Annotated in this window: 38 protein-coding genes (2 of these 38 running past the window's edge); 21 read left to right on the top strand and 17 right to left on the bottom strand. The window is 42.9% G+C overall.

Features of this window, described 5'->3' with window-relative positions:
- The 4 genes from ACWATR_RS08810 to ACWATR_RS08795 form a co-directional block, all read right to left on the bottom strand.
- Positions 1-355, bottom strand: partial view of a transaldolase gene (locus tag ACWATR_RS08810; protein ID WP_460331485.1) — the 5' portion only. 650 nt of this gene lie to the left of the window's left edge; the window shows 355 of its 1005 coding nt (coding positions 1-355); its start codon is at positions 353-355; its stop codon lies beyond the left edge, outside the window.
- Between the two features lie 215 nt (positions 356-570).
- Positions 571-2001, bottom strand: coding sequence for a pyruvate kinase (gene pyk / locus ACWATR_RS08805; protein ID WP_460331483.1), 1431 nt, complete (start codon positions 1999-2001; stop codon positions 571-573).
- A gap of 385 nt (positions 2002-2386) precedes the next feature.
- Positions 2387-3424, bottom strand: coding sequence for a type I glyceraldehyde-3-phosphate dehydrogenase (gene gap, locus ACWATR_RS08800; protein WP_460331481.1), 1038 nt, complete (start codon positions 3422-3424; stop codon positions 2387-2389).
- Positions 3425-3707: 283 nt separating this feature from the next.
- Positions 3708-5552 (bottom strand): vWA domain-containing protein, encoded by a 1845-nt coding sequence (locus ACWATR_RS08795; protein ID WP_460331479.1) that lies wholly within the window; start codon positions 5550-5552, stop codon positions 3708-3710.
- 279 nt (positions 5553-5831) lie between these two features.
- Here ACWATR_RS08795 and ACWATR_RS08790 point away from each other — a divergent pair, with 279 nt between their 5' ends.
- A complete protein-coding gene (locus tag ACWATR_RS08790; RefSeq protein ID WP_181931546.1) occupies positions 5832-6191 on the top strand; it encodes a Rieske (2Fe-2S) protein in 360 nt (119 codons plus the stop codon).
- Positions 6192-6333: 142 nt separating this feature from the next.
- On the opposite strand, the gene ACWATR_RS08785 is transcribed toward ACWATR_RS08790, so the two are convergent.
- Positions 6334-6879 (bottom strand): Hsp20/alpha crystallin family protein, encoded by a 546-nt coding sequence (locus tag ACWATR_RS08785; RefSeq protein ID WP_460331476.1) that lies wholly within the window; start codon positions 6877-6879, stop codon positions 6334-6336.
- A 986-nt stretch (positions 6880-7865) separates the two neighbouring features.
- Between ACWATR_RS08785 and ACWATR_RS08780 the strand changes: the two genes are divergently transcribed.
- The 9 genes from ACWATR_RS08780 to ACWATR_RS08740 all read left to right on the top strand — a co-directional run bounded on the left by ACWATR_RS08780 (position 7866) and on the right by ACWATR_RS08740 (position 24916).
- On the top strand, positions 7866-13559 hold the full coding sequence (locus tag ACWATR_RS08780; RefSeq protein WP_460331474.1) for a PAS domain S-box protein: 5694 nt from the start codon (positions 7866-7868) through the stop codon (positions 13557-13559).
- 990 nt (positions 13560-14549) lie between these two features.
- Complete coding sequence (locus ACWATR_RS08775; protein ID WP_460331472.1) at positions 14550-15458, top strand: hypothetical protein; 909 nt, start codon at positions 14550-14552, stop codon at positions 15456-15458.
- Between the two features lie 12 nt (positions 15459-15470).
- Complete coding sequence (locus tag ACWATR_RS08770; protein ID WP_460331470.1) at positions 15471-16028, top strand: hypothetical protein; 558 nt, start codon at positions 15471-15473, stop codon at positions 16026-16028.
- A 278-nt stretch (positions 16029-16306) separates the two neighbouring features.
- Positions 16307-17578 carry a glycosyltransferase family protein gene (locus ACWATR_RS08765; protein WP_460331468.1) on the top strand — a complete coding sequence of 424 codons (1272 nt, stop codon included), beginning with the start codon at positions 16307-16309 and terminating at the stop codon, positions 17576-17578.
- 93 nt (positions 17579-17671) lie between these two features.
- Positions 17672-18937, top strand: a complete 1266-nt coding sequence (locus ACWATR_RS08760; RefSeq protein ID WP_460331466.1) for a glycosyltransferase — start codon at positions 17672-17674, stop codon at positions 18935-18937.
- Between the two features lie 13 nt (positions 18938-18950).
- Entirely contained in the window at positions 18951-20120 is a 1170-nt protein-coding gene (locus ACWATR_RS08755; protein ID WP_460331464.1) for a glycosyltransferase family 4 protein, read from the top strand.
- 154 nt (positions 20121-20274) lie between these two features.
- Positions 20275-22071, top strand: coding sequence for an ABC transporter ATP-binding protein (locus ACWATR_RS08750; protein WP_460331462.1), 1797 nt, complete (start codon positions 20275-20277; stop codon positions 22069-22071).
- 55 nt (positions 22072-22126) lie between these two features.
- Positions 22127-23107, top strand: a complete 981-nt coding sequence (locus ACWATR_RS08745) for a phosphotransferase family protein (RefSeq protein WP_460331460.1) — start codon at positions 22127-22129, stop codon at positions 23105-23107.
- A 273-nt stretch (positions 23108-23380) separates the two neighbouring features.
- The gene (locus tag ACWATR_RS08740) at positions 23381-24916 is read left to right on the top strand and encodes an iron uptake porin (protein ID WP_460331458.1); all 1536 of its coding nucleotides are present in this window, start codon (positions 23381-23383) and stop codon (positions 24914-24916) included.
- Between the two features lie 125 nt (positions 24917-25041).
- Here ACWATR_RS08740 and glgX read toward each other — a convergent pair whose 3' ends face one another.
- On the bottom strand, positions 25042-27168 hold the full coding sequence (gene glgX, locus ACWATR_RS08735; protein WP_460331456.1) for a glycogen debranching protein GlgX: 2127 nt from the start codon (positions 27166-27168) through the stop codon (positions 25042-25044).
- Positions 27169-27704: 536 nt separating this feature from the next.
- Here glgX and ACWATR_RS08730 point away from each other — a divergent pair.
- From ACWATR_RS08730 to ACWATR_RS08720, 3 genes are all read left to right on the top strand, one after another.
- Positions 27705-29804 carry a TonB-dependent receptor plug domain-containing protein gene (locus tag ACWATR_RS08730; RefSeq protein ID WP_460331454.1) on the top strand — a complete coding sequence of 700 codons (2100 nt, stop codon included), beginning with the start codon at positions 27705-27707 and terminating at the stop codon, positions 29802-29804.
- 193 nt (positions 29805-29997) lie between these two features.
- Entirely contained in the window at positions 29998-30294 is a 297-nt protein-coding gene (locus ACWATR_RS08725; protein ID WP_460331451.1) for a hypothetical protein, read from the top strand.
- A 434-nt stretch (positions 30295-30728) separates the two neighbouring features.
- The gene (locus ACWATR_RS08720; RefSeq protein ID WP_069074362.1) at positions 30729-31118 is read left to right on the top strand and encodes a hypothetical protein; all 390 of its coding nucleotides are present in this window, start codon (positions 30729-30731) and stop codon (positions 31116-31118) included.
- Between the two features lie 246 nt (positions 31119-31364).
- On the opposite strand, the gene ptsP is transcribed toward ACWATR_RS08720, so the two are convergent.
- Complete coding sequence (ptsP, locus tag ACWATR_RS08715; protein ID WP_460340297.1) at positions 31365-33911, bottom strand: phosphoenolpyruvate--protein phosphotransferase; 2547 nt, start codon at positions 33909-33911, stop codon at positions 31365-31367.
- Positions 33912-34375: 464 nt separating this feature from the next.
- Here ptsP and ACWATR_RS08710 point away from each other — a divergent pair, with 464 nt between their 5' ends.
- Positions 34376-34609, top strand: a complete 234-nt coding sequence (locus tag ACWATR_RS08710) for a hypothetical protein (RefSeq protein ID WP_460331449.1) — start codon at positions 34376-34378, stop codon at positions 34607-34609.
- A 537-nt stretch (positions 34610-35146) separates the two neighbouring features.
- Here the strand turns inward: ACWATR_RS08710 and ACWATR_RS08705 are convergent.
- The 3 genes from ACWATR_RS08705 to ACWATR_RS08695 form a co-directional block, all read right to left on the bottom strand.
- A complete protein-coding gene (locus tag ACWATR_RS08705; protein ID WP_460331447.1) occupies positions 35147-38062 on the bottom strand; it encodes a beta strand repeat-containing protein in 2916 nt (971 codons plus the stop codon).
- A 360-nt stretch (positions 38063-38422) separates the two neighbouring features.
- The gene (locus ACWATR_RS08700; RefSeq protein ID WP_460331445.1) at positions 38423-40369 is read right to left on the bottom strand and encodes an APC family permease; all 1947 of its coding nucleotides are present in this window, start codon (positions 40367-40369) and stop codon (positions 38423-38425) included.
- 151 nt (positions 40370-40520) lie between these two features.
- Complete coding sequence (locus ACWATR_RS08695; RefSeq protein WP_460331443.1) at positions 40521-40661, bottom strand: ribbon-helix-helix protein, CopG family; 141 nt, start codon at positions 40659-40661, stop codon at positions 40521-40523.
- An 18-nt stretch (positions 40662-40679) separates the two neighbouring features.
- Here ACWATR_RS08695 and ACWATR_RS08690 point away from each other — a divergent pair, with 18 nt between their 5' ends.
- From ACWATR_RS08690 to ACWATR_RS08675, 4 genes are all read left to right on the top strand, one after another.
- Positions 40680-41978 (top strand): RNA-guided endonuclease InsQ/TnpB family protein, encoded by a 1299-nt coding sequence (locus ACWATR_RS08690; RefSeq protein WP_460331441.1) that lies wholly within the window; start codon positions 40680-40682, stop codon positions 41976-41978.
- Positions 41979-41995: 17 nt separating this feature from the next.
- Positions 41996-45130 (top strand): response regulator, encoded by a 3135-nt coding sequence (locus ACWATR_RS08685; protein WP_460331439.1) that lies wholly within the window; start codon positions 41996-41998, stop codon positions 45128-45130.
- The gene (locus ACWATR_RS08680; RefSeq protein ID WP_460331437.1) at positions 45102-45488 is read left to right on the top strand and encodes a response regulator; all 387 of its coding nucleotides are present in this window, start codon (positions 45102-45104) and stop codon (positions 45486-45488) included. Before ACWATR_RS08685 ends, ACWATR_RS08680 begins: the two co-directional genes overlap by 29 nt.
- Positions 45489-46194: 706 nt before the next feature.
- Positions 46195-47775, top strand: coding sequence for a group II intron reverse transcriptase/maturase (locus ACWATR_RS08675; RefSeq protein WP_460331435.1), 1581 nt, complete (start codon positions 46195-46197; stop codon positions 47773-47775).
- Positions 47776-47890: 115 nt separating this feature from the next.
- On the opposite strand, the gene ACWATR_RS08670 is transcribed toward ACWATR_RS08675, so the two are convergent.
- From ACWATR_RS08670 to ACWATR_RS08640, 7 genes are all read right to left on the bottom strand, one after another.
- A complete protein-coding gene (locus ACWATR_RS08670) occupies positions 47891-48598 on the bottom strand; it encodes an actin-binding WH2 domain-containing protein (protein ID WP_460331433.1) in 708 nt (235 codons plus the stop codon).
- Positions 48599-48639: 41 nt separating this feature from the next.
- Positions 48640-49344 (bottom strand): actin-binding WH2 domain-containing protein, encoded by a 705-nt coding sequence (locus ACWATR_RS08665; protein WP_420761868.1) that lies wholly within the window; start codon positions 49342-49344, stop codon positions 48640-48642.
- Positions 49345-49366: 22 nt separating this feature from the next.
- Positions 49367-50914 (bottom strand): FAD-dependent monooxygenase family protein, encoded by a 1548-nt coding sequence (locus ACWATR_RS08660; protein WP_460331431.1) that lies wholly within the window; start codon positions 50912-50914, stop codon positions 49367-49369.
- Between the two features lie 285 nt (positions 50915-51199).
- The gene (locus ACWATR_RS08655) at positions 51200-51955 is read right to left on the bottom strand and encodes a hypothetical protein (protein ID WP_460331429.1); all 756 of its coding nucleotides are present in this window, start codon (positions 51953-51955) and stop codon (positions 51200-51202) included.
- Positions 51930-53276, bottom strand: a complete 1347-nt coding sequence (locus tag ACWATR_RS08650) for a pentapeptide repeat-containing protein (protein ID WP_460331427.1) — start codon at positions 53274-53276, stop codon at positions 51930-51932. Before ACWATR_RS08650 ends, ACWATR_RS08655 begins: the two co-directional genes overlap by 26 nt.
- A gap of 356 nt (positions 53277-53632) precedes the next feature.
- On the bottom strand, positions 53633-54220 hold the full coding sequence (locus ACWATR_RS08645) for a Uma2 family endonuclease (RefSeq protein WP_460331425.1): 588 nt from the start codon (positions 54218-54220) through the stop codon (positions 53633-53635).
- Positions 54221-54437: 217 nt separating this feature from the next.
- Positions 54438-54677, bottom strand: a complete 240-nt coding sequence (locus ACWATR_RS08640) for a hypothetical protein (RefSeq protein WP_094347747.1) — start codon at positions 54675-54677, stop codon at positions 54438-54440.
- 380 nt (positions 54678-55057) lie between these two features.
- Here ACWATR_RS08640 and ACWATR_RS08635 point away from each other — a divergent pair, with 380 nt between their 5' ends.
- From ACWATR_RS08635 to ACWATR_RS08625, 3 genes are all read left to right on the top strand, one after another.
- Positions 55058-55243, top strand: coding sequence for a hypothetical protein (locus ACWATR_RS08635; protein ID WP_460331423.1), 186 nt, complete (start codon positions 55058-55060; stop codon positions 55241-55243).
- Positions 55244-55616: 373 nt separating this feature from the next.
- The gene (locus ACWATR_RS08630; protein WP_460331421.1) at positions 55617-57494 is read left to right on the top strand and encodes an NAD(P)H-quinone oxidoreductase subunit F; all 1878 of its coding nucleotides are present in this window, start codon (positions 55617-55619) and stop codon (positions 57492-57494) included.
- Positions 57495-57546: 52 nt separating this feature from the next.
- Positions 57547-57671: the 5' portion of a carbonic anhydrase gene (locus tag ACWATR_RS08625; protein ID WP_460331419.1), read on the top strand. Its footprint extends 601 nt past the window's final position; only the first 125 of its 726 coding nucleotides appear in the window; it begins with the start codon at positions 57547-57549; the stop codon falls past the right edge of the window.

Genomic DNA, 57671 nt, shown 5'->3' with positions numbered 1-57671 from the left:
AGTCCCGTGCCTTAGTCAGAGTAGCTTCGGTATCGTAGGACAAGCGAGCATCCACTTCTGTAGACACACGACCGGGAATGATTTGCAAAATCTTTAATCCAAAGGCAACTGCCAAACGGTCAAAAGCCAAAGAAACTATCTGTGCTTGGGTGGCTCCGGTTCCAGCATCTTTCTTCGCCTGAAGTAAAGTTTGATCGACAATTCCCTGATATTCTGGCATTTGCGCCGCAGCAGTAATCAGAGAAGGATTGGTGGTGGCATCTTGGGGTTTGAACTTTTCAATTGCCTGGATATCCCCTGTATCTGCGACTACAACAGTCACTTCTCGCAATTGTTCCAGTAAATTCTTAGACATAAAAGACTCCATGATGTTTGTTTAGGATTTACTAGCGAGTGCTGAGTGCTGAGTTAGGAGTTAAGAGTTAGGAGTTAGGGGTTACATATTCTCCTCCCCAGTTCCTAGTCCCCAGTCCCCAGTCACCAGTCCCTTCAATTCTGATTCTGGCAATTTTTGTTAATCATTGCCCAATTTTGCTTACTATCTTGAGCCACAGCCCTATTCTAAGTGCCTTATGCCGAAATTGGCTGTCCAATGGAATGCACTTTGATTAAACTAGTTGTGCCCGATTTACCAATTGGAACACCAGAGGTAATTACTACTTTATCGCCCTTATTCGCTAAACCCATATCTACAACTGTGTTCACCACATTGGTAAACATCTCTTCGGCATTGTGGACTGGTGGGATCAGCAAAGCTTCTACACCCCAAGAAAGCGCTAGTTGGCGATAAGCGGTGATGTCGGAGGTGAGGGCAATAATGGGAGAAGTCGGCCGATATTTAGATACCATTCGCGCCGTACTTCCTGATGAAGTGTTACAGAGAATTGCCCGTGAGCCTGTTTCATAAGCGATGCGACAGACGGATTCTGCCACAGATTCGGTAACGCTGAGACTACCTGCTTCATGACACCAAGCATGTTTGCTACCCTCGTCTAAAGCCTGTTCTGTCCGCACGGCGATGTTGTGCATCATCTGGACGGCGGCGATGGGATATTGTCCGACAGCGGTTTCACCAGAAAGCATTACCGCATCCGTACCATCTAAGATGGAGTTGGCTACATCGGTGGCTTCGGCGCGGGTGGGATCGGGGGCGCTAATCATCGACTCTAGCATTTGGGTGGCTGTAATCACCGGCTTGCCAGCACGATTGCAACGGCGAATAATATCTTTTTGAATTAAGGGTACTTCGTGAATTGGCACTTCTACCCCTAAATCGCCACGGGCAATCATAATCGCGTCCGCAACCTTCAGAATTGAGTCAAAATTCTCTACTGCCTCTGCTCGTTCGATTTTGGCAATTAGGCGGATGGAAGCACCAGCAGCTTCAATCATTCGTCTGGCGGGTTCTAAGTCTTGTGGCGATCGCACGAAGGACACCGCTACCCAGTCTACACCCAACTGAATCCCAAAGCGGAGATCCAGCAAGTCTTTTTCGGTGATCGAACTAACAGGTAAAGGAGTTTGGGGCAGGTTCACTCCCTTGTGGGTGGAAATTAACCCGCCAATTTTTACTTGTGCCCGAATGCGATCGGCATCGCGATCGGTAACAATCAACTTGACACGACCATCATTAATTAAAATTGGTTCACCTGGTCGCACCATTGCGAACAAAGTCGGCAATGGTAGGGGGAGTTCGTCAATACTCTCGCCCTTTTCTTGCAAAACAAAAGTGACTTCATTACCAGCTTCTAAATTTAAACCTTCCGGTGGTAAAGTTCCCAAGCGAATCTTGGGGCCACATAAGTCTTGCATAATTGCGATCGGCTTTTGCTGCTCAGTGCTAATCTGTCTGAGATAGTGAGCCGTTTGGGCGTGGAATTCATAAGCCCCGTGGGAAAAATTCAGCCGTGCCACATTCATTCCGGCTTTTACCAAGGCTTGCAGCTTTTCAGGTGCAGATGTAGCCGGGCCAACAGTACAAATGATTTTGGTTCGACGCATAGGGATTGGGGGTTGAGGAGTAACCTGTGAATTCGTAATTCGTAATTCGTAATTCGTAATTCAGAGGCTTGAGATTTTATTTAGGTTTTCGGGTTTAAATCTTTAGCCTTCTTTCAAAGAATTAGTATTACGAGCCAAAAATCACATGTGCTTCATATCACTGGTTTGCTAAATAAAAATACTAGATTGCGTTTTGTTTTCGGTATCTTTCCTATTTGACCCAAATCCCAAAAGTCAAAGGTTAATCACCAATGACAATTAAACAATTCGTAGTTCGTAATTATATTTTCTAACGGGGATTTCAACCCCGACTAATAACATACAAGCTGTTTATTATTCGTGAGTTTCAACCCCTATTAAATTACGAATTACGAATTACGAATTATCAAGCAGCTGTCGGTGCGAGTTTTTCCTTCTGTGACATAGAGAACATCAGGTCAATCACACGATTTGAGTAGCCCCACTCGTTGTCATACCAGGCAATTACCTTGAAGAAGTTGGAGTTCAACTCAATACCAGCGCCTGCATCGAAGATACTGGAATGGGTATCACCTTGAAAATCTGTGGAAACTACTTCTTCATCTGTGTAACCCAAAATACCCGCTAGTGAACCTGTGGCAGCCTCCTTCATGGCAGCACAGATTTCCTTGTAACTGGTGGCTTTGGCAGTTTTGAAAGTTAAATCAACTACAGAGACATCGGGAGTCGGAACTCGTAATGCCATCCCAGTTAACCTGCCCTTCAATTCTGGTAAAACCAACGCTACAGCTTTCGCTGCGCCAGTGGAGGAGGGAATAATATTTTGGGATGCACCTCGACCACCCCGCCAGTCTTTTTTGCTGGGGCCGTCTACAGTTGGCTGAGTGGCAGTCATAGCGTGGACTGTGGTCATCAACCCTTCAGTCAACCCAAAATTGTCATTGATAACCTTAGCTATAGGAGCTAGACAGTTTGTAGTGCAGCTAGCATTGGAGACAATGATATCCTTGCTAGGGTCAAATAAGTGATGATTGACACCCATTAACAGGGTAGTAACTCTATCTGGATCTTTGGTGGGAGCGGAAATTACCACTCGCTTTGCACCTGCCTTCAGGTGGTTTGCAGCTCCTTCGTAGTCGGTGAAGAGTCCGGTCGCTTCCACGACATAATCTGCACCTAGTTTTCCCCAAGGTAACTCTGCTGGATTCCTCACTGACACACAAGGAATGAAATGTCCGTCAATCAGGATGCCGTCTTCCTTGGCTTCAACCTTCTGCTTTAATTTGCCGTGGGTTGAATCATACTTTAATAGGTAAGCAAGATTATCTGGTGGTACTAGGTCGTTAATGCCCACAAACTCGATATTGGGGTTATTGATGCCAGCGCGAAGCACAAGTCGCCCAATTCGACCGAAACCATTGATACCAACTTTCAATTTAGTCAAGATTAAACCTCCCGTTGTGGAAGTTGAACAAAAGGAGAAAGTTAAAAGTCAAAATAGATTGCCTTTTACTCTTTACTCTTTGATCCTGACAGTCTCAGTCAGCTAAGGCATATTTACTTGGCATATTTTAAGGATTGGGCGTTAGAAGAGGCAGAGGTGCGGAGGGGCAGAGGGGCAGAGGGGCAGAGGGGCAGAGGGGCAGAGGGGAATAAACTTACTGCAACTTCTCCTCTGCTCCCCTGCTCCCCTGCTCCCCTGCTTCTTCGCCAGTCCCCAATTCAACTCAATTAGTAGTAGGTTGGACAAATCGCTTAATTTCACCACAGGCAATATAAGACTTGCCATCAGGTGCGGTTTTGACTTCATCAACGATGTAAAGCATTCCTTCCTCACGAACCGATCGCGGAAAACGCATGTTCCAATCCGGTTCATATCCGTCGGAAACTACCCTAGCACGTAGCTTGCTGCCATCTTTAACACACTGAACTAAAATGCTGTCCCCTACAGTGTCAGTTGTGGGAAGATCGGCGGCACTGGCAGGGCCTTTGGAAGCTTTGCCTGTGTTAGTTGGATGCGATCGCCTAGGGGCAACGAAAATATCTGCTTCACCGGGTTGAGCAAAACGGGTGATGTTGCCACGTACACGGTAGAAAGTGGCATCGTTTGAGAGTTCCAATCCTTCAACAACATAGCGTGCCCCCTCGGCACGAATAGCGCGGGGAAACTGGACGTTTTTGGTTGAATCGTAGCCTTCGGAAACGACTTTTACCCGCAGTTTACCGCCTTCACGAACGCAGTACAATTCAACACCTGAACCTACTTCATTCACAGTCGGCATTGCGTACACTTCATCGCCAGCTGTGACACCGCGACCCACCAAATCGCTACGATTGCGCGTCATCGTCTGGTAAGTCTGATCGCGCATCTCTTTCCGTCCGGCATTGCCTAGAGCTTTTTGGGCAATGCGACCTGCGAAATACTCAAGTTGATCAATCTCTTCAGCAATTTCAAAATTCTCATTTAACCCTTTATCCCGCAAATCTTTCACCAGCGCACGCAGGATTTGTTCAGCTTCCTCATGTCTGCCATGTTCAGCGAGATTGAGTCCTGTCTCTTTGGCCTTAGCGATGTTGAGGCGACTCAGTTCAAGAATGATATGACTCGTAGAAGCAAAAGCTGCTTCCTCAATGGTGCCAACTTTGGCGACGACATCGGCTGTACCTGATACGCTTTGAATCAAGTTATTCTGCACAACATCGGCGCTGTAATGCAACTTCATTACTGGTAAATCACCAATTTGAGCGCTTGATATCTCCAAACTCAAGCCGAGAAGTTTGTCTTCACCCTCGTAAAGCTCTCCCAAGGTGAGAACAGCTTGACCAGCGTCGTTCTGGGTAACTTTAGCAAGACTTAAGGTATCAACAAGGCTGACACCATCAGCTAATTCCAGCGTCACCTTGAGATTCTGTCCCACTACTGCTCTGAGACTGTCTAGCTCAATACTAAACACTTCAGTTGCTTCATCGATGCTTTGAATGAAGTAGAAGTTGCCCGTGGCGGCTCTTGCCATCCCAATCAGCAGGTCTTCATTAAAACCCTGAGCAAAACCTAACGTAGTTGTAGTAATGCCTTCCTCAGCTTTTTGCCCCGATGTCGCTGTCAGTACCTTCGGGTCTTGAATGCCCATATTGGCGTGACCATCGGTAAGCAGGAGAACACGGTTGATTTTTTGCGGATCAAGTCGCGTCTTTACGTGTTCACAGCCTTTGAGCCATCCCCCTGATAAATTGGTAATACCACCTGCTCTCACCTTGCGGATAGAATTTTTCAGTGCGGCCTTGTCAGTCACAGCTTGGGGTGGTACAACACTGTCCACTTCATCGTCGTAAACAACTACTGAGAGAATGTCATTTGGCTCAAGTTGATCGACCACAGACTCAGCGGCTTTGAGCGCGTGATGCAAGGGAGCGCCGGCCATTGAGCCGGAACGGTCAATTACAAGAGAAAGGTTAAGGTGACGTCGGGGAGATTCAGCGATGTCAGCACGAAAACGTAGCAGAATATTAGTCTTTAATGAAGATCCTGTGGGGAGGATAGACTGGTCAAATTCATAACTTGTCTTAATCATTTTTTATATCCCTCAAAATTGTCTGTTATAAGCTACAAGCCCTATGATGACAAGACAGTAAGTGCTTTACTTAGTTTACCCAGAAATTAGTTTGTTCAGTGTCAAAATAGAATTTAATGTAAGATTTTATAGTTTTGATATCTCGTCAGTAATCGCTTTTTTGGGAAAAGTTTGTGATCTACTGACTTGATCCTTCTCCACTGTCCGGTACTAAAAGGCGATCGCACTGGTCACTATTGCGGGAAACTGAAAGCAGATATATTAGGAGAGGAGAACCTAATGAGTTGGACTAAAGTTCTTGCAGTCGCAGCACTTTCCCCAGGTGCGCGAGAAGTGGTGAAAGTTGGGAACCGGAAAATTCTGCTTTTGAATCACGAAAATCAGCTTTATGCTGTAGATAACACCTGTCCTCACTTAAAATTGCCTCTGAAAAGTGGCAAAATCAATGAAAGTGGGGCTATTGTTTGTTCTTTCCATCGCAGTGCTTTTGACCTGCGGACTGGTGAGGTAAAAGACTGGTGTTCCTGGCCACCTGGTGTAGGTAAGGTACTGTCGTTGGTTTCACAACCAAAGGCACTACCAGTGTTTCCAATTCGTGTGGAAGAAGGCAGTATCTGGGTTGATGTACAAGAGGAATAGCACCCTCTCCCTGAATTTACCGAAACAATACTGAGTAAAAAAGCAATAAAAACCCCAGCAGATGAGTTTAGCTGGGGTTTATATCCAAATTTACCTATTGCAGAGATATAGAAACCATTGAATGAGCAAATAGAACATCTTCTCAAGCAGTTTGAACACTTTGCTGTGATGTAATGTTGGGTTGTGTATTACCGTTGCCGGCTTCTATAGAAGCTGTAGCAGTTTGAGATTGTCCTAAATTCACTTTGAATACCTTACTCTGCTCTTGCTCAAGCTTGGGTAAAGTCAAAATTAAAATCCCATCTTTCAGGTCTGCCTTAACTTGTTGATTCTGAACTTTGCTTGGTAGAGCAATTACTCTGGTAAAGTTGCCATACCGGAATTCAGAATGAACTTTAGCGTTAGATTGGGAATGTTTTTCGTAACGATGCTCACCTGTAATTGAAACTGCATCTTGAGTGACTTGAATATCCAGGTCTTTAGCTTCTACGCCTGGAATCTCAACTCTTAATAGCCACTCTGAACCATTGTCGTATAACTCAACAGCAGGAACCCATGCTGTTCTCGGTGATGGAGAAGAAACATCTGAGTTGCCACGCTCGGCTGCTGTAAGCTCAGAGAAAAGTTGATCCATTTGACGACGCAGAATCTCCATTTCACGGAATGGTTCCCAACGAATGAGTGCCATATCTGAATCTCTCCTTAACTTTCTAATTCAATTTTGGGTAATCAAACAAAGTTTTAGAGGTATTTAGAGGTTTTAGATATTTAAGCAATTATCGAACCTCTATTTTGTTTAGAGAGGAGCTTTATTTGCTTTGTTTCTTCTCTCTAGTAAGTAATTTAATAAAATCAAAATCTAAAAACAGTTGGGTAAACCGTACAGACATAGGTTGGATTTACCGTATCAAACAGAAGAAGGGTGAAAAGCTTGAGAATAGCTGATATCAAGGTAAGTAGGCAATAATAAATTAAACTATGATTACGTAATGTAAAGTTAATTAAATTCACTTATATTCAAAGGCTCCAGCCTATTCTAAGGGCTAGAGCCGCTGATTTTTCTCTTGACGGAGATGCTGCACGTAGCCAAGATTTACGCAAAACTATAGGTAGTAGGGACACGCCGTTTCGTAGAGAAACGGCTACTCTTACGAGAACGCTTTGAGCGAAACCGCAGGGTACATTGGTGTCAAATTAAGCTGACACTCCTTTAAAACCTCGTTTACAGCCTCTGGCTGGAAATGCAACTCAAAAGCGGCTCTGCCGCCAGCAAGCGAGGCGGAGCCTCTAGGACGGCATTCCCAGTCGGAGACTGGGAACGAGACAATATCTAAAAGCTTGTACTAGGCTAGCTTTCACGTTCAGTTGACACCAATAGAATAGGAAACAGGAAAGAAAGGATAAATGCGTGCTGAATCTTGTTCAAAAATCAAATAGGAGTCCTATATCTGCTTTGTTATATCTTTCTATTCCGATTTTTCCACCGCAGAGATTTAGCAGTATTAACCACTTGTTCTACTTCATCTGCAACTTATCCATACACCTTGGGCTGAAGTATGGTGGTAAGCAACGATGATTTTATTTACAATCTGGTAACAGAGTTTTGCTTTCTGATTTTATGTTCAGTTTGATTCAACAAATTACTCTTGATTGAAAATTAACTTAGGAACTGATATGGATGCTCAAAAAATCAAAATTTTATTAGTTGATAGCAACTTAGAGAATTTACATTTTTTATCAGACATCCTTCAGCACCAAAGTTATCAGGTGCAAAGTGTCATTTCGGGACAATTGGCAATCAATACAGCGCTTGCTTTTCTCCCTGATTTGCTTTTGCTAAACGTTCTTATGCTAGATATGGATGATTATGACATTTGTCAAAATTTGAAAGCTAACGATAAAACTCAAGATATTCCAATAATCTTTTTCGGTATTTTAGATGAATTATCTGAAAAAATAAATGTCTTTGATTTAGGCGATGTTGACTATATTACTCAACCATTCCAAACTACAGAAGTTTTATTACGTGTACAAAATCAACTCACTATCCAAAGGCTAAAACAACAGTTAAAAGAGCAAAAGGCTCAACTGCAACAGGAGATTAAAAAGCGTCAAGAAGTTGTAGCTAAGTTAAATATTCGTAACAGACAAATAGAAGATATTTTTAAAGAAATTCCCCCTAACATTAGCAAAGCCTTTTGTAGAGAAGTTTATCAAAGCGAATGCCTTTTAGTCGAAGCTGCCCTGAAGAAGAGTGAAAGCCAGTATCGCCATCTAGTAGAAACATCCCAGGATATGATTTGGTCGGTAGATATTGATGGACTAATTACCTTTGTCAACCCGGCGGTGAAGCAGATTTATGGCTACGAACCCCAAGAAATGATCGGGCGTGCCTTGACTGATTTCATCTCGCCTACACAAGTTGCTCAAGATAAAGTAGCCTTTGACTGCGTTCTTCAGGGAAAACCGATCTTTCAACATGAAACTAGCTGTGTAGCTAAAGATGGTACCTTACTTTATCTGATGTTTAATGCGATCGCATTACACAATGAAGAGGGTCTAGTTATAGGTATGACAGGCACTGCTAGTAATATTACACAGCGTCGAGGGGTAGAAAAATTACTCCAAGAAAGCACGATTAAGCTCCGCAATCATAATCTAGTGCTAACACAACTGGCGCAAAATCAAACACTTTATCAGGGTGACTTGAAAGCAGCTTTGTGTAAAATCACTGAAACGGCTGTTAAGAATATTGGGGTGGAACGAACCAGTATTTGGCTCTATGACGAAACAGGCACGAAAATTCAGTGTTTTGATCTATTTGAGGCCAGTCGCAATCAACATAGCGAAGGACTTTCCTTATCAGCAGCCGACTATCCAGCTTATTTTGCAGCTTTGCAGCAAGACCAACTAATCGCCGCAGATGATGCTCATACAGATTCTAGAACTAAAGAATTTTCTGCGTCTTACTCAAGATTAAACATCACCTCTATACTCGATACACCCATTAGGCTGGAGGGAAAGACTGTAGGAGTTTTATGTCTGGAAGCAGTGGGAGTTACTCATCATTGGACGCTAGAAGACCAAAATTTCGCTCGCTCTCTGGGCAATTTAACATCCTTGGTGTTGGAGGCAAAAGAACGCCAACGCGCAGAAGCAGCGCGACGGGCTTCTGAAGAAAAGTTAGCATCAGCTTTTCGGTCATCTCCCGATCCAATTGCCTTAATTACTGTTCTCAATAAACGCTATGTCGAAGTTAACGACAGCTTTTGTCGATTTTTTGGTTATTCTCGTTCTCAGGTGATCAATCGCACCGATCAAGAATTGAATATTTGGGTGAATCCAGAAGAATATAATTTTCTCACCCAAATCTTGCAACAAACAAAAGCCATCCGCAACTATGAGATTGATGTCTGCACTTCAACAGGAGAAATCAGGACAACACTTTTGAGTGCGGAAATGATCAAGATTTATGGGCAATGGTACGTACTGGGTACCGCCAAAGATATTACTGAACGCAAGCAGGCAGAAAATGAAAGTCGTTTGTTACTGTTGACAACCCAAGCCATCACTCGCGGTAGTAATGTCAACAGCGCCTTAATAGTGGTATTGCGCTTAATTTGTCATACCATTGGCTGGGATTTTGGTGAAGCATGGATACCTAATGAAGACAGAACTGTTTTAGAACACAGTCTGGGCTGGTACGGTGAGCAGAGTAGCCTAGAAGAATTCTGCCGCCAAAGTCAAGCCGTGAAATTTCCTTTGGGAGTGGGACTACCAGGAAGAGTTTGGCAGAACCAGGAACCAGAGTGGATAGAAGATGTTTCTAAAGTTACACAACCAATTTTTTTGCGATCGCGACAAGCAGCCAAAGTAGGATTAAAAGCTGGTTTTGGTGTTCCCATAGTCTCTGGAAAGCGAGTATTAGCAGTTTTAGTATTTTTTAAACGTAGTTCAGTATTGGTAGATCGACGTTTGCTTTTGCTAGTCAGTGCTGTTGCTGCTCAGTTGGGTGGGTTGATTGAGCGCAAAACCCTAGAACAAGAACTAGCACTCAGAGAAGCTCGCCTCAATGCCTTTTTTAGTAGCGCTCCCGTTGGCATGAACATCGTAGATAACCAACTGCGATTTGTGCAAATCAACCAACTACTAGCGGAGATTAATGGACTACCCCAGCAAGATCATATTGGCCAGAGAATTTATGAAGTCTTACCCCAGATGTCCCCCCTAGTAGAACCAATTTATCAACAGGTTTTATTGACAGGTAAACCCATTCTCAATCAAGAATTAAGCAGCGCATCAATTCAACAACCAAATATTATCCGCCACTTCTTAGCTTCTTATTTTCCGATTCTTGGTGAAGACGATCGCCCCTCTGGTGTCGGTACAGTTTTAGTAGAAATTAGCGATCGCAAACACATTGAACAAGAACTGCGTTTAGCTAACGAACGCCTACAATATCTGCTCACCTCTAGTCCTGTAGTCATTTATAGCAGCAAAACATCAGAGGATTGTAGCACGACCTTTATCAGTGAGAACGTTAAAGAAATGGTGGGCTACGAAGCGCGTGTTTTTATTGAGAATTCTAGTTTCTGGCTTCATCACGTCCACCCACAAGATATTAAACTCATCTCAGAAAAATTTAAGGAGCTTGTTGAGCAGGAGTACATTTCCTACGAATACCGGTGGTTACACGCTGATGGAACTTATCACTGGTTCTACGAAAAGATGAGGTTAATTTATGACGAAGCTAATTACCCTATAGAATGCGTTGGTTATTGGGCAGACATTAACGATCGCAAATTGGCAGAACTAGCTTTGCAATCCGGTCAGCAGCGATATCAACTTCTAGCAGAAGCCTCACCAGCTTGTATATTTCACGCTGACGTAGATGGCAATGCTTTATATTTTAATCAACGCTGGAGTGAGATTACTGGATGCAGTTTAGAAGAGTCTCTGGGAACAGGTTGGGCAAATGCCGTACATCCAGATGACCGCGAACAGTTCTTGTTGTTATGGAATCAAGCAAGAACCGCTAAAAAAATGTATAAGTACGAGCATCGTTTTTTGCGTGCTGATAGTACAGTCGTCTGGGTAATTTGTCAGGCTTTACCAGAATTTGGAGAAGATGGAAAAATTAAAGGTTACATCGGTACAATTACAGATATTACCGAGAGAAAGTTAGCCGAAGAAGCCTTGCGTGAGAGTGCAGAACGCGAAAGAGCGATCGCCCAAGTAATTCAAAGAATGCGCCAAACACTCGATTTAGAAACGATATTTGCGGCTACAACCGAAGAATTACGCCAAGTACTCAACTGCGATCGGGTTGTTGTCTATCGTTTCAATCCTCACTGGAGTGGCGAATTTGTCTCCGAGTCGGTGGGTAACGGTTGGATTTCTCTAATAGAAGAACACAACAATCAGCCGCATCTCACAGAGGGTGTTTTACAAGATGGCCATTGCCTAGCAAAAATTTTGGATGACGCAGATAACCAACTGGAAGATCCTTATTTGCAAGCAACCCAAGGTGCAAGTTTCCGCTGTGTCCCAGACATTTACAATGCTGAGTTTCATCCTGCTTATATCGAACTCTTAGAGCGCTTTCAGGCAAAAGCCTACATTATTGTCCCCATTTTGTATGGTACTCAGCTTTGGGGATTACTGGCGAGTTATCAAAATTCCGATTCCCGCCAATGGAAACCAGGAGAAATCAATATCGTAGTTCAAATTGGTAATCAGTTAGGTGTTGCTTTACAGCAGGCACAATTACTAGCGCAAACTCAAAGGCAGTCACAAGCATTGCAAGAAGCTGTGATTATTGCTGATGCTGCCAACCGCGCCAAAAGCGAATTTCTCGCCAACATGAGCCACGAACTGCGTACCCCACTCAATGCCATCCTTGGTTTTACCCAAGTCATGAGCCATGATCGTAATTTATCTACTGAACATCAGCAAAATCTAACAATCATCAATCGGGCCGGCGAACATCTCCTCAACTTGATTAACGACATTCTGGAAATGTCTAAAATTGAAGCCGGCAGAATCACATTAAATCTCAACAGTTTTGACTTAATTCGTCTGTTGGAAAACCTCAAAGAGATGTTGCGCTTCCGTGCCACATCTAAAGGATTAGAATTGGCCTTTGAATATACATCTCACCTCCCCCAATACATCCAAGCTGACGAAAGTAAATTGCGTCAAGTCTTGCTTAACCTCCTGGGAAATGCGATCAAATTTACCGATACTGGAAGAGTGACGCTGTACGTAGGTATGGGGCAGGAGAATTGGGGAGCAGAGAGCAGCGAGCAGGGGGAGCAGGGGGAGCAGGGGGAGCAGGGGGGCAGAGGAGCAGGGGAGCAAAGGAGAATAATAAATCCCCAATCCCTAATCCCCAATCCCCAATCCCTAATATTCGAGGTAGAAGATACTGGTCGCGGTATTGCTCCAGAAGAAATTGACTTGCTGTTTGAAGCTTTTGGGCAAACTGAAACCGGCAGGAAATCTCAACAGGGAACAGGACTAGGTTTAGCAATCAGCCGCAAATATGTGGAACTAATGGGGGGAGATATTAGCGTCACCAGCACTGTTGGCGAGGGAAGTAAATTTACTTTTGATATTCAAATTGGTCTAGCCGAAGCTAGCGAAATCCAGATCAAAAAAACTAGACGCCAAGTTATTAGTTTAGCGGCCGATCAAAGCGAATACCGTATCTTGGTGGTTGATGACTCTACAGACAGCCGTTTAGTGTTAATGAAAATTCTGACATCTATCGGTTTTGCAGTCCAGGAAGCGACTAATGGTCAAGAAGCGATCGCACTTTGGCAGACATGGCAACCACACCTAATCTTAATGGATATGCGGATGCCGATTATGGACGGCTATGAAGCCACAAGAATTATTAAAGCTAGAGAAGAAACCTCAATCGAAAATTGCAACACCATTATCATCGCCTTAACCGCTAATGCCTTTGAGGAACAACGAGAGGTAATGATCAAAGCGGGTTGTGATGATTATATTAACAAGCCTTTCCGTGAGGAGAAATTATTAGAAAAATTGAGCGAATATTTAGGAGTTCAATATATTTATCAAGAAGAAAGCTATCAGATAGCAGATGCAACGCAACAGGAAATAGAATCAATGTTGACCTTTACAGATTTAGTGACTCTATTTGCTGAAATGTCGCCCGAATGGGTGAAAAAAGTGTACACCGCTGCCGCCCAATGTAGTGATGACCTGATTTTAGAATTGATTGAGCAAATACCTTCAGAAAATGCAGTACTGCAAACTTTTATTAAAAATTTAGCTCATGATTTTCAGTTTGAGAGAATTATGGAATTGACGAGTATTCCAGGAGTATTATCCAGTTAATAAGAATTGTGGATTGCCATTCGTCTCAATGCTAATGATTATAGAGCGTACTTTAATTAACTTTGGGGATTTAATACCAATTTTGTATGAAGCTGCATAGAATTAGATCCCCCCTAGCCCCCCTTAAAAAGGCTACGGTGTACACACAAGTCCTAAAAACCTAGCTTGATAAGACTTTCCTCGTTCCCAGTCTCCGACTGGGAATGCATTCATTGAGTCAGAGACTCAATGCCAGATTGGAGGCAGAGCCTCCACGAGGAGCATTCCCATGTAGAACATGGGAACGAGATAAAAACGAGGTAAACGAGATAAACGAGAGAAGAATGGAAAATCAAGCTTTTTTCGACTTGTGTGTACACCGTAGCTTAAAAAGGGGGGAACTGGAAAAACATCTATCAAAGTCCCCCTTTTTAAGGGGGATTTAGGGGGATCGAGATATGTGCAACTTCACATTAAATTGGTATAAGTCCCCAGCAAGACAGGCAGCCCGTTTTGGGCCGGGGTCTAAATCCCCGGACGTTCGCAGACTCGCTAACGCAAAACGTAATTGCGTTCGTTAGCGTAGCGGGGCGTTAGCAAGAGTGCGAATTGCGAATTGTTTTAACTGGGGTGTGCTGGATAAAATGGAGATGATTTTGGTGCGAAGCTTTGAAGCTTATTTCCCTTCACTTTTTGGAGCCTAGCTTTCTGATAAAGCACAATGTTTCTAGTACAGCACGGCGGAAATAAACCACCCATTCCCAATCAACAAAACCCTTACGCTGTCTTCATTTTTAATTTTTAATTTTTAATTTTTAATTCCGCCTTGCGGTACTAGCCACTTTAAGATCGCACGTCTGGGAATTTGAGCGCTTAAGACAGAATAAAAGATATTCCAACCCAGATTGAGATCATATTACCAGTAGAACCAAGATCACACTTCAATGAGTTCATCTTAGCTAAACTGAATACTTATACTTAAATATTTATACTTACATAGGAACTTAAATTATGGCAATGAGGAGAGCAGATCGCAGAGATTCTAATTATGATAACGCTGTTAATAATCCTCGCCCACAGCAGAAAGAACCAGTTTCTTATCATGAACTTAAACTTTCATTGATGACTGTTCGCGCCCAACGCGATGAATGGCAACAACATGCAAAAGAAAATGAGGAAGCTGCATCTGAACGCGATAAATGGCAACAACGTGCAAAAGAAAATGAGGAAGCTGCATCCCAACTGGTTCATGTTAAGCAAGAGATTCAAACTTACCAACTCGAAGCTAATGAGCTAAAAGAGCTTGTTACTAAAAATTATCGCTTCTATATTGATGAACAAGAAAATCATCAAAAGACGCTCTACCTTTATAAAGAAGAAAAAGCGAAAATATCGCAGCTAGTTCATGTTCACCAGCGAGAAATCCAAACTTGCCAACTCGAAGCTAATGAGCTAAAAGAGCGAGTAACTCAAAATTATAACTTTTATATTGATGAGCAAAAAAGTCATCAACAAACGCTCTGTCTCTATAACGAAGAAAAAGCTAGAGCGACTGAATTTCTTACTAAATATGAAGCAGTAAATTCTGAACGAGAAATGTATTTGAGTTTATACAATGAGACTAAAGCAGAACTCAAATATGAGCGTCGTTCAAAAGCTAGTATTAAAGGCTGGGAAACTCGCCGAAAAGCCGAGAATGAAAAACTAAAACGAGAAATTGCCCAGATGGTTGTGCTATTGCGTGACTCTTTAGCAAGTAAGGATGAAGCAGTAAACAGTCTTTACGTTGTCGCAGAGCGTATGGATCGGATTCAATCTCTAGTTGATTCGGTAGAAGAAGAAACAACTAACAATCCTATAGGTTTGGTACAAAAATTTAAACGCATCTGGTTGGCAATTAAAGATATACTTTCTGAATAAACAAGTATACTCATGAACAAAAAATCACTCCCAGCTACGCAAAAACAAGGTAAAGTGGGGCTGGGAGATCAAATTCGTAGTATTGCCGATCGCCTTAAACAAGAGACTGATGTACAGATAAAAGCAACTTCTAGGATTTTAGGGGCTGCTGCTCAAATTGCCGAAAATCATGACCGACTTATTAATGAAGTAGTTGATATGGTTGAGTCAGACCTGAATGCAGAGAAACAGGTATCTCAGAGGCATATTTATACTGTTGATATTCTGAAAGAACAGTTTCAAACATTACGAAATGCAAAGGTTCATTTTAACCTGAAAGTTAGTAGTTGGGAATCACTAGTTAATAAATTAAATGCTGTATCTTCCCAAACAAGCATAATACAGAATAAAACTCAATCCAATCATGGCTTGACGAACAATAATGTGATAGTTAGTGAAGACGATTTTAATAATATTGAAAAATTGACAGTTTTTTTAGAACCTGATGTTGCAGAAATGTTTCCAAATTCTCAAGCAGTCAATGAAGGTCTGCGTTTTTTAATTAGAGTTACGAGTAAAAATAGTTTTTGAAAGCGAATAGGCAATATTTGATATCTGGTGAAGGTTACATGAGAAAGTTCTCATGTAACCTTCATTGTCTTCTCATAAAACCCTGGTTAAACTTACGTTAAGTTCAAGTTAAGCGACACACAAAATTTTTAACAAAGAAAGGTAGAGAGTGGAAGAAAATCAGTATCAATGAAAACTTTATTTCTGGGTATAGAGCCATGTGTTCTCAATGAATTATTTTAGATTGCTAGATAAAAAGGGGGATTAGATTCTGTGGGAAAAATTAGTCAGGAGTGCAAATGAACAACTTGTTATCCCACTCTGGAGAAATTATCAGAACATCGGGTAGTATCGTTTCTTCAGAGAATAGTAGTTTATCTAGCAATACTCGGAAGTGGCGTATTGCTTTATATTCCCACGACACAATGGGGCTAGGGCATAAACGCCGTAATTTGTTGATTGCTCAAACTTTAGGATGTTCACCCCTAAAAACTGATGTTTTAATGATTAGTGGCATTCAAGATGCCAGTAATGTACCAACACCTCCAGGGGTAGATTGTTTGACGCTCCCGGCTTTGCACAAAAATATTGATGGGCGATATCAGGCAAGAAGATTGGATCTATCATTGCAGGAAATTATTACACTGCGATCGCAAGTTATTCTCACCACCATTAAAACATTTAAACCTGATATTTTTATTGTGGATAATGTACCGCGAGGAGCAGTCAGAGAGCTAGATCCAACTCTAGATTACCTGCGTACTCAAGGAAAAACATACTGCATTCTAGGTTTACGAGATATTTTAGATGAACCCGCTTCTGTGCGTCGAGATTGGAAGCGAGCAGCTAATGAAGAGGCGATTCAAACTTACTACGATCAGGTTTGGGTGTATGGCGATCGCAACATCTATGACCTAGCAAAAGAGTATCACTTCCAGCCAAAAACTGTTGCTAAATTCCGCTACACGGGCTATCTTGACCAACGTAGCCGCCTCAAACATCTGGATTTAGACAGCGTTCAAGCATTTAAATCGCTCAATCTGCCATCTGAACGATTGGTATTGTGCTTAGTGGGAGGCGGACAAGATGGAGCGCAGTTAGCAGAAACATTTGCTCATGCTGAACTACCACCAGAAATGAACGGTATCATCTTGACAGGCCCGTTTATGCCGCGAGAAGTCCGGCAAAAACTCCAGAACTATGCAGCGCAACGTGACAACTTGCGCGTGTTGGAATATTTAGCCGAGCCGACGCTGTTAATAAATCAAGCCGAACGTGTAATTGCAATGGGTGGTTACAACACAACTTGTGAATTGTTGTCATTTGCAAAGCGATCGCTAATTTTACCCCGCATCAAACCCCGACAAGAACAATCAATCCGTGCTAAACGATTACAAGCACTTGGCTTAATCGATGTACTGCACCCACATCAACTGACACCTGCTGCATTAACGAACTGGCTAACACTTAAGGTAGAGCCATCACAAGTCCGTAATTTCGTCGATCTCAAAGGACTTACCCGCATTCCCCAATTCGTTAATGAAATCCTCATATCAGCTATTTGTCATTAGTCATTGGTCATTTGTTATTGGTCATTTGTTATTGGTCATTTGTCAAAAATCTCACCTCATTAATTACGAATTACGAATTACGAACTACGAATTATGTCAATCCGTGTTGGTTATGTTCTCAAACGTTATCCCCGCTATTCTGAAACCTTTGTCGTCAATGAAATTTTGGCTCATGAAGCGGCTGGCTTAGATATAGAAATTTTCGCCTTACGGCCACTATGTGACACTCACTTTCAAAATATTATTTCCCAAGTGCGTGCGCCTGTAAGTTACATTCGGAGGCCAATTCAAGGGCGGGTTAGTGAATCACTCAATAGTCTTGCGCCTACGGCCGCTAGCTATTTTTGGGCAGAATTACAAGAAGCAAGTAAGGTTATCCCTGACTTTTGGCCAAAACTGGCTTTTGCTCAAGGTGAAAAAGCTAGCACTGTCTACCAAGCCGCATGGTTAGCACGAGAAGCGCGAATCAAAGGCATTACTCATTTACACGCTCATTTTGGGACTGTGGCAACTAGTGTGGCTCGGCTAGCATCTCACTTTACAGGCATTCCCTATACCTTTACGGCTCATGCTAAAGACATATTTCATGAAAGCGTGGAATTTGAGGATATGCAACGTAAGCTACAGGATGCGGCTAGTGTCGTAACTGTCAGTGACTATAATCTCAGATATCTGCACAATACATATAACTTAGCTGCAAAGCAAGTTCAGCGCATTTACAACGGTTTAGATTTGCGACAATTACAATATTCTTCTCCGGCTGAACGTCCGCCATTAATTATCTCAGTCGGTCGGTTAATCGAGAAGAAAGGGCTATCTGTTTTGATTGATGCTTGTGCCATTCTCAAGCAGAGAAATTATCAGTTTCAGTGTCAAATTGTCGGGACTGGTTCTTTAGAATTGACCTTGCGTCAACAAATTATAGATTTAGAACTGCAATCTATTGTGGAAATTGTCGGCCCGCGTCCGCAAAATGAGGTGTTTCAATTAGTACAAAAAGCTGCTGTGTTTGCCGCACCTTATGTTATTGGCAAAGATGGTAATCGGGATGGACTACCTACAGTTTTACTGGAAGCTATGGCTTTGGGAACTCCCTGTGTAAGTACTGATGTGACGGGTATTCCTGAATTGGTGCGTGATGGGGAGACTGGGTTAATTGTGCCACAACATGATGCCGATAAATTAGCGATCGCACTTGGGCAATTTCTCACAAATTCTGCTTTGCGGGTTAAGTTGTCAACCCAGGCTAGGCAATTAATTGAGTCTGAGTTTGATATTCATCGCAATACTGCAATTTTACGGAAATTATTTCTCACGCATACCGCAAGCGGAACTCGCAAAGTAGGCGCAAAAGCGTAAAGGAGGTGTGAAGATGCGAATTGCATACATTTGTGCTGATCCGGGTATACCTGTATTTGGTCAAAAAGGATGCTCGATTCATGTCCAAGAGGTGATTCGAGCGTTGCAAAAGCAAGGTAGCCAAGTTACATTGTTTGCTACTCGAATTGGGGGAGAATTACCCGCAGATTTAGCTAATGTTGTTGTTCATCAACTCCCAGCTATTCCAAAATTGGAACGGGCGGCACGAGAGCAAGTTGCTTTAGCGATCAATCCTGATTTACGCTTAAATTTGGCAAGATTTGGCCCCTTTGATTTCATTTATGAGCGTTATTCTCTTTGGAGTTATAGCGCGATGGAATATGCCCAAGCTATGGGAATTCCGGGTTTGTTGGAGGTAAATTCGCCTCTGATTACAGAACAAGCACAGCATCGGGGTTTGATTGATCGCGAAAGTGCGGAAGAAGTGGCAAATCGAGTTTTTTCAGCAGCTACAGCACTGATTGCTGTTTCAGATGCAGTGAAAACTTACTTAATGAATTATGTGGATAGTAGCAAAATTCATGTCATCCCTAATGGTGTTAATCCTCACCGCTTTTCTACCCTTCGTCCGGCAACTCAACCAGAAACCTTTACAGTGGGATTTGTCGGTACGTTGAAACCGTGGCATGGATTGCCAATTCTCACAGAAGCTTTTAGTTTACTGCATCAACGTGTTCCCAATGCCAAACTTTTAATTGTTGGCGATGGCCCGGAACGGGAAAATCTGCAAATGGAATTAGCTGCACGGGGATTAGATGCTCATGCTCAATTTACAGGTGCGGTGAATCCTGATGAAGTTCCTCAATTATTAGCAGCAATGGATGTCGCCGTTGCACCCTACGCCGCGCAATCTGATTTTTACTTCTCACCATTGAAAGTATATGAATATATGGCGGCTGGTTTGCCTGTAGTTGTGAGTCAAATTGGGCAATTGGCAGACTTAATTGATCCAGAGGTGAATGGTATTCTTTGTCCTCCAGGTGATGCGATCGCTTTAGCAGAGGCTTTAGAAAAATTGTGGCGATCGCCTCCTTTCCGTCATACTTTAGGACAGGCGGCGCGGCAAACGGTAATCGCAAATCATACTTGGGATGCGATCGCTCAAAAAATTCTCTGCATAGCATCTCCATTGCCGATGGAGTTGACATCCTCACCGATCTAAAGGCGCTCTTAAGAAGAAGTAATGAGTAATAAGTAACAAGTAATAAGTAAATACCCATTTTTCATCCACTCATTACTCCTTACTCCTTACTCATTACTTTAAAGCATTGCGTGAAGCACGGGGCTTCAGACCCAAATATGTGGTGAAACTATAAATGCCAAAAGCTCAAAATGTTCCTGGTTTGTGGGGAATCTTAGTTTATTTCTGGCCTGACATTCGTCCACAGTTCGGACTACTTTTGATTTCTGCGATCGCTTTAGTTGCAGATGTCGGACTACGAGTATTAGAACCTTGGCCGCTCAAATTTGTCTTTGATTACGTTCTCCTGCGCGGCGACAAGATAAATAATATTCCCATCATTGCTAGTCTAGAACCGATAACATTACTGACATTCTCAGCCGTTGCCGTCTTACTTATTACAGGCTTACGCGCCCTTGCTGCCTATTGGAGTACCGTCGGATTAGCAACAGTTGGTAGCCGAGTTATGGCAAAAGTGCGTAATCATTTATATTGCCATCTGCAAGATTTATCTTTGGCTTATCACACCAAAGCACGTAGCGGCGATTTAATTATCCGTGTCAGTAGCGATGCTAGCCGTCTCCAAGAAATTATGATTACGGCAGCATTACCGCTAGTAGTCAGCATTCTGACTCTATTTGGGATGATTGGGGTAATGTTTTGGATGAATCCCAGCCTCACCCTACTTTCACTCTTCACGCTACCGTTATTTTGGCTAGTTACTAACCGACTCAGCCAGCGTATTAAAGATTCCTCATTAAAGCAACGCCACCAAGAAGGTGCTGTGGCGGCGACGGCGGCTGAGTCGATTGCTGCCATTAAATTAGTTAAAGCCTTATCCTTGCAAGATGCTTTTGCACGGGTATTTGCTCAACAAAATCAGCGTAGTCTCAAAGAAAGCGTCAAAACCCAACGGCTGGCGGCTCACTTAGAACGTACTGTTGATGCTGTGATTGCACTGGGAACAGCGATCGTTTTATGGTACGGTTCTTGGTTGGCGCTGCGAGATGCGTTAACACCTGGGGATGTACTGGTATTTCTCACCTACCTGAAGAACGCCTTTAAGCCAGTGCAGAACTTCGCTAAATACACCGGACGACTGGCGAAAGCTGCGGCTTCGAGTGAGCGCATTTTAGATGTATTAAATCAGCAACCCGATGTCTATGATTTGCCAGATGCAATCCCAGCGCCGATTTTCCGAGGTGCAGTGCGTTTTGATCGCGTCCACTTTGCTTATGAATCAGGACAAGTTCTACTGCAAGAAATCAACTTAAATATTCAACCGGGACAACAAGTTGCGATCGTTGGGACTTCTGGTGGTGGTAAATCTACATTAGTTAGTTTATTATTACGGCTTTATGATCCAACATCAGGGCGCGTAATGATTGACGGGCGGGATATTCGAGAATATACATTAGCATCATTACGTCCGCAAATTAGTGTAGTTTTGCAAGATAGTCTTTTATTCGCTGCTAGTATTCGAGAAAACATTGCCTACGGGATCGCCGGGGTGTCTGATGCTGAAATTGAAGATGCAACTCGTTTAGCTAATGCTCATGATTTTATCCAAGCTTTACCGCAAGGATACGACACCCTTGTAGGGGAAAGAGGCGCAACTCTTTCTGGGGGACAAAGACAAAGAATTGCGATCGCTCGTGCTGCTATTCGTCAAGCTCCTATCCTGATTTTAGATGAACCGACTACGGGGTTAGATAAGGGGAATGAGAAGGCTGTGATTGATGCGCTGCAACAGTTGTCGGAAAATCGGACGACTTTTTTAATTACTCATGATCTTTATCTGGCAACTCGCGCAGATATGATTCTTTATCTGGAAAATGGGCAGGTGGTGGAACAAGGCACTCATCTGGAATTGATACAACAGAATGGGCGTTATGCGGCTTTGTATCAAGTGCAGGCTTCTTTGAGGGTTTAAAGGGGAGTTTTTTAACGCAGAGGGACGCTGAGGTAAGCGCAGAGGTACGCAGAGTATGGGTTTTAGTGATGGGAAGATGCCTTTTTTGGCGGATGCGGTTGATCGGTTGCGGGTGGAAGAGTGTTTTGGGCGGTGTTTAGCGATCGCTGCAAATTGTCGTGTGCAGAAAGTCCGGGTTATTCGTCATAAGTTGGGGCGGCGTTGTTTGATTGAATATGAATTGATTAATGATGATGGACAAATAATTACGCTGATTGGTAAGGTTAGGGCTAAGGGAACGGATTTTCATAGTTATGAATTACAGAAATCTCTATGGTCAGCGGGATTTGGTGATGATAGTCCTGATGGAATTTCTGTACCTGAACCTGTCGGGGTAATTCCTGAATGGCAAATGTGGTTACAGCGTAAGGTTGAAGGGGTTATTGCTACTCAATTTCTATCACAAACCGACAGTATTTTACCCGCAAAACTAATTGCTGAAGCTGCTCATAAATTGCACCAAGCTAATATTCCTCCTCGCCGTTCTCATACTATGTCAGATGAATTGCGAATTTTGTATGAGCGGATTCCATTAGTTACGCAACAATATCCACAATGGCAAGAACGCTTAGAGAGAATATTAGAATCAAGTAATCATTTAGGAGAAAACACACCAGAACCAAAACGCTGTGGTATCCATCGTGATTTTTATCCCGATCAAGTGATTATTAATAATTCTCGTTTATATCTCATCGACCTAGATTTATATTGTGAAGGTAATCCGGCGCTTGATATCGGTAATTTTATTGGTCATATTCAAGAATACAGCCTTCGTACTTTTGGTAATTCTCAAGCATTACAAGAGTATGAAAATGTTTTAACTGAAAAATTTATTCAGCTTACAAGCGATGAATTCCTCACAGCAATTCAATCCTATACAACCCTAACTTTAGTCCGGCATATTCATATCAGCACCCAATTTGTAGAACGTCGTCCTTTTACAGAAGCACTAATATGTCTATGCGAACAGCGACTTGGAATAATTCGTAATTCGTAATTCGTAATTCGTAATTATAGGGTTTCTGAGTTAAGTGCAATACAGTAACCCCAAAACCCTCATGTAGAGACGCGATTCATCGCGTCTTGAAAGACCAATACAGACCTAACCTCCAGCCCCTTCCCTACAAGGGAAGGGGAGTAAGACTCAAAGCCTTTCTCCTTTTAGGAGAGAGGTTTGGAGAGAGGTCAAAGTCTATTGTATACAAACGAGAATCGCTATATCTGTCACCCTATTTTTGCGAATTGGTAGTATTTTCAGGAGATAATATTGATGGGTTTGATTTTTTGGCAGAAGAAAATTAACTTGATTAGTTTAATTATTTTTCTTATCTTGAGCAGCATAAATAAAGCTAATGCAACTACTAAGCCCGCATTAATAGAAAATAATCAATTAAATAAAATTACATCAGTTTCTCAGTTGTCGGATATTAGTGTTGATAGTTGGGAATTTCAAACACTAGAAGCTTTGATAGAGCAATACGATTGTGCTATTCACGCTAACAATGACAATCAAACCCTGACTAGATATCAATTTGCTTCTAATTTAAATGCTTGTATTATACACATAAATGAGCTAATCAGTAATGGTAAAATAAATCGAGAAACCTTAACTACCATTCAAAAATTACAAGTAGAGTTTTCGGCAGAATTAGCAACTTTTAGAAATCGCATCGATTTATTAGAAAACAAAGTGGCTGCATTGCAAGCACAACAGTTTTCGCCTCAAGTCGAGTTAGAGGGAGAGATTATCTTTGCGATGACTGGAGTTGCTGGTGGAAAAAAAGCCAACAGTAGAACCAAGCCAATCAATGATAATTTAGTGTTGAGCGATCGCGTCCGTCTTAGCTTAGAGACAAGTTTTACTGGCAAAGACAACTTACAAATACGCTTGCAAGGACGCAACACCCCAGAATTGGCAGATTTCACCGGAACTAAAATGGCCAATTTGGGATTTGATGGCGATGATGACAATGAGATGGAAGTAGATGAGATAGATTATAAATTTCCACTAGGTAAGCAAACTCGCATAACTTTGTACGCTTTGGGAGGAGGATTAGGTGATTTTGTTCCTAGTGTCAATCCTCTTTTTAGCGGTAGTGGAGACGGATCGATTTCTACATTTGGACGAGAAAATCCAATTCGACGACAAGGTGGCGGTGCAGGTATCGGTATTTCTCATAATTTAAATGACTCTCTGAATCTGTCATTGGCATACATCACCAGCGATGCAGCTAATCCAGAGAGGGGAATTTTTGCTAGTCCTCATGGTGCGATCGCTCAAATCACCCTTGAACCCACCAAAACAACAGCACTTAGCGTTACCTATATCTACTCTTACAATAATGTGAATACCGGAACCGGCAGTGAATTAACTAACAATCCCTTCAATAATCAGGCAGATGCCATTGCTGCGAATTCCTTTGGTGCAGAAGCCGCTTGGCAAATTAACCAAAGTATCACTCTTGGGGGGCGAGTTGGTTTTATTCATGCGACAGCAGAAGATTTAGCAGCAACCCCAAATGCTTTTATCTCCACATGGGCGTTACTACTATCGATCGAAGATATTGGCCAAGAAGATAGCTTTGCCGGATTTGTGGTGGGTCAACCGCCTAAAGTGAATGATAATAGTTTCGGTGATACCTTTGAAGATGAGGATACATCTTTACATCTAGAAGCTTTTTACCACCTGCAAATCACAGATAATCTAGCGATAACTCCGGGTTTATTTGTGATTACGAATCCCGAAAATAATAATAGTAACGACAAAATCTATGTTGGTACGATTCGGACAACATTTACCTTTTAACCTATCAAAGTCCCCCTTTTTAAGGGGGATTTAGGGGGATCTAAAAGGTTTTTCTACCGACCAGAGGACTTTTAAAACATCCTCTTAGAGGGAAGTTCGAGTGGTATTTTTTCTCACTCGCACTACTAACTGATCAGGCGTAATACCATCAGAGAACGATCCGTAACTGGTACACTTTGAGAACCTGAAACTAACTTTCCCCGATCTAAAAACCGAGGTTCATTAGTGTCAATTACTATCTCCCATACCTTTTCTTTAAATTCATTGGGTAAAGCAAAGTCAATTAACTCATAGTGAGCGTTAAAAAATATTAGAAAACTTTCATCAATAATCCGCTCACCACGATCCCCTGGAGTAGCAATTCCCTGCCCATTCAAAAAAATCTCCATTACTTTGGCATAACTAACTAGCCACTGCTTCTCAGTCATTTCACTGCCATCAGCATTAAACCAAGCAATATCATTAATGCCTAAACCGTGAATAGGGCGACCTTGAAACCACTTACGCCGTCGAAATACTGGATGTTGATGGCGAAAATTAATTAGTTCACGTGTAAAGTCTAGTAAATCCGAGTTCGCTTTATGCAAATCCCAATGCCGCCAGGAAATCTCATTGTCTTGGCAGTAAACATTATTATTTCCCTTTTGACTACAGCCAATTTCATCTCCCTCTAATAGCATTGGGACACCTTGAGATAGCATTAGAGTTGCTAAAAAGTTTCGTCGTTGCCGTTCGCGCAAACGCATTACTTCTGGATCATCGGTTTCGCCTTCTACACCACAATTCCAGGATCTATTATGGCTTTCACCATCTCTATTCTCTTCCCCATTTGCTTCGTTATGCTTTTCGTTGTAGCTAACTAAATCATTTAACGTAAAACCATCATGAGCAGTGATGAAATTAATACTTGCATTTGGGTTACGCCCGTTTGTTTGATACAAGTCAGGGCTACCTGTAAAACAGTAAGCAAATTGTCCTAAACTATCATCTACACCACGCCAAAAATCTCTGACTGTATCCCTATATCTACCATTCCACTCAGACCAACGCAGTGGAAAGTTCCCGACTTGATAGCCGCCTTCTCCTAAATCCCAAGGTTCAGCTATCAGTTTCACATCTGCCAAGATTGGATCTTGATGAATAATATCAAAGAAAGCTGATAGGTTATCTACTTCATATAATTCCCGTGCTAGCGCCGAGGCCAAATCAAATCGGAAGCCATCTACATGCATTTCTGTTACCCAATAGCGCAGGCTATCCATGATTAGCTTCAGAACTTGAGCATGACGCACATTCAGAGAGTTACCACAGCCTGTAAAGTCCATGTAGTAGCGAGGATCATCCTTTACCAAACGGTAATATACAGAATTATCAACACCTCGCAAAGATAGTGTTGGCCCGAAATGATTTCCTTCGCCAGTGTGGTTATAGACTACATCTAAGATCACTTCAATTCCAGCAAAATGTAGTGCCTTGACCATTTGCTTGAATTCAGTGACTTGTTCTCCCCCAGTCCCACTAGCACTGTAACTAGAATAGGGAGCAAAATAGTTGATGGAATCGTAACCCCAGTAATTCTTTAATCCTTTATCTTCTAAATGTCCTGGATGAGATAGAAAGTGATGTACTGGCATCAACTCAACTGCTGTAATTCCTAATTGCTGTAAGTGTTGAATTGCAGCCGGATGCGCCAACCCTGCATAAGTGCCACGCAACTCTTCTGGAATACCTGGATGTAGTTTAGTAAAACCTTTAACGTGAGTTTCATAAATAACAGTTGTATGCCAAGGTGTATTAAGCCGTTTATCATCTTCCCAATCAAAAGATTGATCAACCACAACACACTTGGGCATTATTTTGGCATCATCTATTTCAGAAAAAATTAAGTCTTTTTCTGGAGCGTCTAGAGAGTAGCCAAAGACGGCTGGATCGTTACTAAATTCACCGTCAATCGCCTTAGCATAGGGATCAATCAATAGTTTGTTGGGATTAAATCGATGACCTACTTCCGGTGCCCATGCCCCATGTACTCTAAATCCATACTTTTGACCTGGACCAACTCCTGGTAAGTAGCCATGCCACACAAAATTGTTTTTTTCTGTCAAAGGCACGCGAATTTCTTCGTCATCATTATCAAATAAACAAAGCTCTACCCCTGTTGCATTTTCCGAAAATAAAGCAAAGTTTGTCCCTTTTCCATCCCAAGTTGCACCTAAAGGATATACATTCCCTGGCCATAAAGTTACATACATAAGTAAATTTTCAATAATTAGTTTTTCAGTAAATAGTCAACTTAGATTTTCTTGAATAATTAATAATAATTAGTTGAAACTTAAAGTTACTAATAATTCGTTAAAATCACTAACTTTATAATCTAGCTTATTAAATAATATTATTTTCTCTATCATTAGTAATATAAATATCTATTCCTTAAGTCTGATAAATTGAAGCGTAGGGAAAGAGGCTGGAGGAAAACTGCTCTGTCTGTGACCCAGCACGGCTTTAAAGTAATGAGTAAGGAGTAATGAGTAATGAGTGGATGAAAAACGGGTATTTACTCATTACTTATTACTTGTTACTCCTTACTCCTTCTTCCCCGTGCGTACCCTTCTCCTGACGGAGACGCTGCGCGAACGGGAACGCCAAGGGCGAACACGGCGGTGAGGATGTCAACACCCTGCTATCTAAGCTGAACTGTGGAAATATGACAGCGTGTCTTTTGACACGATTTTACTATTACAGCAACAATGCTACGTAGTGACTGTTTTTACTTGGTGTGAAAGAGAACGTGAAAAAGGATTTTTTGTTGCTAACAGTTGCTTTACCGAGTCTACTGATAGCGTCTCCTAGTTATGCTGTTGAGAGTGAAATTGAGCAGAGAAATACTAATAACTCAACCGAAGTTATTTCAGATATTCCGATTTTGAGTGAAATTGAGCTACCCGCTACTAATGCAGAATTATTAACTCAACAATCTGCACCGAGTGAAGTTAATCCAGAAACTCAGCCAGAGCCAGAACCAGAGCCAGATTATACAGATGATACAGACATTACTATAGAAGCGATCGCAGAACCAGATAACTTACCTCAATCTACCCCAACTTACGTAATTGATAAAGAAGAAATTCAAAAGCAGGGCGCTACAAGTTTAGCCGATATCTTAAAAAGAATGCCTGGTTTTGCAATCAATGATGTAGGTCATGGTGCAGATATTCACACAGGTACATACTATCGCGGAGCTTCAATTAATCAATCTGTATTTCTGATTAATGGCAGACCAATTAACAATAATGTCAACACTTATCATGGTGGAACTGATTTAAATAGCATTCCGGTAGAGGCGATTGAACGAGTGGAATTATATAGCGGTACAGCCTCCGCTTTGTATGGTTCATCAGCCTTTGGGGGAGTGGTAAATATCATTACCAAGGAAGGTTATGGCAAACCTAAATTGAGCGCTAGTGCAGAATTTGGCTCGTTGAGTTTAAATAATCAGCAAGTTACTTATGGTGGTTCATCTGATAAAGTTAAGTACAACTTTAGCTTTGAAAGATTCTTTATAGATAACCGTTACCGCGTGCCTGTAGGTGCTGCAAATCGTGATGAGCAGGGCTTTTTATCGAATGCAGACACAGCGACAAGTACCTACTTTGGTAGCATTGGACTAGATTTAGATAAAAAAAATTCATTGAATTTAGATGTTACTGCACTCAGCAGTCGTCGCGGCTTAATTTATTTTGGTTTTCCTCTGCAAAGAGATAGATTAGACCACGATGGTTTAAATGTTGGCTTATCTTGGAAGACTCGGCTAGGTAATGGGGAAAGCTCTAATCTGACAACCTCAATTGGTTATAACCGAGATTATTTCAGTACTTATGGTCCTACAGGTGCATTTTACCGTACAGGAGCTTTAGATACACAGCAACTTACAGCCAGAGTGGATCATGAGTGGAAAGTTACTTCCAATAATAAATTGCGCTGGGGATTAGATTTGAAAAACACCGATTTAACCGGTGATGTTTTGAGTACAAATCCTGCGAGAATTGCCAATAACGAAACTGAAGATAGAAGTTTGTTCAATACAGCTTTATTTGCTGTGAATACTTGGAATATTACCGACGATTTTCTGATAGATTTAGGGCTAAGGCAAAGCTTTGACAGCCAGTTTGGAAATTATCTCAATCCTAGTGTTGGGTTACGTTATGCCGTCACACCAATAGTAGCAGTGCGGGGAAGTTGGGCCGGGGGACAGCGCAATCCGGGGTTAGATCAGTTGTATGTTTATGATACAGTTCATGGTTGGGAACCTAATCCTGATTTAAGACCGGAAACTGGCTCTACTTGGAGTGCAGGAGTAGATGTCAATTTTTCTCAAAATCTGATTGGGCAATTTACCTACTTTGGTAGTAGTATAAGCGATCGCTTGGGAGTCATCGCCGGCAGATGGGAAAACATTGGACTAGTAGATACCAATGGTTTAGAGGTTGCACTGCAATTAAGAATTGCAGCCGGCTGGTCAACTTTCCTCAACTACACTTATACAGATGCTCAAATAAAAACAGGCTCAGAGAGAGGTTTACAGTTAGGTTTAATTCCTTACTCTGTACTGCAAACTGGCGTGGGTTATCAAAATTCAGGTTGGTACGCTAACTTGTATGTTACCTACAATAGTGGCACTCGCAGAGCCTTCTTTACAAACCCTGGTGACACGATTACAGATTTTTCGCCATCTTTCGTAAATTTAGATTTGAGCGGACGTGTACCTTTAACTAGCAATGTAGGATTGACAGTTTACTTAGAAAATCTCCTCGGTGAGCAATATGAGCGAGTTAATCGCATATATAGCCCTGGATTTACTTTTCGTGTGGGTTTAAACGCCAATTTTTAGGTGGTAAAGGGGAGGCATCGCAATATAACATGCATGGTGCGTTAGGTTAAAGTCGTAACAAACCCTACGGTTAAGGCAAGAGACGCGATGAATCGCCGTCTCTACAATAATCAAAAAACCTTAACCGAACCGGATTGTAACGCACCCTATTTAAAATTTATTTTTAATCCGAAATCTAAAATTCAAAATTGCTATGAGAGCCAGAATTGAAAATAAAGTGCTTTTTATTCACCATGAAGATTTACCAGAGTTTAAGAAGGGTGGTTCGGTGGTGCGGAACTCTTATTTCTGGGCGCTACGTTCAATTGCTGGTAAAGCTTCGCGTTATCGTGATTGGGAATACGAATCGGAGGTTTGGCTAGCGCTTTCACGAATGCTTTTGTCGTTTGCTGAATCTGGGTATTTGGGTATTAGAGAAACTTTGCTGGAGTTTCCTGTATCTCAAGGGGAAATTCCTTGTTTGCTGCGAGATGTGTCCACTTTTGAGTAAGGATGCATAGCAATACTTGTCGGGTTTTGGGGAAAAGGGTAAGGGGTAAGGGGAAAGAAAAAACCTTTAACCTTTACCCTTTAACCTTTTCCCAAAACCCAAGCAGTATTGAGATGCATAGCTTTTGCTTGCGGAAAACACCAAAATGAGTAAGTCAAATGCCTTTTTGAAAAAGCAATCAGGTAATTTGAGAAAGCAATTAGGCTTTTTGATAAAGCAATCAGCAAATATACTTGATAATTAAAAATTGTAGCTACATACCGCTGTAATTAATATAACATTATCAAAATAATGCTTGAACTCATCGGGCACTCAAATGAGGTTTAATCCGTCACGATTAGCCATCATAGACAAACCCTGGTGAACAGTAGTGCTGAAGCAAGGGTAGTTGTGAGAAAACAATTAAGATGCAGCAGTTAGTGTAGGAGAACAACGTGAAAATAACGATTATTGCTAAAACATTAATTACATCCATAAGTTTGTTAGCTTTATTTGCCCCAAGTCAAGCATCGGCTCAACTTATACCGCAACCTTGGGTTTCAGTTGGTGGAAAAGATGGTGATGTAACCTATGCTGTGGGAGCTAGAGCTTTGGATTTCGGGGTTGAGATTGGAACTGGCCCTGATGGTGCTACGGGAGTAGATGTTTTGAAATTTATCAGTTTACCTGTAATTTCACCTTATGTAGGAGTTGGACTTTATTCAGAAGATAAAGGTGTTGCAGTTTCAGGTGGCGTTCAGGTAGGTGCTACTGATAACGTTTTTGTCGGTGCTGGTTACAATTCTATTCGTGGATTTAATGGGCAACTGGGAATAAGATTTTAATTAATTCGTAATTCGTAATTCGTAATTCGTAATTATTGGGGAAATACTCGCGCGTAATTGTCTTTTTTGGTGCAATACGGTTCATTTAAGAAAAATTGTAGGTTGGGTTGAGGAACGAAACCCAACCTACACAGTTTAAGGTTTTTGGCGTAGAAAGAAAACTAAGTTCTTAATTTTGGATAAAGTCGAGCTTAGACTCCAACTAATTCAATTACGAATTACGAATTACGAATTACGAATTACGAATTACGCTGAGATTAGTTCTCTGACATGAACTGCGGAATCTTGTTGTAATGCTGATGCCGCGATCGCTTCACTTGCAACTATACTTAACCTAGCGATCGCTTGCTTCACTCCAGGTATACTTTGAGGATTCACGCTCAACTCATCCAACCCTAAACCTAATAAAATTGGTGTTGCTAAAGTATCTGCTGCCAATTCTCCACATAATCCTACCGAAATACCCGCAGCATGGGCAGCTTGAACAGTTTGCTGTACCATTCGCAACACCGCCGGGTGTAGTGCATCAACTAAATTTGCCACGCGGGGATTAGTGCGATCGCTAGCCATGATGTACTGACTCAGATCGTTAGTCCCTATACTAAAGAAGTCTACTTCAGCTGCTAACTGATCTGCGATCGCAACTGCTGAGGGAACCTCTACCATAATCCCCACTTTCATCGCTGCATCAAAGGAAATACCAGCTTGATTTAGTTCAGCTTGTACTTCACCCAAAATTACCTTAGCTGCACGTACCTCTGTCACAGTAGCAATCATCGGCAACATAATCTTAATTTGATGCCCCACGCTCGCTCTCAAAATTGCCCGTAACTGAGTTTTGAACAAATCCAAATGATCTAAACAGAAACGAATTCCCCGCCAACCTAAGAAAGGGTTAGCTTCTGGAAACCCGACTCTGAGATAGGGAAGTGGCTTATCACCACCAATATCTAAGGTACGAATAATTAGGGGACGATTATCTAAAACTTGGGCGATCGCCTGATACACTGCTAGTTGTTCTTCTTCAGTGGGGGCACTTGTCCGATCTAAATATAGAAACTCGGTGCGAAGTAGTCCCACACCTTCTGCACCGCTAGCCACAGCAACTTGCACATCATTTATACTACCAATGTTGGCGAAGACGCTAACTTGCCGACCATCACGAGTAATTGCTGGTTGGTGCGCTGTCGCTCGCGCTTCCTGTTGGGCAGTTTGCCAAGCTTCTTGCTTTGCTGCCAGTAAATCCAGGATATGTGATTCTGGTTCTACCCAAGCTCTGCCACTTTCACCATCAAGTGCCATAAGTGTACCATCTGCCAAGTGCAACACCTGGGCATCTACTCCCAAAACTGCGGGAATACCCAATGTCCGGGCAATAATTGCGCTGTGGGAGGTGGCGCTACCAGAAGTTGTACAAATACCCAGCACCTTTGTTGGATCTAATCCAGCGGTGTCTGAGGGGGTTAAATCAGTCGCCACCAAAATCGCCGGTGACTCAAGATGGAGGTTGGCCGCAGCATTCCCAGCCAGTAATCGTAGTACCCTTTGCCCGACATCCACAACATCGTCAACTCGCTCTTGCAGGTAAGAATCTTCAAGTGTGCGGTAGGAAGTCGCTACTTCATCTACTACAGCTTGCCAAGCTGATTCAGCATTTATATGGTTTTCTAAAATGCGTTGATGAGCCGCTTCTAACAGTACTGGATCTTCTAAAAATAGTAGTTGGGCATCGAAGATGGCGGCTTCAGCGTCACCAATTTGCAGAGATGCTTGTGAAAAAATTGCTTGAATTTCCTGTCGAGCAGTGTTAATTGCTGCCTGTATTCGTTGCCACTCTGCATCAGGATCGTCTACGTGATATTCCGTAATAGAAACGTGAGTAGGTTGATAATGAACAACAGGTGCGATCGCTACTCCAGGAGAAGCTGCAATTCCCGAAAGTTCGCCGTGAGTTGCTGGGGTAACTTCATGGTGAAATGCTGGCGGAGAATTCAAGACAACATTATCTTCACCCTCCGGGTTCGGCAGTCCCTCTTTGTTGGAACAACAAGACCGGGCTGCCTCACCAAAATTATTTGCGAATAATGCTTGTAATGCCGTCAGTGCCTCATCTGCATCAGAACCAGTGGCAGTAATCAGCAGTTCGTGTCCTTGACGCACCCCTAAAGTTGTGACTTGGTTAATACTGTCACCCCTGACTAGCTCAGTATTTCTTGTTAAATTCCGCACCAGAATTTGGGATTGAAACCGGGCGGCGGTTGCGACAAACTGCGCTGCGGGACGAGCGTGTAATCCTAAGCGATTGCTGACAATCAGCCGGATTTCTCGCGTTGGTGATTCTACATTAATTGTTGCTGGGGTGACAGTTGACAACGGCCTACTAACTACACCCAATTGAGTTGCTTTTGCTAAGAGTGCGCCGCGTGCTTCCGCCATAACTTGGTGAATATCTCTACCAGCTGCCGCAGCTACCACAGCAGCGATCGCGCCTTCTACTAGAGGTGCTTCACACAAATACACTTTTTGCTGCTGTGCTTCTGGGAGAAACTCGATTGCCATTTCTGCACTCAGCAAAGCACTACCCAAATCCATTAACACCAAGACACCATCATCAGAAAATACAGAAGCGATCGCTTCATAAACCTGAATGGGATCTGTACCCAATGGATTTTCTGGATCTTCAATACCTGCTGCAACAGCAATGGAAACTTGGCCCTGAACCATCTGCGCGGCGAGTTCCCGCACACCCAAGGCTAGTTGTTTACTGTGAGAAACAATAACAATTCCGATCAATGCCACAGCGTCAACCTTGTTGAGAGGTTTGCGTTTAGCTAGTTATCCGTTTCATTTTCCCATTCTGCTACAATTGCAACTGCCCGAAAATATTCCGGTCTTTCCAGCTATCAATACGAATAAAATAGCCTTCTTTTACTGAAATAAGTGGTGTCCACTCATAAACTCCATCGCTAGCAGTAGGGGAAGAAATGTTTTGGATAAGTTTGTTCCCATCGTACAACTTAATCGAGACATCACCATCAAAATTATCCCGCCACAATATTAAAAAAGGCTGATCCTTCGGTTAAAAGTTTGGGCAATCCAAAAACTACTCAGAATGGCAGCAAAAAAAGCAAGAAATTGATTAGAGGATTTATCCTTGCTTGACCGCAATTCCCCAAAAAGTTGTTTAAGGCTAATGAGTTGCGATCGCATGACCATATACTAGACATCTGGTGAAAGTGATGTAGGGACAATTCAGAATGGCACTAAGAAAAGGGAAAATCGTTGAGGCAGCAGGGGTGCAGAGGAGCAGAGGAGCAGAGGAGAAAGAAGAAGTTTTAGGTATTGCGTTCGGATATTTAGAAATTCCCCTCTGCACCCTTGCCCCCTGCCCCTCTGCAATCCTTACGCTGCAAACTCTTCAGCTTAACTTAGTGCCATTCGGACAATTCATGAATTGTCCCTACCAAAGATTTCGAGCAACGCAGAATTAATTTTCAGCAAATGTCTACATCTAAGCAAGAATAAAAACGCAGACATGATCCAATTTAGCCAAGAAAACTTGTAAACCATCCGCAACCATGCCGAAAGTTGAGGAAAAAAATTCAACATCTACTCTCTATTAACACAGAGATTGCATTGAACAATCGAATGCAAGGTGCTTACAAGAGAACCTTGCATTCTGTGCCTAGTAGTTCGTCAAGTGAACTTAGCAGGGTAAAGGGTAAGGGGGAAGGTGGGGCCCCCTTTGGGGATACTACCGTGTATACACAACTCGAATTACCCCCCTTAATCCCCCCTTGGAAAGGGGGGAAACCGGAAAATCTAGTTCCCTCCCCTTTCCAAGGGGAGGGTTAGGGTGGGGTAAAACCCTGGTTAATCAGCTATTTCAGACTTGTGTATACACCGTAGCTTTGGGGATAAGGGGCAGGGGGAAAGGTTTTAAATCCCTTACCCTTTCCCCTTTTCCCTTTCCCCAGACCTCACCTAGCATTTTTGGGTTGGCAGACTACTAGAATGATGGTGGAACGCTAAACAACTACAAAATTGGTTTCGGTTAGTGTCACACCACCCAAAAGTTGTGCAAATTTTACCTGAGTAAACCCAGACGCACTACCATCTCGGTCAAAATACAGTTCACCTGTAGAATTATCGTAGATAAATCGTTGAGCGATCGTCGTTGCAGATGTTCCGAGGGTAAACTGGCTAGCTGAAAGTGAACCTCTTGATAACCCGCCACCAAAACCAGCAGCCGATACTTGAATAAGTTCATTAGTGGCGTTGAAATCAGAAATAGTATCAATACCTTCATTGAAACTATTGAAAGCAAAGGTATCAGTACCATCCCCTCCATAAAGTGTGTCATTCCCATAGTTCCCAGAGAGCCTATCGTTGCCATTGCTCCCCACAATATTGTCGTCATAGGCTGTCCCTAAGATATTGAATCGTTCTATATTCTTGTAGTTAACCTGATTCGTACCCGCCGTAATTGATCCAGTATTAGTAGTGGCATCAAAAGTCGAAGTGATTCCCCCTGTAGCATCGCGGTAATCGACGGACAAGAAATCGTCACCTGTCCCCCCATCTACCGTTTGTGTTACTAAAGAAGAGAAGGCAAGATATGGGGATGGGGTGCTTACATAGATAGAATCATTGCCATCGCCTCCATCCAGTAGGTTATTGCCTGTTGAAGCGCTAGCATTTAAAGTATCGTTACCAACGCCACCATAGAGGGTGTTTTTGCCAGAGGATACAGAGTTGTAGTAGGAGTCGTAATTTGGTTCGGCAAAGCCAGAGATATCAAGAAAATCATTACCATTGCCTCCAGAGAGCAGGTTATCACCTGATGAACCGCTAGCACTCAAGGTATCATTACCAGCGCCACCATTGAGGGTATTATTGCCAGAGGAGCGATTGTCGTAGGGCCGGAAGTAGTCGCCGCCAGGTGATGAGTAATAGCCAGAGACGGAGACAGAATCATTGCCATCGCCTCCAGAAAGCAAATTATCGCCTGTTGAACCGCTAGCACTCAAGGTATCGTCACCAGCACCACCGTTGAGAGTATTATTGCCCTCTGGGCGAAGGTCGCTGCCTTTTTGGACATAGCTGTTGTAGAACTCATAGCCAGAGGCAACGAGAGAATCATTGCCATCGCCCCCATTAAGCAGGTTATTTCCTACTAAATAGTCAACAAACAAGCGATCGTCACCAGTACCACCGTTGAGGGTATTATTGCCCGCACCACCCCGCAGCAAGTCATTGCCACTTAAGCCATCTATTATGTCATCACCACCCTGACCATTGATCACATCATCTGAGTTGTCAAAGCCGTTAACATTATTGTTTAAGTCATTAAGGAATGTGACTGTGTTCTTCCTGAAGATAGTGCTTTGGGTGGAGTTGGCATCGAAGACATCAAAGCTGTCAGTAATAGTAGTTTGCCCATAAAACAAGATATTGCCCAAGTCTACAGTGGCTCCAGTAGATTTGCTGAGGTTTTCCAGGTTTTCCAGGGCAAAGTTTTGCAGGATGAGTTTGCTTCCACCAAACAGATGTGCAAAGCTGATTTCCAGATTGTTGCCATTCTGGGTGAGCAGCAGATTTTCGGCAGTGAAGCCATCGGACTGGAAATTTAGAGTGTCCACTTCGGCAATGACTGCTGCCGAAGGATTTATGCCTTTACCTACTCCACCGAAATCCGTGATAGTATCAGTGCTGCTGTAAGTTAAGTAGCTGTAAACAAATTTATCCTTGCCACCGCCACCTGTGAGGATATCAACGCCATAGCCACTGGTACCGTCACCTATAAAAATATCATCGCCCTTGCCACCGTTGAGGGTATTATTACCAAAGGCGCCAAAGGCACTAAGAGAATCGTTACCATCGCCCCCAGAGAGCAGGTTGTCACCTGATGAGCCACTAGCACTCAAGGTATCGTCACCAGCACCACCATTGAGGGTGTTTTTGTCAGACGAGCCGACACCGGGTTCGTAGTACTCAAAGTCAAGGATGGAGAGAGAATCATTGCCATCGCCCCCATTCAGTAGCTTATCGCCTGATGAAAATTCAGTTTGCAAGGTATCGTCACCAGCGCCGCCGTTGAGAGTGTTTTTGCCAGACGAGTAAAAGGTACTAAGAGAATCATTGCCATCACCTCCAGAAAGCAGGTTATCGCCTCTTAAATTATTAACATTCAAATAATCGTCATCAGCGCCACCATTGAGGGTGTTATTCCCCGCACCACCGTTGAGGGTATCATTCCCCGCACCGCCATTGAGGATATCATTCCCTGCATCACCCCGCAGCAAGTCGTTGCCACTTAAACCATCTATTGTGTCATTACCCCCTTGGCCGTTAATGACATCATCTGAGTTGTCAAAGCCGATAACATTGTTGTTTAGGTCGTTAAGGAATGTGACTGTATTCTTCTTGAAGATAGTGCTTTGGGTGGAGTTGGCATCGAAGACATCAAAGCTGTCAGTAATGGTAGTTTGTCCATCAAACAAAATATTGCCCAAGTCTACAGTGGCTCCTGTAGATTTGCTGAGGTTTTCCAGGTTTTCCAGGGCAAAGTTTTGCAGGATCAGTTTGGCATTACCAAGCTCTCCTTCAAAAGTGATTTCCAGGTTGTTACCATTCTGGGTGAGCAGCAGATTTTTGGCAGTTAAAATATCGCCTTGGAATTTTATGATATCCACTTCCGCAATGACTGCTGCCGTAGGGTTTGTTCCTTTACCTATGCCATTGAAATCAGTGATAATATCGGTGTCGTAGTTGGGTAAGTTGTTTAAGCTGTAGACAATTTTATCCTTGCCGCCTCCACCTGTGATCGTATCGCTGCCATAGGTAGGTGTGATGATATCGTTGCCTGCTTTACCGTTAATAGTGTCCGCACCGTTACTACCTAATAGGGTATCATTACCGTTTGTTCCAATGATATTTGCCATAACTCTTACTTTCCTAAATCGATTTTTTCAGCAATTTTAAGTTCTAAAACTGCTGTTTTAGAGCATAAAGAAATCGCCAAATTTTGACGTTTTCGAGATGTTTTATACGTCACTCTTGAGGAGATGTCTATGCTTAAATAAGCATCTTTGCATACTCTTCACATTATTCACCGAGAAATGTATATACAAATACTGAGCTTTGTATATTCTTTATATTCCCATACGGTTCAGTGAAAGCTGAAAGTGATCTAAATCTAAGTATTCTTTCCAAGAATGGAAAGAGAGAGTGTGTATCTTAAAGGTTTTTCGGAGGATATTACTACAGAGCATCTTTTAGGAGAAAAAATACTGACTTTTGATTCAACCCCCAACATGAATACCAGGACGCTTATGGGGATTCTTTTCAGCCCGACGGAGTACTTCACGGGTGACTACAGCAATATCACCTTCACCAAACAAGATAAAACGCAGTAAGTATTGTATAGGATTTCCCTCAACCCAGCCGAAGTAAGCATGGGGAATTTTACCTGTATGGTCACGTATATAAAGTAGTAAAGCCGCGATCGCATTAGGTACTGCTGCACTTTCAGCGCGGAGGATGCGATAATCACCAACTTGCACCCCTTTTACTTTGATCACATCGGCAAATTCCGAGGCATCCGATACCATAATTTCGAGAAACAGAATTGGATCGTTGGGTGGAATATGGTTGTCTTCGCGTACCTCTTTCTCTTTCATAAAATACTCTAGGACATCGCCCGTATTCAACCGATTTGCAATCAGTCGTATTGCTCCTTGGCTCTCTTCGGCAAGGAATTGGCCAGCAAGTTCGTCAACTTCGATCCGTTCTGCTCGCAGTTCTGTTGAACGCCAAACACGAGAAACCAGTGAGGTAAAAATGATTGTGCCGATAAAGAAGCCCGCAATCTTAATCCCTTCTGGTCTTTCGATGATATTAACAATAGTGGTGTATAAAAATAACAGTGTAATGATCCCCAAAACAGCTCTTGCCCGCTTCTGTCGGTGACGGTGGGCTGATAAGGTGACGGCAAAGGCGGCTGAGGTAATCAAAACAAGCACACCAGTTGCATAAGCCCCACCTTGGGCTTCCACATTTGCTCTGAAGATAATTGTGACAACAAAAGCGATCGCTGTGTAGACTAACACTAAAGGTCGCGTTGCTCGTGCCCAATTGGGTGCCATGCCATAACGTGGTAGGTAGCGAGGCACGATATTCAGCAGTCCTGCCATTGCAGATGCACCTGCAAACCACAAAATCGAAATAGTACTTAAATCGTAAATTGTGCCAAAGCCATCGCCTAGATATAGATGTGCTAAATAAGCAAGGGCGCGTCCATTGGCTTTGCCCCCAGATGCAAATTCTGCCACTGGAATCAGTAGAGTAGTTATAAAGCTGCTGGTAAGCAAAAAGAAGCTCATAATCAGAGCAGCAGTGGTAAGCAGCTTGCGTGTATTCCGAATCCGCCCTTTGGGATGCTGCGGAGTGTCGTTATTGCTGCCTTTAACCAGAGGCATAACGGTAACACCAGTCTCAAAGCCTGACAATCCCAGTGCTAGTTTGGGGAATATAAGCAGAGAAATTCCGATTAGGAGCAAAGGGTTGGAATGGCGGGCAAAAAGTGCAGTCTGCCAGTTAGCGATCGCTCCAGGGTGAGTTAGGATCTGATACGAACCGACGCCAACGACAATGAAGTTTAACAGCAGATAAACTCCTACCAAAACTACTGCAATACCAATAGCTTCTCGGAAACCTCTCAAGAAAACTGTACCTAGTAATGCAACTAATATTAAGGTTACTGCGATCGTCTGATTGTGAAGCCAATTTGGCGTCAGCGGATTTTCGATTATATGGGCTGTGGCATCAGCTGCTGAAAGAGTAATGGTAATAATAAAGTCAGTTGCCACAAAACCGAGTAAGCATAGCACAAGTAATTTGCCTTGCCACCAGGGGAGCAAACGCTCTAACATTGCGATCGATCCTTCACCATGAGGGCTTTCGGCTGCAATGCGTCGATAGATTGGCAATGCTCCAAAGAGCGTTAGCAAAACCAGAATCAGGGTTGCTATAGGAGAAAGAGCGCCAGCCGCCAGGGCTGCAATCCCAGGTTGATAGCCAAGGGTCGAGAAATAATCTACACCAGTCAAGCACATCACCTGCCACCAAGGATGCTGACGATGTGATTCTTCTTTGCGGTAAGGGCCTTCCTTCTCTCCTCGGTCTTCTTCAAGCAACCAGTGGATTAACTGGCTGCCAAGCCGTTTTGTTGAAACAATTGATTTAGCCATCTAAGCCTCCGGGGTACTCCCGCCACATTGGTACTCCAATTGGCGGTGATGGGGGATAGGAGGGCAATTATGTGGGTGAGGCTCGTTCCTCTCTACGAGACGCTGCGCGAACGCTACCGCTAGCGCTATCGATCCCCACATAATTGCCAAATCATTGGTTTTTGATTTTCTTTTTAAGACTACGAATGAATTCACGGATTACCTCTGTTTGAGTTCTATCTTGTTCTTGGCAGTAGGTTTTTAATATCTCTAGTTCTTGTTCTGGAAGCCTAATATCTATACGAGTAGTCATATCCAAAAGTACGGAGTAATGCTGTACAATAGTTATATGCTACTAACTTATCAGTTCAAACTCAACCCGACTTCCGAACAAGTTGTCATTCTTGAGACTTGGGGTGAGTTGCTGCGTCGTCATTGGAACTACGCGCTCTCTGGGAGATTGGACTGGCTAAGGCGTACAAGGTCACAAATTGACCGATGTAGCTTGATTTCTGAGCCAATTGGGAGGATACCAGACAAACCTGATTACTATACACAAGCGAGTGACCTTAAGCGAACCAAAGAGCTATTTCCTGACTACAAAAACATTTATGTCGATTGCCAACAACAAAATCTGATGAGGTTGGACAAGGCGTGGAAACGATGGCTTATACCTGATAAGAAAGGTAAAAGAGGAGGTAAACCACGTTTTAAAAAGCGTGGTGATATATCTTCGTTCACATTTCCTCGTGTCAATTCACCCAAAGCAGGCGCACACCTAACAGGCAATACCCTCAAGCTTTCTAAGATTGGTGAGATTGAAGTTATCTTACATCGACCAATTCCAGAAGGATTTGAGATTAAGCAAGCAACAATTTTAAGTAAAGCTGATGGGTGGTATTGCAGTTTTTCACTCTTAGATAAAACTGTACCCGAATTGTTGCCGATTGACGAAATTAAAACGAGTACTGGCATAGATGTTGGGCTAGAAAAGTTTTTAACTACTGCTGATGGACAAAGTATTGAGGTTCCGCAGTATTACCGCGCATCTCAATCTAAATTAGCGCGTCAGCAGTGCAAGCTTGCAGGTAAAATTCATGGGTCTAAGAATTACCAAAAACAAGCCAAAAAGGTTGCAATTACTCATTTGCACGTTGCAAGGCAAAGAAAAGAGTTTCATTATCAAGTTACTCATTGGTTAGTTAAGTCCTATGACTTAATTGTTTTTGAAAACCTGAACATTAGAGGTTTAGCTAGAACACGGTTAGCTAAATCAATACTAGATGTTGCATGGGGTGCATTCCTCCAAATTATGCAAGCAGTAGCGGTAAAACGCGGCAAACATACAGTAGCAGTTGACCCCAGAGGAACAAGTATTAATTGTTCGAGTTGCGGCGAAAGAGTCGAAAAAACCCTTGCAATCCGTGTTCATAGTTGTTCTTGTGGACTGGTAATTGACCGCGACTGGAACAGCGCACTTAATATTTTAAAGCGTGGGTCGGTTGGACTACCGATTCCTGGCTGTAGAGGCTTAGACAGTAGTCAGCCCGTGAAGCAGCAAGTCTCATTTGTAAATTTGAGATGCTCCCGCTACACCGCTTGCGGTGTAGCGGGAGAGTTGTCACTTTAATTTGGAAAGCTTTTAACATGAAAATATTAGTTGTAGAAGATGATGAGTTAAATGCATACTCGCTCAGTGCCGTTTTGACTAACCAAAACTATGCGGTTGAAATTGCCACTGATGGTGATGCGGCTTGGGATTTTATTCAAACTTACGATTATGATTTAATCCTTCTGGATGTAGTGTTGCCCAAGCGGGATGGCATTAGTCTTTGTCGTCAAATCCGGTCTAGTGGTCTGCAAATGCCAATATTGTTATTGACGGGGTGCGATAGTGGTCATGAAAAAGCGATCGGATTAGATGCTGGTGCAGATGACTATGTAGTTAAACCCTTTGACCAAGAAGAGTTAATTGCTCGTATTAGGGCGCTGTTGCGTCGCAAGGGCGTAAACTCGAAACCTGTGCTGGAATATGGTAAGTTGCAACTAGATCCTAGTAGTTGTGAAGTGATCTACGCTGGCAATCTGCTGCCACTTACTCCAAAAGAGTATGCTCTGTTAGAGCTATTCTTGCGAAATACTCGGCGGGTATTTAGCTGCGGCATGATTTTAGAACATCTTTGGTCTTATGAAGATACTCCACAAGAAGAAGCTGTTCGTACCCATATTAAAGGATTACGACACAAACTTAAAGCTGTCGGAGCACCCAGTGATTTGGTTGAAACAGTTTATGGTATTGGCTATCGTCTGAAATCATTGGAAGAGGGAGTAGGGAGCAGAGGGGCAGGGGAGCAGGGGGGCAGAGGGGTAGGGGAGCAGGGGGAAAATTCCTCTCCTCTGCATCCTTCACCCCGCCCTTCTGCTTCTTCTCCTTCCCCAGTGCCTAATCTCAAATCACAGCAGCAAGCACTAGTGGCAGTTGCGGAAATTTGGCAACGATTTCAAGGGCGGGTGGACGAGCAGGTGAGGTTGCTGGAGGAAGCGATCGCAACTTTAAATCAAAATACTTCAAGTCCTGAATTGCTCTCTAGCGCAGCCAAAGAGGCGCATACCTTAGCAGGATCTTTAGGCACTTTTGGCTTGCCTCTTGGCTCAAAATTGGCACGCAATATCGAACTGCTGCTGAGTTCTGGTCAAACCTTGAGTAAATTTGAGATTAGCAACCTCGAAAGTTGGGTAAGGTTGTTGCGTCGAGAAATTGAGGGAAACAACACAGCGGTAATATCTGCATCATCAACCCCACAGGTATTAGAAACAGTGACGCAACCGCGGCAAAATGAACCATATACAGAAACGAAAATATTGGTTGTAGATGACGATCCGCAAATTCAGGCCTTGTTGCAAACTTTACTTAGTCCTTGGGGACTCAAGGCGATCGCTCTTGAAGATCCACTTCAGTTCTGGAAAACCTTAGAAGCAGTTGCGCCAGATATGCTGATTCTGGATGTGGAATTACCTTATACAAATGGTATAGAACTTTGTCAATTAGTACGCAACGATTCGCGCTGGAGTGAGTTACCTATCCTATTTCTCACTGTCCATAGCGATGCCGAGATAGTAAATCAGGTGTTTAGCGTTGGTGCTGATGACTTTGTAAGCAAGCCCATTGTCGGGCCAGAACTTGTAACCCGGATCGTCAATCGCTTAGAACGGTTGAAATTGCGGCAGCGCGTGACGCAGGGTGGAGAGGCAGGGGGGCAGAGGGGCAGGGGAGTAAGGGGAGCAGGAGAAGCAGGGGGGCAGGGGGGCAGGGGAGCAGGGGAAGTAAATTCTTCCTTGTCCTCCTTGTCCCCTTTACCACCCTCATCCTCCGCTTCTCACAACTTACAAGCTATTAACGAATTGGAATTGAGAGTAGCAGAGCGCACTGCTGAGTTGATTACCGTGAATCGACAGTTGCAATCACAACTTGATGAACGTCAGCGGACACAGGAAGAATTACGGTTTTCTCAAGCTCGATTTGCACGGATTTTAGATATTGCTGATGATGCAATTATTTCCATCAACGGGTTTCAAACCATCACCTTGTTTAATCAAGGAGCAGAGAAGATTTTTGGCTACTCTGCCCAGGAAGTTATTGGACAGGGACTTGATTTACTCTTACCGGAGCGTTTTTTCTACAAGCATCGTCAACATGTGCTTGACTTTGGCCAATCTCCCAATATTGCCCGACGGATGGGAGAACGGCGTGAAATCTACGGTCGCCGTAAGGATGGGACTGAATTTCCTGCGGAGGCTTCCATCTCCAAAATAGATATGAGTGATGAAATATTTTATACGGTTATCTTGCGGGATATCACAGAACGTAAGCAAATTGAACGGATGAAAGATGAATTTATTTCTGTTGTTAGTCATGAACTCCGCACGCCTTTAACTTCGATTCACGGCTCTCTAGGAATGCTAACCAGTGGTTTGCTACCAACAGACTCAGAACAGGGAAAACGTCTGCTGCAAATTGCTACTGATAGCACCGAACGCCTAGTACGCTTAATCAACGACATCCTAGATATTGAGCGGATCGAGTCGGGTAAGGCGAAGATGGAACCAGAAATCTGCAATATTGTTGATCTGATCACTCAAGCAGTAAATGTCATGCAGCCTCTAGCTGACAAAGCAGGGGTGAAAGTATCTATTTGTCCCTTATCTGGTCAAGTATTGGCAGATTGCGATCGCATTGTCCAAACTTTGACTAATCTACTCAGTAACGCGATTAAATTTTCGTCTGCTGGATCTACGGTTTGTCTAGGGGCGCAACAACAAGGGAATGAAATTTTATTGACAGTCAAAGATACTGGACGCGGTATACCAGCTGACAAACTTGAGAGTATTTTTGAGCGTTTTCAACAAGTTGACTCTTCAGATTCACGCAATCATGATGGTACTGGTTTAGGTTTGGCAATTTGTAAGAGTATTATGCAACAGCATGGCGGACGCATCTGGGCTGAAAGCACATTGGGCGAAGGTAGCACTTTTTACGTTACTCTGCCGTTATTTGAGACTTTCCAAAATACTGATTTAGAAGACTCTTCCAATATTCCCGTGATTCATAATTGTTACGATCCAAGTATAAATAGCCAACTAAGTCCAGATACAAAATTTTTGACTAAAGGGCGTGTTAGCACTCAGGAATCTGAACAACAGGTGATGGAGTTACTTCAGCGAATTACTTACAACCAACAAAAGGATAGCAGTGATGACAACAAAGCAAATTCTAGTGGTTGATAACGAGCAGTATATTCAAGAAGTTGCCAAGATTTGCTTGGAAACAGTCGCAGGCTGGGAAGTCAAGACAGCGAGTTCTGGTCAAGAGGGGATAATTAAAGCTGAGACTTACCAACCAGATGCAATTTTACTAGATGTGATGATGCCAGAGATGGATGGCATCACTACCTTTGAAAAGTTACAAGCCAATCCATTAACCAAAGCGATTCCGGTAATTTTGTTAACTGCCAAAATCCAAGCTTCCGATCGCCGTCGTTATACCCAGATGGGAATGATCAGTGCGATCGCTAAACCATTCAATCCCCTAGAATTAGCTGCTGAAATAGCTGTAGCCTTGGGCTGGAATCTTGAAAATTAGGGTAATACGGATTGCACTTCTACCATAACAGTTTGTAGTGGGGACTTCAGTCCCCAAAGCCAGGACTAAAGTCCTTACTACGAACATTTTGTAACACATTTCCAATGCAGAGCATGAGAACGAGATAAACGAGAGAACAAAGGGGTGCGATTCGTTGATTAGTGAATCACGGTAATCATCCCGTAAATAGCTAATCCAGCCCGACAGCAGATTACTGTCATTAAGGGCTGAACTCTCGGTCAGATGTAGGTGAAAGTCCTACCATTCAGACTCAGAATTGACTCCTTATCTGCCCACACCGAACAAGCTCGGTTCTTGTAGAGTGAAGCTGGGAACAGGGCGCAATCAGACAGCCGTTGCGGGTTGACACTGGCGCTAACAGGGAGTTCCTACGGCGAAACCGGGTCTAGAAAAGCAACTTATTTTCAAGCAGGGCGCAACATAAAAACCCCTGACTTCACTGGAGAAACAATTCCCGCCGCATATCGCCTTTAATAACGGTAAGAGTCAAGGGAATCCAGTAGTTGAATTGACCACGCCTAACGGAACAATCAATCTCACCGAGGGAACGAATAAAAACGATTTGTGAGTCTTGGGGCAGTCGAACCCCAGGTAGGCTAGACGAGAAGCGGAACTCTCACAAGTCGGGTAGGACAGACCGTAATTGGTCTGAGGTGTTCAGAATACACAAACCAGAGAAGAGAAAATGATTAGACGCAGTAGACATACTAGTGAATCTTGGAGAGCCTTACCGTGGAAGAAATTCCGCCGTAACCTTTTCCGCCTTCAAAAGCGCGTGTACAAAGCTGTTCAAGTTGGAGACAAACGGAAAGCTCGGTTACTCCAAAGGCTTATTCTAAAATCAACCTCGGCTCGATTTCTTGCAATTAGACTTGTATCTCAGCTAAATGCTGGCAAAAAGACGGCGGGTATTGATGGCAAAAAATCCCTCCCATTTGAAGAACGCTTCAACCTCGAAGAACTACTGAAAATGAATAGTGGAAATTGGAAGCATCAAGGGCTACGGGAAATCCCCATCCCCAAAAAGGACGGGACTACCAGAATGCTTAAGATACCAACCATCGCAGATAGAGCTTGGCAATGCCTCGCAAAATACGCACTAGAACCAGCACACGAAGCCACTTTCCATGCCAGAAGCTACGGGTTCAGAACTGGGCGCTCTGCCCATGATGCACAACAATACATCTTTGATAACCTAAGCTCACGAAGCAACGGAATAGATAAAAGAGTTATAGAACTCGATATCGAAAAATGCTTTGACAGGATTAATCACTCAGCAATAATGGAAGAACTCATTGCCCCCAAAGGCTTAAAACTCGGTATCTTCCGATGCCTCAAGGCTGGAGTCAACCCAGAATTTCCCGAACAAGGGACACCCCAAGGGGGAGTGGTCAGTCCTCTATTAGCTAACATCGCGCTCAACGGGATAGAAGATATACACAGATACCACACCGAATACAAATACGGTAAAAGTATCACAGGCAACACTTCCGAAAAGAAAATTGTCAAGCCATCAATCCGATACGCGGATGACATGGTTATTATACTCCGACCCGAAGATGATGCGACAGAGATACTTGAAAGAATCAGCGAGTTTCTCCGCAAACGCGGAATGAATGTAAGCCAAAAGAAAACCAAAGTTACCGCCGCGACAGATGGGTTTGATTTCCTCGGATGGCACTTCAAAGTCCAGAAAAACGGAAAGCTCAGAAGCACTCCCTCGTTGGACAACTTCAAAGCATTTCGTAAGAAAGTAAAACACATCGTCAACAACTCGAATTATGGTGCTACTACAAAGGCTGAGAAATTAGCCCCGATAGTCAGAGGCTGGAGAAATTACCATAAGTTCTGTAAGATGGACGGTTCTAGAAACTCCTTGTACCACATCGAAAAAAGAGCTTACAAGGTATTTAACAAGGAAACCAATCAAAACCGCTACTCTAGCAAGAAATTACTAGACAAGGCATTTCCAAATGTTTCCTACTCCGAAAATAGTCACGTCATGGTTAAAGGAATAAAATCCCCCTATGACGGAGACATTACCTACTGGAGCGAACGTAATAGCAAGCTCTACGACAGTAAAACCTCTAAAACTATGAAAGAGCAAAGCCATAAATGTGCTTCCTGCGGTCTGAAGTTCATTGATGAGGAACGGGTTCACCTGCATCACATCGACGGAAACCACGCCAACTGGAAGAAAAGTAATCTTGAAGCAATTCATGAGAGTTGCCACGATTACAAACACATGAGCAAAAGCGAAAGCTAAGAACATCGGAAGCTGGGTGCGGTGAAAGTCGCACGCCCAGATTTAACCGAGAGGTGCGGAGAATAATATCCCCCATCGACTCAACCAAATCGAGACTAATTATCGAAATCTGAGATTAACGGAAACCTAAAATTTCGGAAATCGCCGCTACAATATCCAAATAAAAGTTGCCTTTCACTGCCCGAAACAACTCAAATTTAGAGTCAGGGGCACCAAAAAATGGTCTGAGAAACCATCCTAGCTGCATACCAACAAAGGCATAAAGCAATAACCAGGATCTTAAAATAGTGGTGCGGGTTTTTTTGCCAACTTCATCTTGTTGAGAAAGTAATTGCATTCCTTCATAAAGGAATTTAACGCCAAAGATGCCTGTAATGCCAAAAATTAACACATTCAATAGTTTAAAAAACTGATAAGAATCGGGTGTAGTAATCAGAAAAAATAGCGTAACTGGTGCCAAGCTGAATAAAAGCACGCTAATCACTGACACAGAGGTGAGCAACACAACAAAATGCTGTTGAATGCTACTCCGGGAACCAAACAAAACATTAAAAAAGAACAAAGTCGGGAAACAAATAATCAGTGTTAATAAATAAAACGCTGGCAGCTTAATAGAACCAGATAATGCCTGTGCCCAACTGTTAGATGCACCGATAATTGCACCATAGATTGCAAAGAAAATGGAACTAGTTACGAATAGAGAACTAATTTTATTTTGTAATCTTATCCCCAGACGAATTTCTTCTAAGAAAGACTGGCGATCGCGCAATAAACTAATCAATACACCAAATTGTTGAATCCCGCGATTTTTCTTGTCCAACATGATTTTATATTTTTATATTTTGTGGAATTACTAATGACTAATTAACGGATTCCCAAAAGATAGCTAATAGCTTGAATCACACTCAGATAAAAGTTACCTTCTCTTTCGCGGAATAGTTCAAAGACAGAACCAGGTGTGCCAAAAAACGGTCTGAGAGTCCATCCTAACTGACTACCTACGAAAGCGTAAAGAAATAGCCAAAATTGTAAAATCTTTTGGCGTGTCTTGCTCCCTTCATTATCTTGCTCTAAAACTAAACTCGTGGCTTGATATAAAGACGAAACACCAATAAATCCAGTGATGGCAAAAATCAAGACATTTAACAGAATTAAAAACTGGTAATTATTGGTGGTAATTAAGAAAAACAGTGTGATTGGAGCAAAGCTAAACAAAAGTACGCTGGTGACTGAAACCGCAGTTAAAACTAAGGCTAAATGCTGGGCAAAAGTCCGCTTGGAACCAAAAATAATGTTTGCAAAGAACAACGTCGGAATACAAATCAAAAGTGTGATTAGATAAAGGGCTGGGAGTTTAATGGCGGAAGACAAAGCTTGCATCCAGCTATGGTATGCACCAATGATTCCGCCATAAGCTGCGATAAATAAGGAACTGCAAACTAGCAGCGAAATGATTTTATTTGGTAATCTCGTACCTTGGCGAATTTCCTCTAGAAATCCTTGGCGATCGCGCAGGAATCCAATCAGCACTGCAAAGTATTTGATTCCTGATGATTTCCGTTCAATCATGTTATCCTCACACAGAGATTATTCAAGTTTCATCTGAGTAATCACCGCCAGAACCATACTTCCAGGCATCAATCAAACGATGCCAATAATATTGTTGTTCTTTTGGTTGATTCTTAATCCATGTTTCTAGCATTGGACTTAGCGAAAACAAGGCAGTGTATACACCTAAATTACTGTAATGTAACATCCAATCTAACAAACTTGCCAAACCTACTTGCGGAATTATTTTGGCAACTATTCCAGGATGATATAAACCAGTTCTTAACAGTGTTTGCGTTAGTGCTGAAAATTGCACTATATCTTGTAAAAATGGTTTTAGCACTGGTGTACCCAACTGTTGCATTTCCTGAAATACCGCTGAGAGTAATTGGTTAATTTGATCTGGGGCAATTTTCTGATTTACACCAACACTCATCGCCCTTTGAAACAACCAGGTAACAGTCAAACTTGGCTGATAGGGTTGCAGCAGTGCTAAGGCTTTTGCAGATAATTGTTCTGTTTCCAGCGCTTCGGAAATGCCATAAGTTAAACGCTTCAGGTGACGCACCATTGCCCCAAAACCACCAAAACTCAAGGGAGATTGACTACCACTGCTATCTCCGGCTGGTAGAATGCGATTCCAAGGGGTTTTTAGCGGACTTTGGCGATAGGTGGGAAAGAAACCAAATAGTGCCCGTTGAAATTTCAGTTTGCTCAACTCCACTCCCTGATATTCTGGTAAGAGACGCAGATATTCTTCAAATAGAGCTTCTAAACTCAAACGTTGGGGTTCTGCATCCATGTAGGTAAACAAGTAAGTGGTTCTGCCATCCCTAGCTGGAAACGCTTCCCAGAAGTACTGACATTGATTCTGCAACGATGTAAATGATAACAACAAGTCGCCTGAGTGATTTTCCGGAAAACCTTGGGCGCAACTTCCCACAACCAAGCACAGCGCGTCTGGTTTTTTGCCTTGGCGTGCTTGTTGAGTGATGGGTGAAAAATGTCCCATCGCGTCGATTAATAACCGAGTTTTGAATTGGTTATTTACCATCACCCCATCTGGATGAACTACTGCTTCGCTAAAGGGTGTATTTTCTAACAACTTTCCCCCGGCGGCGAGAAATCTAGTTTTCAAGGTAGCGAGTAGATAAACTGGATCTACACCGATATTCAAAACATCCTCTACCCAAACTTCTGTACCGCCAGCAAAACTAACTCGCGCTGGGTTATATTGAGTGGCGATCGCACTCTCTAATTCTTCCTCAGTCAGCAAGTTCAATTCCACAAATACATCTAATTCTTTGCGAGAAATATTCCACTCTTGTTCCCTCCCCCGCAAAATACCGCGTTCCAGCAACGCTACCCGCAGTCCCTTAACCGCCAAGGCGCAACCAATTAAAATCCCTAAAGTGCCACCGCAGATAATTACATCGAAGTCTACAACGCCTAAAGGCTGTTGACTTTCTTTAACTAACGTTGGTACTGGTGCGGTGTTTTCGCGCCTAGATGTGAGAATGCGATCGCCTTGACGCAATCTTCCTAAAACATCGCCGGCTAATTGGGAAAGAATTTCTTCAGTTAAAGACATTTTGGAAAAACTAAACTCTATATTCCAAAACTACCTGAGAATGAAGAACGTAGTTGAATAAAAAGACCTCTCTCTGGTTTTTCTACCTAAAAATGTTCCTCGCTGATTAACCAGCGTTTTACCCCACCCTAACCCTCCCCTTGTAAAGGGGAGGGAACTAGATTGCTTTTTTCCCCCCTTTACAAGGGGGGATTAAGGGGGGTAATTCGACTTTTGTATAGTCGGAAAAGGAGAGAATTGAGCTTTAATTTAAGGCTAGGAGAGGTTTGTCTAACTCGCGTTAAATTATCCCAAACCGAATAATTTTGCGATCGCAGGCAATAATTTATTACCCGCTTCTACCAGAGAAGCAACAGCAGGTAAGCCTGTAAATATCCCTTTCAACATGGTGATTGCAGTTTTTGCCGTCTTTTGCTTAGTCAATTCTTGGGGATTTTTCCCCGCTTCTGCCAAACTGTTCACCTGTTCTAGCGCTTCAGCTTTGTCTTCTTCTGACAAATATGTGGATTGGATGATCGCATCTTGCAACTGCGACAATAATTCTTTGATTCCTGGTTTCTCGGCATCGGTTGCATCAGGTAACTGATTGAGGGCAATACTCACGTTACCGCTAATGGTTCCTAGATTAGCAATAGAATTATTGCCAGCGATACCGCTAACATTACTGCTGCCTTCAATATTGATGCCGCTGATATCTGACATATTTGTATCTCCTTGTGTATAAAATTTTGGCTGCTTGAGAGCAGTATCTACCATATTTTCTAAACTAATAATGCGTTTATCTTTTTCTACCAGCAATAATTGCTGACTCTGCGATAAAGCTTTGAGTTGATTATAGTCATCAAAATATTCTGCACTCAGTTGAGATTTATCGCTACCTGCGGCGGTTTTGGCTCTGAGCAAGATTTTATCTTCGCCGCGTTTCTCCATTGCCACGATTTCTAACTCAGCTTCGGGATGGTTTTCGGCAAGGTTTTTGAAAGCGATTGCCACAGCGCGAGGGTCAACGCCTTGATTATGGTAAAAGGTCGAGGGTGTCAAAAATTGGCTTGATAAAGTTGGCAAAATCCCCGTCTGCAAATACCTCTTGTTTGTTATCAGGTTTGCGGAGAGGATCGGGATCTTCTTTGGTGGGTAAGCGCATGAAGATATATTCACACCTCACCCCATACAATTTAGTTGTATTTGTAATGCCCCAATCTTCAATGTACGCGCCTGTGAGTGTTGCACCTGTTAAATCTGTGCCGTCTAGTTGCGTTTGCTTCAGCTTTGCTCTTGACAAATCGGCATCTTGCAAATTGGCTTCACTGAGATCAGCGCCGATAAAGCTGGTATCAGCTAGGTTTGCTGCTTGTAAGTTAATACCTCGTAGGTTTTGACGGTCAAAATTTTTTTCCTGTCCCTGTCCTGTAATCAGCAGTTCACGTACTTGTGAGTTTTGAAGATAAGTTGAACCAGGACGAACACGATCAAGCATTTTGGCTTGATGCCAACAGCTACAGATAAGGATAGTGTTTCGCAAATCTGTACTTTTGAGCGTAGCTTGGGTGAAATTAGCATTGGTTAAGTTAGCGCCACGAAAACTTGTACCTCCTGTAGCTGCAAAAGCGATCGCGATATTACGAACAAAGAAATATTCTTCGTTTCCTTTCATCGCTTGCCAAGCGATGTAAATACTCAGTAACGTTCCGGCGATGGCGATGGCGACGGCGATGGCGGCGATCATGGCGATGGCAAGGGCAACGGCGAAGCTATCGCCGACGAAGCCAACAACGGCAAAGACAACGGCGACAGAGAAGGCTAAGGCTCTCGCTACTAAGCCTCCGGCGACGGCAAAGCCTCCGGCGACGGCAAAGCCTCCGGCGACGGCGAAGTTTCCCGCTACTACGGTTAAGACAAAGGCTAAGACAAAGGCGAAAGGAAAGGCGAAGGCGAAAGCTCCTGCTCCTACTACTACGGCTGCGGCAAAGGCTGCGGCAAAGGCTATGCCGAAGGCTACGAGTCCTAAACCAGTTCCTACTTCTTGGCTATTTGTGAAGATGAAATAGGCAATCAATAGGATTAGGACAATACAGCCGATAATCGAATTTTGTGCAAAAGCACGAAATATTATTAACACAAAATAACCGTCGACAAACCATAAAATTCCCGACAGTCCCGACGACAGCCATGATACAAGGACTAGGAGAATTGCCCAACGTCGTTGCAGTCCAGCTTTAGCATGGCTGAAGTTTGCCCCTGTTAAATTAGCGTTGGTGAAGTTTGCCCCTCGGATGTCGGCATAGCTAAAGTTTGCACCCGCAAGGTCTTGTCCTTTGAAGTTGCGTCCTCGGAGATTTTGACCGGAAAAGTCTAAAGCCATGTTCCACTTTACAGAGGTGAGCAAATTTTACTACACGCTCCCCCTGAAAATTTAGGAATGGTTAGATATATTTGTTAGTTGAGGATAAAAGGTGCAATTTCGAGGATCAAACGTGCAACTTTGAGGATAAAAGGTGCAACTTCGAGGATCAAACGTGCAACTTCGAGCTTCAGAAGGTCAACGTCGAGCCTCAGAAGGTCAACGTCGAGGTTAAAAGCCGCAACTTCGAGGATAAAAGGTGCAACTTCGAGGCTCAGAAGGTCAACGTCGAGCTTCAGAAGGTCAACATTGAGGTTCTGAAGCTCATTGTTGAAGTACAGCCAATACGGTTTGGCTGGGTAATAGTAATTGAGAGTTCACTTCCGTCCTGCCAAGACTTGTTCGGCACTCAAATCCAACTGTGGAAAAGTAAAAGAGATGATGCGTTCTTGTCCTCGGAATGTAACAGCATCATAGAACCCTTCTACTAGAGTGCATATTGTTACTATCTCTTGAATTGGGTCAACAATCCAATATTCGGGAATTTCCAGAACAGCATACTCAGAACGTTTGCTGCGATAGTCTGTGGTTTGTGTAGATTCGCTGACGACTTCTACCACTAATATGGGGGGAGTTTCATTGAGTTCGATTACAGCCTCTCGATTAGAAAGTGCTTCCCACTGCTGTGTTGGTAATACTACTACATCTGGAATTCGTGAGGTGTCCCAGCGTCCCCCTCGTGGAGAACGGACTCCGACAGAAAACTTTTGCGCTGTCCAATTGTGACCCATTTTGGCGCTTTCATCATCAAAGCTTCGTTCTAAAAACTTGGAGATGCCACCGTGCTTGCCAGTGCCAAGGCTCATGGGAATTAATTCTCCATCTACCAATTCATATTGGGTATCCGTGCCATCGTTATACTTAAGATACTCTGCAAAAGTAAATTTTTTTGTGGTTGCAGTCATAGCGATACCTACGGTGGGCTGCGCCTACGCAATTCTTATCAATGGCTCAATACAGTTATTCTACTTGTATTACAGGAAATACTGATTGAACGCTCAAAATTAATTACTATTCTTACAGGCGCGATTTCGATCATTTTAGCGATCAATACTTTTTTACTTGATTCACAAAGAAATTTAGCTCTTTGTCTGACTAATTTTTTGGTGGAATCATTAACTGTCATGATTGAGAAATGATTTTGGCATTAAGCAAGGTAAAAATTCTATCAAGTTCCAATATGCCTGCCAATTCAGCATCTTCCTCGCTTGTTAGCAATCCAGCTTTCTTTTTCTCAGACAATTCTTCGAGTCGAGACTGTAATTCTTCAGTAAATTTAAACAAATATATGTCCCTAACTTTACTGAGTTTGATTCCAGAATCTACCCAGAATGAAGGTTGAACCATCATTTGAGTAATCATAAGCTGTATGTCTCGTTTAATTTAGCGGACTGGTGGTATTTTAACAGCGAGAAAGTAATTGTTTCGTCACGAACATAATCTGTTGTATAAATTTGCCCATTTTCAGCGATGTCTGATGACAAGCCGCTTCTCTACGTTCGCGTAGCGTGTCGCAGACAGACGCTTTGCGAATGCGTCTACGCATATTGGTAAGCTTCTGTGGCTTGTTGGTGATAGCTGCTCTGGCAGTTGTTTAATAGCGCCAAAGATAGCTTGTTTCATTGTCATGGCAATAGCTCAATGTTGCTAACAAGATGTATATCGTCAAGTGTGTCATGTGTTTCTCAAGTATTAATGTAGAGATAGGCACTGCACAATAACTTGTATTACAGGAAATACTGATGGAACGCTCGAAAATAATTGCTATTCTTACAGGCGCAATTTCGGTCATTTTAGCGATCGCTTACCTCATCATAGTCCAACTACTAGACTACCGGGACATGAAACCCGCCCCCATCAGCCAATTTGACCAAGCACCTGCAATTATTTCTGTTGTTTGGCAGATTGACAAAATTACCAAAGTGTAAACTGCATTTAGCTGACTTGTAGAGAAAGACGCAATCAATTGCGTCTTTTGTCGTTTATGTCAATGAGTAAAAATTCATAATGACTATTGCTAAAACCAACAGTAATTCATAGATAAAAAGCAATACCTATTATTCATTACTCAAATGGTCGATTATATAAGATTTATTTAGAGGAATTATCTCAGATTTGTTTAGATAAAGTAATTCCATTTTGTCAAATATAACGGTAAGCTGTTTCTAACAAAATTAAATAAAGATAAATTTGTCTTATCTGCCTAGGGGTAGCTCATCGTAGACATCGCTGGGTTAACAGGGATCAACGCTAGCTGATTCCAAACCCCAACTTTTTGATACAAATTTAGAGGTTAAGTTGATGGCTCAGTTTCTACTTGAGACTGTTTGGCTAGTTCCTTGCTATGCCTTAATAGGTGGCTTGTTAGCCGTGCCTTGGTCGCCGGGGATCATTCGGAAAACGGGGCCAAGACCGGCTGGTTATCTAAACTTGGTGATGACATTTTTGGCGTTTGTGCATAGTGCGATCGCCTTACAAGCAACTTGGAATTATCCAGCCCAAGAAGTATTTATACCTTGGTTATCTACAGCTGGTTTAGACCTCACTATTGCTTTGGAAATATCCTCAGTTAGTGTTGGCGCTTTAGTTGTGATTACTGGGTTGAATTTGCTGGCGCAAATTTATGCCATCGGCTACATGGAAATGGATTGGGGTTGGGGACGCTTCTATTCCTTATTAGGCTTATTTGAAGCGGGACTATGTGCCCTTGTTCTGTGTAATAACTTGTTCTTCAGCTATGTAATTTTGGAAGTCCTCACACTGGGAACCTACCTACTAGTCGGCTTATGGTTTAGCCAGCCGTTAGTAGTTTCAGGTGCTAGAGATGCTTTCTTAACCAAGCGGGTAGGAGATTTATTCTTGCTGATGGGCGTATTGGCATTATGGCCCCTCGCCGGAACTTGGAGTTATCCAGAACTAGCCGAGTGGGCGGCTACTGCTGATGTCAACCCGACAACAATCACACTGGTAGGTTTAGCCTTAATTGCTGGGCCGATGGGTAAGTGCGCCCAGTTCCCCCTGCATTTATGGTTAGATGAGGCAATGGAAGGCCCAGTTCCTAGTACGATTTTGCGGAACTCGGTAGTAGTTGCTAGTGGTGCATGGGTGCTGATTAAACTGCAACCTGTGTTAACCATCTCGCCCATAGTTTCCTCAGCGATGGTGGGAATTGGGGTAGTGACAGCAGTGGGTGCTTCGTTAATTGCGATCGCTCAAATCGATATTAAACGCTGCCAATCCTATTCTGTCAGTGCATACATGGGTTTAGTGTTCATCGCTGTGGGAACGCAACAATACGAAGCGGCGCTGTTGTTGGTACTCACCCATGCTATATCGGCAGCCCTGTTGGTGATGAGTACTGGGGGAATTATTTGGAATAGCATCACCCAAGATGTCACCCAATTAGGCGGATTGTGGACGCGTCGCCCGATTTCTGCGATCGCTTTTATCGTCGGGACTTTGGGATTAATTGGCTTTCCACCACTGGGTAGCTTTTGGGCGCTGATGGAACTAGCAGATGGATTGTGGGAAACACAACCTTGGTTAGTGGGAGTAATAATCGCGGTAAATGCTTTAACAGCCGTGAGTTTAACCAGAGAATTCGCTTTACTTTTTGGTGGTAAAGCTACACAAATGAGTCAGCGATCGCCTGAAGCACACTGGCCAATGGTTCTGCCAATGATGATTTTACTTGGTGTTAGTCTACATCTTCCTTTGGTGTTGCAAAGCTTATCACTTTTACCCAATTGGGCAACTGTAAATAAAGATGTCGCACTACTTTTAATTTGGTCGAGTATTTTCGGTTGCAGTATCACTGGAGTGATTTATTTAGGCAATATTCCTAAACCGATTCGCCTCCCTTGGCAAGGCTTGCAGGATTTGTTTGCATACGACTTTTACACTCCCAAACTCTATAAAATGACCATTATTTTTGGAGTTGCCAAAATTTCTCAACTTGCCGATATGATTGACCGCTTTGTAGTCGATGGCATCGTTAATTTCGTTGGTTTATTTTCGCTATTGGGTGGTGAAGGTCTTAAATACAGCACCTCTGGTCAAACCCAGTTTTATGCCTTAACCGTTCTTTTAGGAGTAGGTTTTTTAGGGATGTGGGTAGCTTGGCCATTTTGGGGAATACAGTTTTTAAATTTAATTTCCCACATCTCGACACTTGGATAGTCAAGCACCTTTTCATTACAAGCAGCCAGTTTAATATTTTGAGGAGAATACCATGAGTAGACTAAATTCCAAATTCAATCTTTCCAGAAGAAGTTTATTCAAGTTTGGTGCAGGTGCGATCGGTACAGGTGTAATGACAGCCGGACTTAGCTCAAACTTACTTGCAGCCGAAACAAA

This window comes from Nostoc sp. UIC 10890 (genome assembly GCF_054786515.1).
Note: the sequence above shows the minus strand (reverse complement) of the source record. Positions and strands in the feature narration are given on the sequence as shown.

Excerpts from the sequence above, each read along its gene's own strand:
- pyk (WP_460331483.1), bottom strand. The coding sequence starts at position 2,001 with ATGCGTCGAACCAAAATCATTTGTACTGTTGGCCCGGCTACATCTGCA.
- ACWATR_RS08795 (WP_460331479.1), bottom strand. The coding sequence starts at position 5,552 with ATGATTAAGACAAGTTATGAATTTGACCAGTCTATCCTCCCCACAGGA.
- ACWATR_RS08790 (WP_181931546.1), top strand. The coding sequence starts at position 5,832 with ATGAGTTGGACTAAAGTTCTTGCAGTCGCAGCACTTTCCCCAGGTGCG.
- ACWATR_RS08785 (WP_460331476.1), bottom strand. The coding sequence starts at position 6,879 with ATGGCACTCATTCGTTGGGAACCATTCCGTGAAATGGAGATTCTGCGT.
- ACWATR_RS08780 (WP_460331474.1), top strand. The coding sequence starts at position 7,866 with ATGGATGCTCAAAAAATCAAAATTTTATTAGTTGATAGCAACTTAGAG.
- ACWATR_RS08775 (WP_460331472.1), top strand. The coding sequence starts at position 14,550 with ATGGCAATGAGGAGAGCAGATCGCAGAGATTCTAATTATGATAACGCT.
- ACWATR_RS08770 (WP_460331470.1), top strand. The coding sequence starts at position 15,471 with ATGAACAAAAAATCACTCCCAGCTACGCAAAAACAAGGTAAAGTGGGG.
- ACWATR_RS08765 (WP_460331468.1), top strand. The coding sequence starts at position 16,307 with ATGAACAACTTGTTATCCCACTCTGGAGAAATTATCAGAACATCGGGT.
- ACWATR_RS08760 (WP_460331466.1), top strand. The coding sequence starts at position 17,672 with ATGTCAATCCGTGTTGGTTATGTTCTCAAACGTTATCCCCGCTATTCT.
- ACWATR_RS08755 (WP_460331464.1), top strand. The coding sequence starts at position 18,951 with ATGCGAATTGCATACATTTGTGCTGATCCGGGTATACCTGTATTTGGT.
- ACWATR_RS08750 (WP_460331462.1), top strand. The coding sequence starts at position 20,275 with ATGCCAAAAGCTCAAAATGTTCCTGGTTTGTGGGGAATCTTAGTTTAT.
- ACWATR_RS08745 (WP_460331460.1), top strand. The coding sequence starts at position 22,127 with ATGGGTTTTAGTGATGGGAAGATGCCTTTTTTGGCGGATGCGGTTGAT.
- ACWATR_RS08740 (WP_460331458.1), top strand. The coding sequence starts at position 23,381 with ATGGGTTTGATTTTTTGGCAGAAGAAAATTAACTTGATTAGTTTAATT.
- glgX (WP_460331456.1), bottom strand. The coding sequence starts at position 27,168 with ATGTATGTAACTTTATGGCCAGGGAATGTATATCCTTTAGGTGCAACT.
- ACWATR_RS08725 (WP_460331451.1), top strand. The coding sequence starts at position 29,998 with ATGAGAGCCAGAATTGAAAATAAAGTGCTTTTTATTCACCATGAAGAT.
- ACWATR_RS08710 (WP_460331449.1), top strand. The coding sequence starts at position 34,376 with ATGGCACTAAGAAAAGGGAAAATCGTTGAGGCAGCAGGGGTGCAGAGG.
- ACWATR_RS08705 (WP_460331447.1), bottom strand. The coding sequence starts at position 38,062 with ATGGCAAATATCATTGGAACAAACGGTAATGATACCCTATTAGGTAGT.
- ACWATR_RS08700 (WP_460331445.1), bottom strand. The coding sequence starts at position 40,369 with ATGGCTAAATCAATTGTTTCAACAAAACGGCTTGGCAGCCAGTTAATC.
- ACWATR_RS08695 (WP_460331443.1), bottom strand. The coding sequence starts at position 40,661 with ATGACTACTCGTATAGATATTAGGCTTCCAGAACAAGAACTAGAGATA.
- ACWATR_RS08690 (WP_460331441.1), top strand. The coding sequence starts at position 40,680 with ATGCTGTACAATAGTTATATGCTACTAACTTATCAGTTCAAACTCAAC.
- ACWATR_RS08685 (WP_460331439.1), top strand. The coding sequence starts at position 41,996 with ATGAAAATATTAGTTGTAGAAGATGATGAGTTAAATGCATACTCGCTC.
- ACWATR_RS08680 (WP_460331437.1), top strand. The coding sequence starts at position 45,102 with ATGACAACAAAGCAAATTCTAGTGGTTGATAACGAGCAGTATATTCAA.
- ACWATR_RS08675 (WP_460331435.1), top strand. The coding sequence starts at position 46,195 with ATGATTAGACGCAGTAGACATACTAGTGAATCTTGGAGAGCCTTACCG.
- ACWATR_RS08670 (WP_460331433.1), bottom strand. The coding sequence starts at position 48,598 with ATGTTGGACAAGAAAAATCGCGGGATTCAACAATTTGGTGTATTGATT.
- ACWATR_RS08665 (WP_420761868.1), bottom strand. The coding sequence starts at position 49,344 with ATGATTGAACGGAAATCATCAGGAATCAAATACTTTGCAGTGCTGATT.
- ACWATR_RS08660 (WP_460331431.1), bottom strand. The coding sequence starts at position 50,914 with ATGTCTTTAACTGAAGAAATTCTTTCCCAATTAGCCGGCGATGTTTTA.
- ACWATR_RS08650 (WP_460331427.1), bottom strand. The coding sequence starts at position 53,276 with ATGGCTTTAGACTTTTCCGGTCAAAATCTCCGAGGACGCAACTTCAAA.
- ACWATR_RS08645 (WP_460331425.1), bottom strand. The coding sequence starts at position 54,220 with ATGACTGCAACCACAAAAAAATTTACTTTTGCAGAGTATCTTAAGTAT.
- ACWATR_RS08640 (WP_094347747.1), bottom strand. The coding sequence starts at position 54,677 with ATGATTACTCAAATGATGGTTCAACCTTCATTCTGGGTAGATTCTGGA.
- ACWATR_RS08635 (WP_460331423.1), top strand. The coding sequence starts at position 55,058 with ATGGAACGCTCGAAAATAATTGCTATTCTTACAGGCGCAATTTCGGTC.
- ACWATR_RS08630 (WP_460331421.1), top strand. The coding sequence starts at position 55,617 with ATGGCTCAGTTTCTACTTGAGACTGTTTGGCTAGTTCCTTGCTATGCC.